Here is a 57,671-nt window from a genome sequence, read left to right on the forward strand (position 1 = left end):
TCCAATCTGCGACTGGGCCTTCAACAGCAGTAATTCTTGCTGCTGTTTATCGGAAAGCTGAGCAGGCAGTTCATCGATGGCCTGCGCAGCCTGAGGATATTTTCCTTCTTTCAGCAGGGCGCGGATTGCGAGTAATTGCCAGTCGGTCTTGCTATCATCGCTGCTTTGCTGCACCTGCTGCAGATAGTAGGCAGAATTATTGGTAACGGGTCCCTGAATATCTACGGACTGGCTTTTGGGGCCCTGGCCGCTACACGCGGCTAAAATCAGACCAGCAAGAAGGACAGGCACAAAGCGTCCTGCTTTATGACGAACGATTTTTGAAGGAAGCATACTGTATCCAGTGATGTTTTTTTCAAGATGCTCAATATTAAATCGGCAATTCGGATGAAACAATGAAACAACTCGATCGGGCAGACATTTCCGCCAGCACGCTCTACATCGTGCCAACCCCAATAGGTAATTTGGCTGACATTACCCAGCGGGCGCTAGCGGTACTTTCCAGCGTCGATCTGGTCGCAGCGGAAGATACACGTCATACCGGACTGTTGCTACAACATTTCGCCATCAATGCGCGACTCTTCGCACTTCATGACCACAACGAACAGCAGAAAGCAGAAATCTTGCTAACCAGGCTGCAACAGGGAGAAAGCATAGCTCTGGTTTCGGATGCTGGCACGCCGTTAATCAACGATCCGGGTTATCACCTTGTCCGCCGTTGCCGTGAGGCCGGGATTCGCATCGTTCCTTTACCTGGTGCCTGTGCAGCGATAACAGCATTAAGCGCAGCGGGATTGCCGTCTGATCGTTTCTGTTACGAAGGGTTTCTGCCCGCCAAAACCAAGGCGCGTTGTGATGCCCTGCGGGCGCTGGCTGAGGAGCCGCGCACCCTGATTTTTTATGAGTCCACGCACCGTTTGCTGGACAGCCTGCAGGACATGGTGACGGAACTGGGTGCCGACCGCTATGTGGTGCTGGCGCGTGAGTTGACGAAAACCTGGGAAAACCTGAATGGCGCCCCGGTGGGTGAGCTCCTGGTCTGGGTGAAAGAGGATGAAAATCGCCGTAAAGGTGAGATGGTGCTGATTGTTGAAGGCCATCATCCCGACGAAGAGGCGCTTCCCGCGGAAGCCCTGCGCACGCTGGCGCTGTTACAGCAGGAACTGCCGTTGAAAAAGGCGGCAGCGCTGACGGCGGAGATCCACGGGGTGAAAAAGAATGCGCTCTATAAATACGCGCTGGAGCAACAGGCATAAGCCTGACGCGTTGCCTGCGCGCCGGGCGTGACAGCGCGAGCTAAACCCTCTATAATGCGCGCCGAAGCTGACCAGACAGTCGCCGCTTCGTCGTCGTCCTTCTCTGAAGGAGACGGGCGAAGGGGAGGAAAGTCCGGGCTCCATAGGGCAGGGTGCCAGGTAACGCCTGGGGGGGAAACCCACGACCAGTGCAACAGAGAGCAAACCGCCGATGGCCCAGTAATGGGATCAGGTAAGGGTGAAAGGGTGCGGTAAGAGCGCACCGCGCGGCTGGTAACAGTCCGTGGCACGGTAAACTCCACCCGGAGCAAGGCCAAATAGGGGTTCACATGGTACGGCCCGTACTGAACCCGGGTAGGCTGCTTGAGCCAGTGAGCGATTGCTGGCCTAGATGAATGACTGTCCACGACAGAACCCGGCTTATCGGTCAGTTTCGACTTCTTAATGCAAACCCCGCGCAAGCGGGGTTTTTGCTTTGTGGGGTGGTGTGGTGCAGTGCAGAAAGGCGATGAATGACTGTCCACGACGCTGTTCATAAAAGTACGCGGCTTACCGGTCAGTTCCGCCGTCTTAATGCAAACCTCACGCAGGCGGGGTTTTTGCTTTGTGGGGTGGTGCAGAAGGCGATGAATGACTGTCCACGACGCTGTTCATAAAAGTACGCGGCTTACCGGTCAGTTCCGCCGTCTTAATGCAAACCCCGCGCAAGCGGGGTTTTTGCTTTGTGGGGCGGGACGAGAAGGCGATGAATGACTGTCCACGACGCTGTTCATAAAAGCACGCGGCTTACCGGTCAGTTCCGCCGTCTTAATGCAAACCTCACGCAAGCGGGGTTTTTGCTTTGTGGGGCGGGGCGAGAAGGCGATGAATGACTGTACACGACGCTGTTCATAAAAGTACGCGGCTTACCGGTCAGTTTTGCGTTCTTAATGCAAATTCCGCGCAAGCGGGGGTTTTGCGTTGCGGCACCTTAACCTGATAAATACCTGTTCATCACGTTAAGAAGACAAAGGCCCTTTCGCTGAATGCTTTCACTTCTCAGGCAAATCCCATGCAATTAATTGCTGCCGCGCTATACGCTCATCCCACATGTTGACGTGATAGCCTGTCATCTGTTTGAGAGGCAAAGGTTTCTCTCAGCTATAGTTGAAGGCGGCTTACCGGCAGCAATCAGCTCACCATTTTGCCGCACATGGCGCGAATTCATTGAATGAGTATTAAAAAAACAGGTGGATCATGGTTACAAGAAGGACTTTACTGACTTATTCCGGGGCTTTTGCTGCCTTATCTGCATTAGGCATTTCCCCTGGCGCTATCGCAGCAGGTGTTCTCAAAATGGGTGATAGCAAAGCATTTAACTTTGAAACCTTAATTGCCCAGGCCAAAGCGCTGGCGGCTAAACCTTACGAAAAGCCCACTGAATTCGACCCGTCATTGTTATCCAACATAACCTATGACGCCTACATGAAAACGGTCTACAAACCGGACTATGCGCTGTTTAAAAACGCCGGACGGTTTCCTGTTACCTTTTTTATGGTCAACGGTTTACACCGTATGCCGGTGAAAATGCACGTTGTTGAAAATAACGCCGCGCGCGAAATCATACAAAATATTGATTACTTCACCACCACGGACAAAACCGTCAAGCTGCCTCCGCTTAAAGGTAACGTGTTTTCAGGATTTCGGGTGCTGGCCAGTCAGGATACGTTAAAAACGAATCCACAAAACGACTGGATATCCTTTATGGGGGCTTCCTATTTCCGCGCCATCGGCGAACTGGGCCAGTTTGGATTATCCGCGCGTGGCATCGCCCTGAATACCGTTCAGCCCGGCATGGATGAAGAGTTTCCTGACTTTACGGATTTCTGGTTTGAAGCGCCTAAAGATGACAGCAAAAACCTGACCGTCTATGCGCTGCTCAACGGGCCGAGCATCACCGGAGCCTATAAATTTATCCTGCACCGCAGCAAAGGCGTGGTGCAGGATGTCGAATGTACGTTGTTCCTGCGTAAAGACGTTCAGCGTTTCGGGATCGCCCCTCTGACCTCAATGTACTGGTTTTCAAAAACGGTCAAAGGCGCAGGCACAGACTGGCGTCCGGAAGTGCACGATTCAGACGGCCTGGCGATGTGGACCGGCAGCGGCGAACATATCTGGCGACCACTCAACAATCCTTTACGCGTGGTGACGTCGAGCTTTAACGACGAGAATCCGCGAGGATTTGGTTTGCTCCAGAAGGACAGAGCGTTCGACAGCTACCTTGATGCGGCTCACTATGAGCGGCGGCCCGATCTCTGGGTGGAGCCCATCGGCAAATGGGGCAAAGGCTCGGTGCTGCTGGTGGAAATCCCGACTGACGATGAAATCTATGACAACATCGTGGCCATGTGGGTGCCAGAATCTCCGGCTAAAGCGGGCGAACAGCATCACTTCCATTATCGACTGCACTGGCTGGCCGATGAGCCTTATCCTTCCACCCTGGCGCGTTGTGGTGCGACCCGACTGGGCAGGGGCGGTGTGCCGGGTTCCGACCGTCCGCACGACAGCCGTAAGTTTGCCGTCGAGTTCCGTGGCGATGTGCTCAACCATCTGCCGTCAGGCGTGTCGCCAGAAGCCGTCCTTTCTGCGTCGCGTGGCACGTTTGACAACGTGCTCGTGTCTAAATTGCCGGACGATTCAGGCAACTGGCTGGCACAGTTTGATTTGGTGGCGGGGGACGGTGATCCGGTAGAGCTTAAGCTTTATCTGAAAGCACAGGGCAACGTGGTGTCGGAAACCTGGTGCTACCAGTACCATCCGTTCAACTCGCCGGCAAAGCCTTGGCCAACGGCGTGTGAAACGAAATAAAGCAAAGGCAGCCCAACCTCAGGTTGGGCTGCCTGTTATGATCCCTGGTGCTGGTTTTCTAATTAATTATAAACAAACGTCAACGCTGCGGTGGCATTGGCTACGCCGGGTGTCAGGTCTCCGGTTCTGATATAGCGTGGTGTCACCTGGAAAGAGAGATTACTGGCCTCCGATGCGGTTTTGATCAGGTTTCTGCCCGGCGCACCGCCATACCTTGCCGGATAGCTGAGCTGAACCGGTGTCGTACTGCTATTGAGTAAAAGCTCAACCCCCACGCCTTGCGCATCTGATTCACCGGTTAAGTTCAGGGTGGTGGTCGTATTTGCCGGATTCGTTAAGTCACTGAAAATAGCCTCAACGATAACATTATCATCGCACTGCAAATTAATGGTTACCGGTTCACCAGCATATACGCTGTTAATATTAGGCAGTTGCTGCGTTCCCACGGCGCCCATATTCGCGACAAGGCTGCGCGTCATAATGTCACAGCCTTTGTTATTCACGGCCAGTGAGCTGATATTGGCATTCACCAGCACGGGATAAGTAGCGCTGAGTAAGTCTCTCATTTGTGCTCTGCCAGCGCTAAACGTGATGCTGTAAACGTTGGGGGAAATGATTTCGCCTGTCGTGACAAATTTGTATTGCAAGGTGGTCTGGACATTGGAAATACCCAAAAGCGATGTAGAAGTGAGTTTGGTTTCCGCAGAGCCAATGGGTAACATGCCGAGACTGGATGCGCCAGAAATCGTATTAGGTACCATTCTGGCTTTTAATACGACCCCAATGCCGGTGATGCCTGTTCTGTATATTGAATGATTACCCGAGCCATCATTGTAGCTGATACCGGTGGGGGAAAGATTGCTGGTGTCATACCAGCCATATTGCCATGTGCCTACCCGATGTGTTTGCCCACATGCGTTTGTATTCCAGCCGCTTAAATCAACGCCTGCCGAAGAAGGTGCTTGATTACTCATATTGACTGAAATGGCGGGTACGGTTATCTCACAGGAACTGTCTGTCTCATAGGCGTAAACCGACGGGTGAGCGCTAACCAGAATAATAAAAATCAGGATGATCAACTTATTCATAGAAACCTGCTTTATTAACACGTTTAATCGTATTCAAGGTTAAAAGTTGCGGTGGCATTAGCCATGCCGGGCTTAACCGCTGCGGTTGATTTATATCGAGAGTAAAACTTCAGCTCTGCGTCTGAATTGGGTGTCAGCGAATAATGTGCTGAAGCGAAATTTAACGGGATCGGGTTTTTCTCTTTATCCAGAATTTCAATGCCGATGCCACTGGCTGATTCATTCATTTCAGTGAGCCTCAGCAACGAACTGTCTGCCAGATCGGGCGTGCCCTCGAAAGTGACTTTAACGCCAGAGGCCAACGACGAGCAGTTACGTAAATAAATACTGAAAGGCACCAGTTCTGACGTTAACTGGCCCGCAGTAAAATCACGACTTGCCACCGTACCCATGTCAACCGACAACTCTCTGGCGTTGCTGTCCACCACACAACCATTTTCTGAAATAATGCCATTTATCTGAAGGACAATATCGTAGGCATGTGTGGATGAATAACAACAGAGTAAGGGGAGAAGAAGTAAAATTCTGATCATTCGCACCTCAGATGTTTTTTGATAATAATGCCGTTTGATGTGATGTTGGAAAGATCGAAGCGCAGATTGCAGCGTTGATCCTGACGGCTTCCCCAGCTTGCCGTGAGCGTTCCACTTTCCGGTATACCTGAAAGGAAGACGTTGCCGTTGTCGCCGACAATGCTGCTAATCGCAGGGTCTTTTACTGTCACAAGGGTACCCAACGGCAGGGCTTTACCATTTTGCGTCAGCGTAAATAACGCCTGAAGCCCTTTCCTGACATCATATTTAGCGCGCGTCAGCGCACCCTGAGTCGGCACCGTATTTTTAACCGCTTCCTCCAGTGTGATATCTGGCGGCAGTGTTGACTGGTCGAGCGCAATGCGGTTATTTCTGTATGCGGTGGCGTAAGGAAGATAGGTATATCCGCGCCAGTCGGTTTTAACGCCCGTTCTGTTTTCAACGGATAATCCTGAGGCACCTGCTGCATCGACAAGTATATTGGTGTCCCCCAGCGCCTGACCAAAGGTTATTCCCTCCTGGTGAATAATGACACCGCCATCAATCCCAATACTCGCCTGACGATAGTGTTTACTGTAACTGTAATTTGATGTGACGGCGTTATAGGCTCCGTTGTAGGTCAGCCCGGCACTCCCGCCGTAGGCCTGGCCATTATTGCTGTAAGATTGTTGAAGATTATAACTGAGGTTTCTGTTTTCCAGCGCAACCCCGTTAATTCCCGTCGAATGGGTATAATTCCCTTTCGCATCATAGTGTGTTCCAGCCGTTGCCCAGGCCCGGCGTGCAGTGTGAGGGGCGGAATTCCGGGTAAATTTATCCAGCGGCAAAGAAAATAATAAAGATAGGCGTTTATCCGTTTCCATTTGCCACGGATTACGGTTATAGCTCAAAGCCAGTCCTGCGGTAATGTCGTAAAGTGTGGTATTAAAACCGGCCTGTAACGTCGTGTTTTTCTTTCCCATGTTCCAGTAAGTTTGTTCTAAACCGGTGAGATAGACAGAACCGAATTCACCCAGATCCTGAGATAAACTGGCCTGAAGTTGACCTTTACGGGCAAAGCGTAGGTTATAAGTTGTATCAAGATTCAACGAGCCATCTGTATTGAAACCACGACCGTCAATTTTTTTCCATGTGGTATCACTAAAATTATAAAATCCGTCAGTGGTAAAGCGATAGCTTAATAATTGGAACGTTGTGCCAGAGGTGTTCAGCGATTTCGCATACTGAAACTTATAGGCGTTTCCGGCATGCTGACTTTTATCGGCTAACGTACTCTGGGCATGGGTTGCATCAACCGAAATTGCGCCCATAAAGCCCAGGTTCATGCCTAAGCCCAATGACCAAGCTTTATAATTATCGCTTAACTGACCACCGCCATAGAAAGACATTCCATAGGGTAAACCTGCAATAAGCGTGGCCTGAAAAAACTCCGGTGAATCTTGCATTGTCAGACCACGGTATTTCCCGGAGGTCAGACTGTATTTGATGCTACCTTCTCGTTGTAATACCGGCAGAGAAGAGTAAGGCATGGTGTAAGACTGAACTTGCCCATCACTTTCTGTAATGTTGACCGTCAGATCGCCGCTGCTTCCCGTGGCGTAGAGATCGGTTAATTCAAAGGGCCCTGGAGGAACGTAGGTTTCATAAACAACATAGTTATTTTGTTTCACCGTCACTCTGGCATTGGTTTTCGCTATGCCTCTGACCACGGGTGCAAAGCCTCGACGGCTGTCAGGCAGCATCGCCTCATCCGACGAAATTTGCAGACCTCTGAAATTGAAGGTGTCATAGATCGCATTGGACGTGCTGTATTCACCTATTGTTATGATGCTGTCGAAGTCTAACAGCGGACGTTGTAAGTAAGTGCGGATGTTTTTCCATTCGCTGTTACGCGAATCGTGGGTTTCATTAAACGTCCAGGTTGAATTATTTCTTAAGCGCCAGGCACCGAGGTTGGCACCGCTATCCAGGGCCAGAAAATGATTTTCCGCGTCATAGTGATTGACCTTGCCGGTTGAGCCGCTGTATCGATAGTTAAGCAGTAACGCTGGGATACCGTGATCCCACCGCGTTTTGGGTATGTGCCCTCGCGCGGTATTGAAAAGCACGGATTGTGGCGCGCTAATCTCAACTTTTAGCTTCTCTGGCACAAAATTAACATGAGAACCTGGTATGTCATCTTCTATGAAAATACAGGCGCCGGGTTTAGTTATGTCACGGGTATTAATCCCGACAGCGACCAGGATTTTCTCATCGAAACATGGAACAATGTTCTTACCTTTCTCAATAAACTTTATTTCCGCCGAAGTGGCATAATCGCTGTTCAGATAGATATCAACTAAATAAATACCGGGCGCGATAACATTGCCATTTTGAAAGTTTTCCAGATCGGCTACAGATGAGACTGTTGAATCAATCAGCCCAGGATTAAATTTATAGTTGGCGGTGGCCTGAAAGGGGAAATGTATCAGAACAATCAATGCCAGTTTTCCATAACATTTCATCTTAATCTCCGGTTTTCAATTTATCTGACATGCACGACAGGCTCCATACCGCCGTAATCGTTAATAACCTGATAAGTCATCTCCTTTGCCGGAGCAATATCAATGCTTGTCTTACCAAAAGGCGCAAGTGTGATGCTTCTTGTTTCAAGAAATTGATTTTTGCTCTTTATATTGGCGACATTGATATAATAAGGCGTTGGGTTATTAAAGGTGACCAGGCTGTCTTGTCGGGTGGTTTGCAGTTTTTTAATGGCTTCGCTGCTACTTAATGGAAGATTGTTGGGGCGATAAAATAGTTTTAGCCGACTGACGATGGCAAACTGTAGGCTGCTGCTATCAGGTTCGGTGTTATTATTTTGCGATGGTATCGCTTTGACATTAAGCCAGTATAAGGTTTCACGATCGGACGGGCGCTTCTCGCCAGAAAAAATGATGCGTAACAGGTTTTCTTTATTGGGCTGAATAATGAATAGCGGTGGTGTAAGAACAAAATCATTGCTTTTATTGCTGGCGTCATCTTCAACCCATGACTGAATTAAATAGACTGCGGCTGTATCCGTATTGGTGACAGAAAGCGATGCTTGTTTAGCATTTTCATTATAAATAACGCGGGTAGCGCCTACACCAATACCGCCTGCATTAACGCTCAGACTGGCGCATAACAAGGCCATATAAAGTACAAATCTGATGATGTACATGTTTACCCTTACTTGAAGAGAATAATGGCAGGGTTTCCCCTGCCAGTGTTATCAGGCATAAGTGATAGTAAAATTGGCAGAGCTGTCGACGGAACCCACGGTGACCGTGTCTGAAACCGATATCATGTCTGCTTTAAAGGTATAGATATTGGTACTGCCGGACAGTGCTTCTGCTGGCGTAGCCGTACCGAGGGTGATCTCGGCATTGTTATTATCAACAAGATAGACGCCAACCCCTGCCGCGGTTCCGGTTGACTGAAGTGCATTTTGGGTTGCATCTTTTACGCCGTCAAACGTCACCGCTGCTGTGCTCGACGTGCCATCACACTGCTCTAAAATAATTTTAAAGGCTTTAGGATTTTGCGCCTTCGTTCCTGCGGTATCACCAAAGGTGCTGGCTTTGACCTGACCGAGTTGTACGGTTTGGTAGGCAGTATCACTGGAAACGACACAGGCTGTATTAACGACTTCACCTAGAAAATTAACGGTGCCACCATTGACTGTTGCGGCATGGCCCAGGGTATTTACGCCCATAAATAACATGGCAACAGAACTGATAAGTAACTTGTTTTTCATTTAAGAATTCCTTTTATATAATGAACTTTGACAGAATGTAACTAACTAATGAAATTTTAAAATATTGCTAATTGCCTCCTTTTCCTTATTGCCATTCTTCTGCTTTTTATCATGACGGGAGCAGTTGATGCTGAAAGGCATATGCCTAGTGACCCGAAAGAATATCTCTGCAAATGAGCAATCCATTCACATTGCAGTTATCTAATCCATGTTCTTTTAGTATTTTCCTTTTAAGTCCATAAAGATATTTCAAAGAAAGATTATATTTCATTGCAATTTCACGCATTCCTTTACCCTTGCAAATCATATAAATGATCTGGTATTCAATCTTTGAGGTGTATCTTTTTATCACGTCGCTTTCTTTTACGTTCTGCAGAACGTCAATAAGATCCTCTTTTGTGATCTTTTTTGAAACAATTCGCGGATATTTTTCCTGCGTATCGTGGCAAACCAAAAAATCAGCAATAATAATAACTCTGGGTCCATGCGCCTTCTGGTTTGAAAGATAGTTTCTACGTTTAATATGATCCTGGATCGATACGATGAGAAGATCGTTTTTATCAGGATGGAACGTTGTAAACCTGTTTGTGTTAATGAATGCTTTATCACAATGTAACCCACATAAGCTTGTTTCCAGGCCGATGAGAAAATAGCTGTCATCGGAAATAAAATACGTTTTCATTCATTACCTTGATGACATTATCTCTTGTTTGAGTGTTTTACTGACTGTGTAAATAGTGCCTCATCACTTTTTTTTCATCATTCTAAGTTGGTTTTTTTTATTGTCCACACTCAGGTTTTTCTCTTTTTTTCTAACAAATGAAATTTAGCCTGTCTTTGTTTTTTGTTTTAAGAGAATATAAATTAGCTTATTTAATAAATAACCTTTGTTAGTTAACTTTATGTTTTTATTGTTTTCATCATATTGATTTCATTGAATAAAAATAATTTACAGTTTAATCAAAAACTTATATTCACAATGAGTTACGGATATATGACTGCGATTTAAATGAACACTGGTCTATAATATTGTCATTTTGTGATTTTTGAAGATAATCTATTGCTTATGTTCGGTATTTTTTAAAATAAAGGTTGATGCTGATAAATATTATTCTAACTTGATCAGAATATATGTTGGTTTCGTAGAAAACTCCTGGAAATGTTAAAGTCAGCTTTATGCCTGTTTTACCTATCAATATGAATTTATCAATGGAAAAAAACATTATTTACTGACGGTGTTTTTTAATCATCCTCTAAGCGTCAGGCATCTTTTCTCTCAGTATTATCTTTTCATTCACATTGAGTTGCGATGATTTATAAGAAAGCGCAACAATCTAATAGCATCTTATGCGATATAACCCTTTGCTCTCTTTATGATGACGTGTGTTCCTTTTATTCTTGTCATCGTTACTCTGTATGATAAATGTGCACTTTGCCCTGACAGGGCGAGGGGCGAGAAGCAATGACGTTATGAAAGCCTTGTTGATGCCGATGCGGGCCCCTTTTTTTATACACAGTAACCTGCCTCCGACAACGGAGAGGGGTTTTAACGGGGTGGGAAGAGAATGGACGTTTTGAGATCTGTCAGCGCAGGGGACGTATCACTCTGCTGTAATGCGTTGTGCTTCCCCCTTATCATTTATGACTGTATTTTGCTGTTTGCTGTTTGCTGTTTGCTGTTTGCTGTTTGCCTGTTTGCTGTTTGCTGTTTGCTGTTTGCCTGTTTGCCTGTTTGCCTGTTTGCCTGTCTGCCTGTCTGCCTGTCTGCCTGTCTGCCTGTCTGCCTGTCTGCCTGTCTGCCTGTTTGCCTGTCTGCCTGTCTGCCTGTTTGCCTGCCTGTCTGCTTGTCTCTCTGCCATCACTCTATCTGTCCTGACAGCTCCTGGCTGCCAGCAACGATCCCTTCGGCAGCGGATAAATCACAGGAAGGGACATGTGCGAATAGTATGCGCGAGCCAGTCTTAATGATGCGTTTCAGTATGAGATGAAAAATCCACCAGGAAAGGCGACATTCATTTTTATTTCTATGGTTAAGACTTACTCAAAAAAGAGGCTTTTAGGTTGCACTGCATTTATTTTAAGCAGTACCTTAAAACGTTGTGTATATAGTATTTTTATTGCGCAGTTTGGCCGTGTTTAATATTTGAATAGCCTTTCAGCCAATATTGATCATTATCATGATTTTTCGCGGAATCTCATATCTCAGTGACAATTGTGAGAAACAGCACAACCTTTTTTTTATTGATCATTAAGATTCGTAGCGGATAAAAAGGATGTAAAGGAAAGTCATTATGTATAGATATACGCAACCACGAACGTGTTGGTTAACATTTTATCAGTCAACGCCAGACAGTATTGCCAACCCGTTGTGGAATCCTCGCTTTAATGCTGCCTCTTTTGTAAAACCATCTTCTGCCTCTTCTGCCTCTTCTGCCTCTTCTGCCTCTTCTGTTCGTCATCCGTGTTCTTCTGCGTCAGACGCGGTGTTATCGCCCGCCTTTTCATATCCTGCCGCTGCCCATTCCTTGTTAAATCAACTGCATAAACGCCTGCTGATAAAGCACGTTGTGAAGCGAAAGCGTTAAGCGCGTTGCACTTCCTGATTTTACGATTGCATTTCTCTTCGGGGAATTGTGCTGGATACGTTTTGCCTGAAAAAGGAGTTTATATGAATAACAATGATAATGTTCCCGTCACCCTGGATGAAATTTATGCCGCTAAAGAAAGGCTAACTGGAAAAGTGTATAAAACCGGCATGCCACGTTCAAACTATCTTAGCGAACGCTGCGGCGGGGAAATATTCCTTAAATTTGAAAACATGCAGCGAACGGGCTCATTTAAAATCCGTGGCGCGTTCAATAAAATGAGTTCGCTGACAGAAGAAGAAAAACGTCAGGGCGTTGTCGCCTGCTCAGCCGGTAACCATGCACAGGGCGTTTCACTGTCGTGCGCCATGCTGAATATTGACGGTAAAGTCGTGATGCCTAAAGGTGCACCCAAATCCAAAGAGGCGGCGACGCGGGATTACTCCGCTGAAGTGGTCATCTACGGTGACAACTTTAATGACACCATGACCAGGGTGGATGAAATTGTCGCCAACGAAGGCCGTATATTTATTCCTCCTTATGATGATGTGAAAATCATTGCCGGACAGGGCACCATCGGTCTGGAAATCCTTGAAGATCTCTACGATGTCGATAACGTCATCGTTCCCGTGGGCGGCGGCGGGCTGATTGCCGGTATCGCCACTGCGATTAAGTCTATTAATCCCACAATTACCGTCATCGGCGTGCAGTCTGAAAACGTACACGGTATGGCAGCCTCCTTTTTTGCTGATACCATAACGCGCCATCGTCTTACCGGGACTCTTGCGGACGGCTGCGATGTCGCCCGTCCGGGCGATCTTACCTTCGCGATTGTGAGAGAATGGGTCGATGAGATGGTGTTAGTAAGTGAAGACGACATTCGTAAAAGTATGATTGCATTGATCCAGCGAAACAAAGTGGTTACGGAAGGGGCCGGCGCGTTGGCCTGCGCCGCGCTGTTGAGCGGCAAAGTTGACCACTACATCCAGGGGCGGAAAACCGTGTGCATTATCTCAGGTGGCAATATCGATTTGTCCCGGGTTTCCCAGATTACAGGTTTCGCTGACGCATAAAGGATAAGTTATGAGTAATTCTGAAAATATTCTCGACCAGGAAAAAGCGTCGACCTGGCGTAAGTCCGATACCACATGGACACTGGGTCTGTTTGGTACGGCCATTGGCGCTGGCGTGCTTTTTTTCCCCATCCGGGCCGGTTACGGTGGCCTGATTCCTATTTTGATCATGCTGGTACTCGCCTATCCCATCGCGTTCTACTGCCATCGGGCGTTGGCCCGGCTGTGCCTGTCAGGCAGTAACGTTTCGGGCAATATTACGGAAACTGTGGAAGAGCATTTCGGAAAAACCGGCGGGGTGGTCATTACCTTTCTCTATTTTTTTGCGATTTGTCCGCTGCTCTGGATCTATGGCGTCACCATCACCAATACCTTTATGGCATTTTGGCAATATCAGTTACAGCTGCCGGTACTGAATCGCGGCGTGGTAGCGCTGTTTCTGCTGTTGTTGATGGCTTTTGTCATCTGGTTTGGCAAAGACCTGATGGTAAAAGTGATGAGCTGGCTTGTGTTTCCGTTTATCGCCAGCCTGGTGGTGATTTCGCTCTCGCTGATCCCGTACTGGAATTCCGCCGTGATTGATCAGGTCAGCCTGAGTGATATCACCTTTACCGGCCACGATGGCATTCTGGTCACCGTATGGTTAGGTATTTCCATTATGGTGTTCTCGTTCAATTTCTCGCCGATTGTTTCTTCTTTTGTGGTTTCCAAGCGTGAAGAGTACGAGCCGGAAATGGGCCGGACCTATACCGAAAACAAGTGCAGCCAGATTATCTCGCGCGCCAGCATGTTGATGGTGGCCGTGGTGATGTTCTTTGCCTTTAGCTGTCTGTTTACCTTATCACCGCAAGATATGGCGGACGCTAAAGCGCAAAATATCCCCGTGCTCTCCTATCTGGCAAACCACTTTTCATCCATGTCTGGCGAGAAGTCCACCTTCTCTACGGTGCTGGAATACAGCGCGTCGGTGATCGCCTTAGTCGCTATTTTCAAATCGTTCTTTGGGCACTATCTGGGCACGCTGGAAGGGTTAAATGGGCTGATTATTAAGTTCCGCTATAAGGGCGATAAAGACGCCGTGTCCAGCCGCAAACTGAATACGCTGAGCATGATCTTTATTATGGGATCAACCTGGCTGGTGGCTTACCTCAACCCCAATATCCTTGACCTGATTGAGGCAATGGGTGCGCCAATTATCGCCTCGCTGCTCTGCCTGTTACCGATGTTTGCTATCCGCAAAGTCCCGGCGCTGGCAAAATATAAAGGCCGGGTGGATAACGTCTTTGTTGCCGCGATCGGCTTACTCACTATTTTAAATATTGTGTATAAGTTTTTCTGACGGTCATTTCCCTCGGTTTGACCTGACGTGCGCAGTCTGCCAGCGCACGTCAGGTCCTTTCACATCCCGGTTTATCTTCACCTGATGCGGCGTTCTGCTGCTAACCGCGACCGTGCGGCTCATCCCAGTTAAAAGTAGGCCCTACAGAGATGACACCATGCGGGTTGATGGTTTTATGGCTGCAGTAGTAGTGATGGCGAATATGGGGCAGGTTTACCGTGTCGGCAATCCCGGGCATTTGGTAGATATCACGCAGAAAACCGCTCAGATTCAGGTAGTCGCTAATACGGTGACGGTCACATTTAAAATGGGTGACGTAAACCGGATCGAAGCGCACCAGCGTGGTCCATAAACGTAAGTCAGCCTCGGTTATCCTGTCGCCGGTCAGATAACGATGCTGTCCTAAGATCTGCTCAAGACGAGACAGGGAATGGAACAGGGCGCTAACGGCTTCGTCATAAGCGGACTGCGAGGTGGCGAAACCGGTTTTATAGACGCCGTTGTTAACGGTGTCGTAGATCCAGCCGTTAAGCTCATCAATCTTTTCACGCAGCTCAACCGGGTAATAATCCCCCGCGCGGGCACCCACGGCATCGAATGCACTGTTAAACATGCGGATGATATCGGCAGACTCATTGCTGACGATGGTGTTCTGCTGTTTATCCCATAACACCGGCACGGTAACGCGACCGCTGTAGTCCTCATCTGCATGTAAATAGAGCTGATAGAGAAATTCATTTTGATGCAGTTTGTCTCCGGTTGCATCCGGGAAACTGTCATCAAACGTCCAGCCGTTTTCCAGCATCAGCGGATGAACCACTGACACATCAATCATGCTATCCAGGCCTTTAAGCTGACGCATCAGCAGGGTGCGGTGTGCCCACGGACAGGCAAGCGAGACATAAAGATGATAGCGATCGCGTTCCGCTGTAAACCCGGCTTTGCCACTTGGGCCTGCGCTGCCGTCGGGCGTCACCCAGTTACGCCATGCGGATTCTGAACGCTTAAAGCGCCCACCGGTTGATTTGGTGTCATACCAGGTGTCATGCCAGACACCGTCAATTAACTGGCCCATGTTGTCTCCAATACAAAGGATAAGAAGAAAATCTCTCGCTCTAACCATAGGTGGTTATGGGTAACTTCGACAGCACACCATGTGCGTTGCCGGATATTTTGCTGAACAGCCTCAATAACGGCTATATGGCAAACGCGTCAGAGGCGTATTTGAGGACAGAATACCTTATGATTGGCCCCTCTTCGGCCTGAACCCGATAAGCCGTCCAGCACGCCTGTCGCGTTGGAAGAGGCAATAAAAGAAGGAAAGCGTAATGAAAGCGGTGCTCTTTGGTTATCACGAAATGGCCTGTACCGGCCTGAAGGCATTAATGGATGCCGGTTTCACGGTCAGTGCCCTGTTTACCCATGCGGACCCCGCTGCCGGTACGCAGTTTTACGGTTCCGTCGCCCGCCTGGCTGAAGGTTACAACATCCCGGTTTTTATCACAGAGGATGTCAATACTGCGGAATGGCAAGCCCGGATTGCCGACTTTGAGGCGGACTACCTGTTCTGCTTTTCCTACCGTCAGGTGCTCAGCGAGGCCATTCTGTCGTCGGTAAAAAAAGGGGCTTATAACGTGCATGCTGCCTTATTGCCTGCTTACCGTGGCCGCGCCCATCTCAACTGGGTGATTATCAAAGGGGAGACGCAAACCGGCGTCACGCTGCACCGCATGATCAAACGCCCTGATGCCGGTCCGATTCTGGCGCAGAAGGCCGTTGACATTCATCCCCAGGACAATGCCCTGGCGCTGCATACCCGATTAGTCGCGACCACCGGGGAGATGCTACCGGGCTGGCTCAAGGCGCTGGTGGCGGGCCAACTCGCTGAAATCCCCCAGGACGAACGCGCAGCCAGCTGTTTTGGAAGCCGTAAACCGGAAGACGGACAACTCAACTGGCACGACAGCGCCAGCGATAACCATAATCTGATTCGTGCGCTGGCGTTCCCCTGGCCTGGTGCTTTCAGCGTTAATGGGTCACAACGATTTACCGTCTGGGAAAGCCGGGTTATTAAGGCGGATAACGTCAGTCAGCCTGGTGAGGTGGTTTCAGTCAATCCGTTGGTTATTGGCTGTGGGCAGGGGCAACTTGAGATTCTGCAGGGGCAGTCTGTGGGGGGCGAATCCGTCCCAGGCAGTACGCTGGCAGGCCAGCTCGGGCTGATTGTCGGGCAGCATTTGACGCACTGATGGCGTCAAATGCTGCGTCGGGCGATTATCCGAGCGCCTGTCCGCAAAGATAACCTACTGATGCAGACAGGCCCATCGCCAACAGGCTCCAGAAGCAAATTCGCGTGACGCTTTTTCTTACTGGCGCATCCCCGGCCCGGGCCGCCGTCGCGCCAAGCAGCGCCAGCGCCAGGAGCGCCGAGGCCGCAATGGCGGGTAAGGCAAAAGGCCCGGTGATGAGCATCGCGATGGCGAACGGTAAAATACTGCCTGATGCGAAACTGATTGCTGAAAACAGGGCGGCCTGAAGCGGTTTCGCGCTGCTGAAGGCCGTGATGCCCAGTTCATCTCTGGCGTGCGCGGCCAACGCATCATGGGCCATCAGTTGCTCTGCCACCTGATGTGCCAGCTCAGGAGACAGGCCGCGCGCCCTGTAAATGGCCGCAAGCTCCATGGTTTCAGCCGCAAAATCGGCCTCCAGTTCGGCTTTTTCCTGCAGCAGAGACGCTTTTTCTGTATCGGACTGTGAGGACACCGAGACGTATTCTCCCGTTGCCATCGACATCGCCCCTCCGACGATGCCTGCCAGCCCGGCGAGCAACACGTTATGATGGCTACTGCTGGCAGAAACCACCCCGGCCAGCAGGCTGGCGGTGGATACGATGCCATCATTCGCGCCCAGCACGGCGGCCCGCAGCCATCCGGCGTGTGCAATTTTGTGTGATTCACTATGTAGCATCCGGTCTTCCAGTGATAAGCGATTCGTTTAACAAGGAGGGCGACAGCCTGCATGCATGTCCTTTGCTATTTTTCATAGCGGGATAGCAGGATATGAAGCACGCCCATCGCGCCATGGCTGTAAAAATAAATCTCTACAAAGGTGGTCAGGAATTTATGCCAGTGCAATACCTTACGCGTCAAATCAGGTGTGGCGAGCGACGTACTGTTAAATAAAAACCATAGCCCACCAGAACAGGCGACCGCGATCAACGCGATAACCCCCAGGCCTTGCACCGTCGCGGCTATGCTACCGCCATGTGCCTGTGGGAGTTTCAGGCAGGTCATCTGTACGACATCGTTTCGAATACCCCGAAAATCCAGCATGAGCCAGGCGAAGTACCAGCGAAAACCCCGCTGAACCCGCATCCAGATGAGCATGATACCGCCCGCAGCGATCAGCAACAGTCCTGAGAGAATATGTAGCCAGGTTATCAGCGTCTCCAGGCTATGCCCGCCGAGCGCTTCACGTGCGGTGAAATTGGAATTAATGATCTGCGAAAGGATCAGCACGGCGACCAAAAGATGAAGCCGTCGAAAAAAGGGCGCATCGTGATGGGGAAGCCACTGACCATAAGACACTTTCATAGCGTTGCCAAAAAGAAGAGAGACGGAACGCTATATTTCCATGAGTAGATTAGGCTTACCTTAAGCAGGGCGCGGAGGTGTTATCCCGCTCAACCAGAAAATCTGCGCGCGGAAGACAGCATGTTATCTGTTCGGGCGGTCCAGTGAGGGCAATTTGGCAGGGGAAGGGCATAAAAAAACGCACCGGAAGAAAGCAACCGGTGCGTTCAGATAACGCGAGGCGTCGGGCGTCAGTTAGCGCGCCAGAGCACCCTGTGGTTTTTTGCCGATCAGGCGGTCAATACTGTACGCACCAGGACCCACTAAACCTAACACCAGGAACCCCCCTGCGATAGACAGGTTTTTCATGAACATCAGCTGGTTAACGCCTTCTGCGAAGTTACTGTGAAACAGAAACGCGGTCAGAATAGTAAAGCCAGCGGTAAACAGCGCAGTAAAGCGGGTCAGGAAGCCAAACATAATGGCCAGGCCGCCGCCAAACTCCAGCAGAATAACCAGTGGCAGTATGAAACCCGGCACGCCCATCGCTTCCATGTACTGCTGAGTGCCGGCATAACCGGTAATTTTGCCCCAGCCAGAAACGATAAACAGGATAGTCATCAGGATACGGGCGGCCAACAAACCACTGTCTTCGAATTTTTTCATCATAAGCTCCAATGCTAAAAGTTTGCAAGGCGACGCTGCCCGCAGTGAATATTCCCGTTAACCGCATGATGTCAATTAGCCGGGCTGATAGCTGGAGATGATAGTAGCGAGGGGTTACAGTTGTAAGCAATATAAACTGTCGATGTTATTCAGTAAATTTGATAAAAAGCAAAAGCCAGCCGCAATCGGGCTGGCTTTGGGGGATTCAACGCGGGGGAAGAGCGGATTTCACCATGCGCCACGTACTCCACAGACCGAAGCCCCGTTTCGCCCAGCGGAGCAGGCGATTAGGGCTGCGAATGGAATAAATGGCTAACGCACTACTGCCAATGGCCAGATAACGTTTCAAACTTAAAAACGTAAACCAGCCACGGTCGTAAGAGGCCGTGATCTCCAGCCAGCCACGCCGCGCCGCGCTCAGATCCAGGCGTTGCTGCTGAACCTGCTTTAGCAGTTCATCGATGCGCGCTTGACGCTCACGGCAACTCATTAGTGGTTATCCTCGAGCAGATCACGATCGTTAGCCAGTTCTTTGCGCGTATGGCGCAATAGCGTGGACTGACGTGACTTACGCAGTGTCCATAGCCCAAAGATCAGCGCCAGCAAGAACAGCACGCCGGTGGTGATGGCAATGGCCATTAAACGGTACTGCGCATCAACTGCCCAGATAATCAGCACCATCAGGCTCATCAGGCCAAAAGCAGTGAAAAGCATGGTCAGGCCAAGCATCAACAGCATCTGGATCAGATTGGCCTTCTCTTCTTCCAGCTCTACCACTGCAAGACGAACGCGTGTTTCGACCATACTGACCAGCGTGGTAACAATACGCTGACCAATGTTGATGACCCCTTTGGCCGGTCCGTGGTTCTGCTGTGAATCCGTCATGATTAACGACGCGAGATCAGCATACCGATGGCAACGCCAATCGCCGCACCGATACCTACGCCGTGCCATGGGTTGTCACGCACGTAACCATCCGCTTTTTGTGCGGCTTCACGCGTGGTGGCCGCCAGGCGCTCACCGGATTCACCTAAACGCTCGCGGGAGCTGTCCAGCGCAACGCGCGCTTTGTGACGGAGTTTATCCAGTTCACCTTTTGATTTTTCAGTTCCGCTGCTCAGGACTTCTTCCAGCGTATCCGCCAGGTTTTTCAGTTCAGCACGCAAATATTCCGATGATGTGTCTTTAGACATAAAATACTCCTTTAACATCAGTAGATTGAATCCGATTAATAGGGCTCCGCCTGTAACTTCTTAAGCTCCTGGCGTGCTTCTTCCAGCTTGTGTTCGCGTTTCGCAATCTTGTCCTTGTCATGACCTTCGTCGCGCTCTTCCTTGAGTTCGCGCTCACGCTCAGCCACTTTCTGCTTCTGAGCGTTAATTTTTTCCAGATGTGAGGCTTTAAGCTTTTTATCGGTACATCCTGCCCGCACTTCGGTCAGGGCGCGCTCCAGGCCGTTTACACGACGCTGGTTGTTATGCTTCTGAGCCATCTCGATTTCGCGCTGAATATCCTGCTCTTTTTGCTGACACAGCGACTGTGCTGCCATCAACGAGCCTGAAAGAGAAAACAGCACCATTCCCAGCAGTAATTTGTGTTTCATTAGGCTTTGTACCTTCCATTGTTGCCTGACTTAAGTCAACGCGGTGCACAAGCATTCCGCACTGCGTTGATAACCAGCCTTAGTTTAAGCATAGACATCAGGTGGAAAAAGTCCAAAGATCACCGATATACAGAAAAACGCTCAGCACACCTTGTTGGTGAGATGAGCGATAAGAAAGGAATACGGACTAGGCGAGAGAAAGGTGAGGCATCGGGTCGTGTTGAGCGACGATAAACCCCTCTGGCAGCAGGCGACGCAGCACTTTCTGCGCGGCCAGGCTCTGCTCTTCATTATCAAAATGGATAATCAGCGCATCGCCAGAGGGCGTGATGCTTTTAATACGAATGCCCTGAGCGCTCAGCTGTTGATACAGATAGAAGCCATCTGGCATCGGCGCACCCGCATGTGAAACGCGAATCTGTACCACGTTTTCATGACGCATCAGGTTGGGCACCATGCTAATAGCAATCAGTACAAATGCGCCACCAATTAACCAGGGAAGCCAGCGTTTAGGAATGACCTGTAACAGTTTCATGAGCCCTCACCACGCTGGTTTGCCCGGCGCTTACGCCACAGCACAATCAGCGAGCCCACCAGCCCAATCACCAGTAACGCCAACGGCAACATCATCAGGAAAAACATCAGTTCATCTTCGTAACGGCGGAAGATGGGGGTTTTACCTAAGGCAAAGCCCAGAACGGTAAGGATGACGACCCATAAGAAGCCGCTCATCCAGTTAAAAAACTGGAAACGGGCATTACTTAAACCAGAAAGCCCGGCAATCGTCGGCAGCAGGGTGCGCACAAAGGCAATAAAACGACCAATCAGCAGTGCCGATAAGCCGTGGCGGTGAAACAGATTATGGGCGCGCTGATGATAGCGGGCAGGAAGGTGCGATAACCAGTTTTGAACCGTCGGCGTGTTCCCCAGCCAGCGGCCCTGAATATAGCTGACCCAGCACCCCAGGCTGGCACCGGTCGTGAGGACCAGAATGGTCAGCGGGAAGCCCATGGTCCCTTTGGCAATCAGCACGCCCACCAGAATCAGCAAGCTGTCGCCAGGCAGAAAAGCGGCAGGCAATAAGCCGTTTTCCAGAAAAAGGATCATAAATAAAACGCCGTAAATCGCCCATACCAGCGTTGGATCAGAAAGCGTTTCATAATCCTGTTGCCACAAGGCATGCAGCAGCGCTTGCAAAATTTCCATCAATCGTTCCTGAACATCATCGTTAATCATGTCCCACAGGGACCTCAGCGCAGACTGACATTTGTTATATATTTTGAGAGCGTCGTCTGAGCAAGCGTTTCTGGATCCTTCCAGAACTGATTGTTAAATCAGCGATTTGATAAGCCCTTATCGCAAAAGGTAAGAAAAGGGTGATAACTGTAACAAAAATCATGCATCGGAGACAGAACTACTCCTAAACGAACAGGAGTTTTACCCTCTGTATCACGATGTAAAAAGGAGTTTTACATGTCCTGACACTATTGCAGATTAACTGACTGTTATTAAGTCAGGTTAACGCGGAATCGTGTCTGCATCCGGAAGCACAACCGGATTTTCGCTAAACATGTAACGGTCGACGTTGAACTCAAAATCGTCGGCGGTGGCGTTAAATAACATCTGCTTGGTATTTTCGAGATGTTGCCACATTGCCAGCTTACTGGCGGCGGGATCTTTGCGTATTAAGGCTTTCAGAATCTGATCGTGATCGTCACACCAGCTTACGATACTGCGCTGATCGATATGCTCATGCAGCTTAAGCCAGTAGGGATTGTGCAAGCGGTGCAGCCACATCTTTTCTACAATCGCGGCCAGGGCGCTGTTTTGCGTCGACTGGGCGATGCGAACGTGAAACTTCATATCCCATTCCGAGTCCCTGAAATGGTCCTCCTGACGGGCTTTCTCCTGAATCGCCATTAAATCGACGATATCTTTGCGCGTCACCTGGGTTGCCGCGAACTCTGCCACGTTACTTTCGATAAGCTGGCGGGCCTGCAACAGCTCGAAAGGCCCAAAGGCGGCAAACTCTAACTGGCTGCTGCTTTCGGCAACCCGGTTTTGCTGCTGGCTGGAAATGACATGAATGCCCGACCCTTTGCGCACCTCAACGTAGCCTTCGACTTCCAGCATAATAATGGCTTCGCGCACCACCGTGCGGCTGACTTCCATCTCTTCAGCGATCAGGCGTTCTGCGGGCAGTTTCTCACCCACCTGATAAACCCCGTTTTCAATGCGGCGTTTTAACTCGCTGGCCAGCTGTTGATAAAGTCGACGAGATTCAGTGAGGTCCATGACACCGTCCAAGGTAACGATCAGATAAGATAAGTTGTTATACCACTTTGCGGTAAGAGATGAAAAGGGCTGGCGCAGGCCAGCCCGCAGGATTAGCTACGTACCGTCGCAGCCGCAGAAGGAGAAGGTGGTGTCTGAAGCTCAGATATGGGCTGATTTTTTAGCACTGTCCAGATGACGATGGCGCCCAGCAAATCGAACACGGCCAGCGCGGCAAACAGGGGGCTAAAGCCTAATGTATCGGCCAACGCACCGACGACCAGCGCAAACAGGGTACTGGCTGTCCAGGCTGCCATGCCGGTCAGGCCGTTGGCGGTGGCAACTTCGTTACGGCCAAACACATCGGAAGACAGGGTAATCAGCGCACCAGACAGCGCCTGGTGGGCAAAGCCGCCGACGCACAGCAGCGCGATAGCAATATAAGGACTGGTAAATAAACCGATGGTGCCTGGACCTATCATCAAAACGGCACCCATGGTGACCACCATTTTGCGTGACACAATCAGGTTAACTCCAAACCAGCGCTGAAACAGCGGTGGCAGGTAGCCGCCCAGGATACAACCAAAGTCAGCAAACAGCATCGGCATCCAGGCAAAAAGCGCGATCTCTTTAAGGTTGAAACCATAAACCTTAAACATAAAAAGCGGAATCCAGGCGTTAAAGGTGCCCCATGCGGGTTCTGCCAGGAAACGTGGCAGGGCGATCCCCCAGAACTGGCGATTACGCAGAATCTGCAGTGCCGACATTTTGGTGCTGTTGCCGGTTTGATGCTGAAGCTCCTGACCGGAGATGATGTAGTGACGCTCTTCTTCACTCAGCTTTTTCTGCTGTTTAGGATGTTTATAAAACACCAGCCAGCAGAGCGCCCAAATCATGCTCAGCACGCCCGAGATAATGAACGCCATCTGCCAGCTGTGCGCGACAATCGCCCAGACCACCAGGGGAGGCGCCAGCATCGCACCGATTGACGAGCCGACGTTAAAGTAGCCTACCGCCACGGAGCGCTCTTTAGCGGGGAACCACTCGCTACTGGCTTTGAGTCCGGCAGGGATCATCGCCGCTTCTGCGGCACCCACTGCACCGCGTGCCAACGCCAGACCGCCCCAGCTTCCCGCCAGCGCTGTCGCGGCGCAAAAGATCGCCCACAGTACAGCAAATACCGCGTAGCCCACTTTGGTACCTAATAAATCAAGTACATAACCCGCTACAGGCTGCATTACGGTGTAGCAGGCAGAGTACGCCGCCACAATATAGGAGTACTGCTGGGTGGTGATATGCAGTTCTGTTTGTAGCGTTGGCGCTGCCACGGCAATCGTGTTACGCGTCAGATAGCCGAGCACCGTTCCGAGCGTGACCAGGCCAATCATATACCAGCGTAATCCTTTGATCTTACGCATTCTGTACCTCTTCCAGTTGTTTGTGCGGTCTTACCGCTGTTGTTATCTGGAGCGGGACATCTCGTGATACAGCTCTGCTCACGCCCGCCGGTCCTGCACCAGCGACCGTTATCTGCCTTGCCTTGTGTAAGAAATTTGTTACCTTGCGGTAAAGCGAGAGCCTAACTTGTTATACAACTTTAAAAGTTGAAAGCCATCACAAAAACCCGCAATAGCTTGTGGGATACTGCAAACAGATGAGATCACAGCCAGTTAGCGCGCTGCAGGCGACAATAAGGTCCATATGAGATGTGATCATCTTGCTTAAATGTGACCTGAGTCGTAAAAAAACCTGCAGTCAGCCAAAATTGGTATGATAACTTTGAGTCATTCAGGGGTAATCCCATAAGGAAGCTTTGTATGTCGCGTTTCATGACCGAGGATTTTTTGCTGGACACTGAGTTCGCTCGTCGTCTTTATCACGGCTACGCCAAAGATCAGCCCGTCTACGATTATCACTGCCATTTACCGCCGCAGCAGATTGCTGAAAACTATCGTTTTGCCAACCTTTACGATATCTGGCTGAAAGGCGATCACTATAAGTGGCGGGCGATGCGGGCTAACGGTGTGGCAGAGGCGCTGTGCACCGGCGACGCCAGCGATCGGGATAAATTCAATGCCTGGGCGCGAACGGTACCGCAAACCATCGGCAATCCGCTTTATCACTGGACGCATCTGGAATTACGTCGTCCCTTTGGCATTACCGGCGTGCTGCTGTCCGAAAAAACGGCCGATGAGATCTGGCAGCGCTGCAACGATTTACTGGCGCAGGACGATTTCACTGCGCGCGGCATCATGCAGCAGATGAACGTTAAGATGGTCGGGACCACCGACGATCCGCTGGACGATCTGACACATCACCGCGTACTGGCAGAAGACAGCAGCTTCAAGGTGAAGGTGCTGCCAAGCTGGCGTCCGGACAAAGCCTTTAATATCGAAGCCGACACCTTCCTGCCGTGGATTGAAAAACTGGAAAGCCTGACCGATATCAGCGTGCAGCGCTTTGATGATTTACGTCAGGCGCTGAGCAAACGTCTGGATCACTTTGCGGCACACGGCTGCAAAATTTCCGACCATGCGCTGGATGTGGTGTGTTATGCCGATGCGGATGAAACCACGCTGGACAGCATTCTGGCGCATCGTCGCGGCGGCGCAAAGCCGGATGCGCAGGCTATCGCCCAGTTTAAAACCGCAGTGCTGGTATGGCTTGGCGGGGAATACGCTCGCCGTGGATGGGTGCAGCAGTACCATATTGGAGCGTTGCGCAATACCAACCAACGCCAGTTCCAACTGCTGGGCGCAGATGTGGGCTTTGACTCCATCAACGATCAGCCTGTTGCCGAACCTCTGGCCCGCTTACTTGGCGCGCAAAACCTCAATAACGCCTTGCCTAAAACCGTCCTCTACTGTCTGAATCCGCGGGATAATGAAGTGCTGGCGACCATGGCCGGAAATTTCCAGGGCGAGGGCCAGGCAGGAAAAATGCAGTTCGGTTCCGCCTGGTGGTTTAACGATCAACTGGATGGCATGCAGCGCCAGATGACGCAGCTGGCGCAAATTGGCCTGCTGAGCCGCTTCGTCGGGATGTTAACCGACAGCCGCAGCTTCCTTTCTTATACCCGTCATGAATATTTCCGTCGGCTGCTGTGCCAGATGATTGGCCGCTGGGTCGAACAGGGCGAAGCGCCTGCAGATGAAGCGCTGTTGGGCCAGATGGTACAAAACATTTGCTTCAACAATGCCCGTGACTATTTTGGCATTGAGCTGGGAGCCTGACCATGAAGCGGCTGAACCGCCACGACTTTCCCGGCGCGGTCTACCATGATCGCGTGATTCAGTTCGGTGAAGGTAACTTTCTGCGTGCCTTTATCGACTGGCAACTTGACTGGCTCAATGAACATCAGGGCACAGACGCCGGTGTGGTGGTGGTCAGGCCGCGTAATCGCGACGTCAGCGACAATCTGAATCAGCAGGACGGTCTGTATACCACGCTGATTCGCGGGCTGAACGCACAGGGGGAACAGGTGAGCGAAAGCCGCCTGATCCGCAGCCTGAACCGTGAGATTCAGCCTTACCAGCAGTTTGACGATTTTATGACGCTGGCTCATCAGCCCGAGATGCGGTTTGTGTTCTCCAATACCACCGAAGCCGGCATCGCATTTACCGAAACCGATCGGTTAAGCGATCGGCCTGCATCCAGCTTTCCGGGCAAGCTGACGCAACTGCTTTGGGCGCGTTACCAGCATTTCGCAGGGGATAAAGAGAAAGGCTGGCTCATCGTGCCTTGTGAGTTGGTCGATCACAATGGCGATATGCTGCGCACTCTGGTGCTGCGCTATGCCGATCTCTGGCAACTGCCCCAGGCGTTTCAACGCTGGGTTGATACGTGCTGTGCGTTCTACAACACGCTGGTGGATCGGATTGTGACCGGCTTCCCGTCCGACAGCACCACGCTCGAAGATCAACTGGGATACCAGGACCGTTTTCTGGTGGCCGGGGAAGTCTATTACCAGTTTGTTCTTCAGGGACCCACGGCGCTGTTTGACGAACTGAAGCTTGCCGCACTGACGCCACATGTCCGCCACGTTAACGATATCGCCCCGTACAAAGCCCAAAAGGTGGCCATTCTGAACGGTGCCCACACCGCGATGGTGCCGGTCGCCTGTCTGGCGGGGCTTGAGAGCGTAGGAGAGGCGATGGACGATGAGCAAATCTCTGCTTATGTCGATGCGCTGCTGCGCAAAGAGATTATCCCCACGTTGGATCTGCCAGCCGATGAGCTCAACGCTTTTGCCGACGCGGTGTTGCGCCGCTTTCGCAATCCGTTTATTCGCCATGCACTGCTTTCCATCGCCCTGAACAGCATGACCAAGTTCCGTACACGTTTGTTGCAACCTTTGCTGATGTCGCATGCGAAAACAGGGCAGTGGCCACAGCACCTGACGTTTGCGCTGGCAGCCCTGATTGCGTTTTATCGCGGGGAATCGGCGGATAAAAGCTGGCCTCTGCAGGATGAGCCGTACTGGCTGGAACGCTACTCAGAGGGCTGGGCCGCCGTGACGGCAGAGCAAATCTCGCCTTTAGCGTTGGTCAGTCGCGTATTAAGTGATGCTCAGCACTGGGGACAAGATTTAACACAGCAACCCGGCCTGGCCGAAACGGTCAGCCAGCACCTGCAACGCATCCTCGCGCACGGTATACGTGACGCGCTGAGCCAACGGAGATAACCATGCAAGACGCCATAAAAATTCATCCGCAGGACAATGTTGCCGTGGCGTTGCATGATATGGAAGCCGACACCACGATTGAACTCGCCGCCCAGCCCGTCACGTTGCTTCAGGATGTGGGACGGGGGCACAAGTTTGCCTTGCGCGCCATCGGCAAAGACGAGTTGATCATAAAATATGGGTTGCCGATTGCGCATGCGACTCAGGCCGTTGGGGCAGGGGAGCTGATTCATTCCCACAATGCCCGCACCAATCTCAGTGACCTTGATCACTACGACTATGTGCCTGAGCAGATGGCTTTAACCACCCAGCCGGGCAACCGTGAGGTGCAGCTTTACCGCCGTGCCAATGGTGAGGTCGGCATCCGCAACGAGCTGTGGATTTTACCGACCGTAGGCTGCGTAAACGGGATTGCGCGACAGATTTTACAGCGCTTTCTGAAGGAGACGCAGGATGCAGCCGGTACAGACGGCGCTTTTCTGTTTAGTCACACCTTTGGCTGTTCGCAGTTAGGGCAGGATCATGACAACACCCGCACCATGCTACAAAACATGGTTCGCCATCCGAATGCGGGCGCGGTATTAGTGATAGGCCTGGGCTGCGAGAACAATCAGGTGGATGTGTTTCGTGAAACCCTGGGCGCATTTGAAAGCGATCGCGTTGAGTTTATGGTGTGCCAGCAACATGATGATGAAGTCGAAGCCGGACTGGAACGGCTGCATGCGCTCTATGAAAAAATGCGTCACGACCGCCGTTCACCGGGCACACTCAGCGAGCTTAAGTTTGGTCTGGAATGTGGCGGCTCTGACGGATTTTCGGGCATTACGGCCAATCCGCTGCTGGGCCGCTTTTCCGATCAGATGATCGCCAACGGCGGGACAACGGTGCTGACGGAAGTGCCTGAAATGTTTGGTGCCGAACGTATTCTGATGGGCCGTTGCCGGGATCGGGCCACCTTCGACAAAACCGTGTCGATGATTAACGACTTCAAACAGTACTTTATCGATCATCATCAGCCCATCTATGAAAACCCGTCACCGGGTAATAAAGCAGGCGGTATTACCACGCTGGAAGAGAAGTCACTCGGCTGTACACAAAAAGCGGGGCAAAGTCAGGTGGTGGACGTACTCAAGTATGGCGAACGTCTCACCGCACCGGGCCTTAACCTGTTGAGCGCGCCGGGGAACGATGCGGTGGCGACCAGTGCGCTGGCGGGTGCGGGCTGTCATATGGTGCTGTTCAGCACCGGGCGCGGCACGCCGTACGGCGGATTTGTCCCCACGGTCAAGCTGGCCACCAACACGCCGCTGGCTGAAAAGAAACCACACTGGATTGATTTTAACGCCGGAAGACTGCTCGATGGCATGAGTATGGACGCGCTGTTAGCCGACTTTGTTGACACCATTGTGGCGATTGCCAACGGGCAGTTAACCAACAATGAAAAAAATGATTTTCGTGAACTGGCTATTTTTAAAAGCGGCGTGACGTTGTAAACGGAAGGGCGGCATGGCCGCCGTCCTTAGTTTTATGACGCAACCGCGCCGACTGACATCTGGTTACGCGTGAACTGGGCCGCATGGCTTTCGTATAACAGGCTGCCTGGGCCTCAAATCCTGTAATAGCTGCTCACCCATAGCGTTAGGCCGCTAAACAGACTTCACTACTCCTCGCTCAAAACGAGTCACTAACGCCGTCTTCGTGCATTCCATAAGAGATATGCCTGAAAGCCACCCACGCGATCCGGCACAATCTACGAACCTGCCTGATCACTTTTCTCCTGGGGATTCTGGCTGTCCGGTTTAGCGGGCTTCACTCGCAAAATTAACGGCAGGCGCTCACCTGACCCGTCTTTTTAACGGCGACAGATATTACAGCCGAAACGACTTTCATCCTGCTAAGTGTGCACGTGCACATTTCTTCTTATTGTGAGATCTCGATCGCAGACTGCTGGTTGATTAATGATGTGCACGTGCACATAATAAAAAACAGGGAGGATAATATGAAAATAACCGGTTTAAACGTTTATGACGTCGATCTTCGCGCCCGGCAACCGGGTCATAACCTGATTATCGTGGAGATTGAAACGGACGAAGGGATTTCCGGTATCGGCGAAGTCGCGATGAGCTACGGCGTCGGTGCCAAGTCCGTTATTCCCGTGCTTGAGTCGCTGACAAAGACTTACCTTACAGGCCGCTCACCTTTTGATTCAGAACTGATTTTCCAACAGTGTTTTGATAAGTCCTACTGGGCGCGCGGCCGATCGCTGGCGATATATGGCGCGATGAGTGCAATCGATATCGCCCTGTGGGATATCAAAGGTAAGGCACTTAATCTGCCGGTTTACCAACTGTTGGGGGGAAAATGCCGTGACAGGATTCCGCTCTATGCAAACCACTGGTATTTCGATGCCTGGCGACCAGAAGAGTTCGCTGAACGGGCGCTGCGGGTGGTAAACGAGGGCTATAAAGGGCTGAAATTTGATCCCTTTAAAATGTCGCCAACGGGAGAAAAGTCTACGCCCGATCGTCCCGTCAGCAAAGCATGGGGAAATATGGCCATCGCAAGGGTTAAAGCAGTGCGTGAAGCCGTTGGCGATGACATCGATATCATGCTCGATCTTCATGGCTGCCTGAATGTGTCCGACGCGGTTAAATGGGGGAAACAACTGGAAGCGTTCTCTCCTTATTTTTACGAAGAACCGACTGATACGCTGCTGATAAACGCCTCAGCAGAAGTCAAACTCAAGGTGGATATTCCGCTGGCCGGCGGTGAGCGTTTATATACCCGTTATGATTTTGCGCCTTTCATTGAAAACCGTATCTTCGAACTGATTCAGCCCGATATGGGACTGGCAGGCGGTTTTACCGAAATGAAAAAAATCGCTGCCTTTGCAGAAACCTATCAAATTGCCATCCAGCCACATAATGCTTCTGGCCCAGTTTTAACGGCTGCCTGTGTGCAATTTGATATCTGTACCACCAATGTTCAAATTCAGGAATGGTTTCCTTACTGGCAGGATGAACGTTATCGGGTTGTCCAGGAGGCGCTTGAACATAACGTTAAAGACGGTCACTTTGTCGTTGAAGAGATGAATCCCGGCTTGGGCGTTGAACTCGATAAAAACTATTTATCAAATTTCCAACAATATAAATTTAAATAATTAACCATCAGGATGAATAAAATGAAAAGAATCTTTCTTTGCTGCAATGCGGGCATGAGCACCTCTATGCTCGTAAAAAAAATGAAGGCATCTGCCGTTGAGCAAAACATCGATATTGAAATCGAGGCATTTCCACTGGAGAAATTTAACGAAAGCATTGAAACCTATGATCTCTGCCTGTTGGGGCCTCAGGTGCGATATAAACTTGAGGAATTCAGGAAAATAGCCGCCGAAAAAAATAAAAAAGTAGAAGCTATTAATCCAATGGATTACGGAATGATGAAGGGTGACAACGTATTAAAGTTTGCGCTCGAATTACTTGGCTAAACGTACGCCAATATGAGGAAGTAACTCATGAAAATGTATGATGTTATTATTTCAATGATTGAAAAGAAGATAGCGCCTGTCGCAGGTAAAATCGGCGGGCAGCGCCACGTGCTGGCTGTGCGTGATGGGTTTATCTCTGCCATGCCATTTATGATTGTGGGCAGCTTTCTGATGATACTGGCCTTTCCGCCTTTTTCCAGGGACACGACCTTTGCTTTCGGGCAAATGTGGCTGGAATTTGCCACCAACCATAAAGAAGCGATCATGCTGCCTTTTCGCATGACGATGGGCATCATGACGATCTATGTCGCCGTGGGGATTGGCTATAACCTGGCACAGGGCTATAAACTCAGTCCATTAATGGGCGGGTTACTTTCATTGTGTTCATTTCTGATTGTCGCTGCACCTTTCACTAACGGAAATATTCCCGCCATGTATATGGGCGGAACGGGGATCTTTACGGCGCTATTAACCTCAATCTATTCCATCGAGTTAATGCGACTCCTGAAAGCGAAAAATTTCACTATTCGCTTGCCGGAGCAGGTACCAGAAAAAATAGCTCAGTCGTTTGAACTGCTGGTTCCCGTGTTGATTATGATCGCGACCCTTTATCCGCTTTCACTTCTGCTGCAACACGTTTCCGGCATGTTATTGCCCGAGCTTATCATGGCGGTTTTTAAACCCCTGGTCACCGCCTCAGACAGCCTGACCGCCGTTCTGATTTGTGTACTGCTCTCGCATCTGCTGTGGTTTTGTGGGATTCATGGTGCAGCTATTGTCACAAATTTATTGCAACCTTTCTGGCTGGCAAATATCGCCGCCAATCAACTGGCGCTTGAAATGGGGCAGGCACTGCCAAACAGCTTTGTCGATCCGTTCTGGCGGTTTTACATCGTTATCGGTGGATGTGGTTCAACGCTGGCACTGGTCATGATGTATATCCGCAGCCGTTCTTCACATTTACGTTCTATCGGCAAGCTAAGTATTGTGCCCTCCTTCTTTAATATTAACGAACCGGTGATATTTGGTTCGCCGATTATTATGAATCCCGTCATGCTGATTCCGTTTGTCGGTGCCCCACTTATCAATGCCACTGTGGCATGGTTTGCGCTGGCGTCGGGATTTGTGGATAAACCGATATCTATCGTTCCCTGGACCACACCGGCTTTATTAGGTTCCCCCTGGGCCGCCGGATGGGCTGTCGGGCCGATCATACTTGTGCTGACTAATTTTGCGATTTCATGCCTGATCTGGTTACCGTTTTTCAAAGCCTATGAAAAACAGTTACTCGCTCAGGAAACTGAAACGACGTGTTAATACCACCTGGGATAATTAAAAATGAATATTGAACTGGTTGTTATGGAAATCATTACGAACGCCGGAGAAAGTAAGAGCGAAGCGATGATGGCGTTACAGCATGCAAAACGTCATGAATGGCAGGCGTGCGACGCCGCGCTGATGCGTTCAAAAGAGGCAGCGGGACGGGCACACGCCATACAAACCCAATTAATTGGATTAGATGAGGGCGAAGGGAAAGTCCCTGTTACGCTGGTTATGGTTCATGCGCAAGACCATTTAATGACGGCCATGCTGGCGAATGAACTGATTAAAGAAATGATTGAAATGTATAGAAATAAGTCCTGATTCTCCGTACGATGAACCCGGGTTTCTTCACCATTACTGCTTTATTCATAGTGGATCACCATGAGCACGATAGTTGATGTTGCAAGACTTGCGAATGTCTCCCGGGTTACGGTTACCCGGGTTCTGAATGAGCCTGAAAAAGTAAAAGAAGAAACCCGCGTTCGTGTGGAAAACGCAATCAGGACGCTGAGCTATACGCCAAATTTGAGCGCCCGCTCCCTGGTAAGTAAAAGTAGCGGGGTGATAGGGATGCTGGTGCCAGATAACATCTCTGGTTTTTTTGGTTCAGTGATGAGTGCGGTGCACAAGCAGGTGAATGCCAACGGTAAGATGCTGATGGTGTTAGAAAGTGCGGATGCCACAGAAGAAGAGAACGCATTACGCAAGCTTAATGAGATTAACTGTGATGGTTTCCTGCTTTATATTCGCCATCTGCCCGACGACAAAATAACGCATTACACCCAGGACAAACCCGTTGCCCTTCTTGATGCTGCGGAAACCTCGGTCATCGCGGGCGTGTCATTTGGGCACTACGACGCCGCGTTTGAAGCAACACAAAAGCTGATCACTGCCGGACACCGTTATATTGCCGTCGTCGGGGGGCCAGAATCGCGTCGCAGTGCCATCGCTCGCGTAAAGGGCTGTGCCGATGCGATACGCACGGTCAATCCGTCATGGGATACCCGCTATGTTCTGTCCGGTAGCTACGATCAGGCCTTTGGCGAGCAGGCCACGCTTGAACTGGTCACGCGCCATCCTGAGATTACCGCCCTTGTTTACTGTGGTGAGCGATCCTGTGCCGGCGGTTTGAGAGCATTAAAAACGCTGGGAAGAAGTGTGCCCGATACTATGTCGGTTATCGCGTTCGATAGCTTTGGACTGACCCAATATCTCGGCCCGCAAATTGAGAGCGTTATTTATCCGGTCAAAGAAATGGCTGAATACGGCGTGAGCGAAGTGCTGAGCAGGCTCCAGAACAGAGGCTACATCATCCGGCCAAAAGCGTTTTCCCACTCTTTCGTTCCCGGTGATTCAATCCGTCATTGCGACCCATAAACCTGCCCCTAAGCACGGCCTTTAACGTTTCGGCGCAGGTTCATCACCCCAGAAGCGTAGCCTTCATCCGGGCCGTAACCGCCTTCAGTCACACCTTACACCGCCGCGACTAAAGAGAACGACAGCGCGTTCACACTGACTTCATTCTGCTGGAAACGCGGTGACAGGTGGCGAAGCATTCTGGTTATCCACTTTTTGTCGCGGACGAAGAAACATCCCCGCCTTTGCGGGCGGGGATGCACTATTACTGGTTAAGCCGCTTCTTATCGTTCTTGTGATTCACCCAGGCATTGATTACCAGGGTGGAGCCAAGAATCACGCCCACCACGCCCAGGGATACCGCTACCGGAATATGGTAAATATCGACAATCAGCATCTTGATACCGATAAACACCAGTACGAGCGCCAGGCCATATTTCAGCATCGAGAAGCGTTCCGCCACGTTAGACAGCAGGAAGTACATGGCGCGCAGACCCAGAATCGCAAACAGGTTCGAGGTCAGAACGATAAAGGGATCGGTGGTGACGGCAAAGATTGCCGGGATACTGTCGACGGCAAAGATCACATCACTTAATTCGACCATGATCAGCACCAGCAGCAGCGGTGTCGCAAACAGCACACCGTTCTTACGGGTAAAGAATTTCTCCCCTTCCAGCGTGTCGGTCATGCGCAGATGTTTACGCAGCCAGCGCACCACCGGTTTGTCGCCCACCGCCGCATCATCCTCTTTTGCCATCACCATTTTGATACCGGTAAACAGCAGGAAGGCACCGAAGATATACAGGACCCAGCTAAACTGCGTCACCAGCCAGCTACCCGCGAAGATCATGATGGTACGCAGCACGATAGCGCCCAACACACCGTAAATCAGCACGCGACGTTGCAGGTTGGCAGGAACAGAGAAGTAGCTGAACAGCATCAGCCAGACAAAGACGTTATCGACCGCGAGGGATTTTTCCAGCACGTAGCCGGTCAGAAAGGCCAGGGTTTGGCTGGTGGCAACTTCGCGTCCGGCGGTGCCTTCCAGATACCACCAAAACGCGGCGCTGAACAGGAGCGAAACGGACACCCAAATCAGTGACCAGACGGCAGCCTGTTTAAAGGTCATGGTTTGCGAACCGCGACGGCCCTGTAAGAACAGATCAATCGCCAGCATGATAAGCACTACAACCGCAAAACTGCCCCAGAGGAGTGGCGTACCTACAGTTTGCATCATCGTATCCTGTCTAAAAATAAAAAAACGGCTGAAGTCAGAAGACGTCAGCCGCTTATTCAGTGTAAGCAAACCTCGCCTTCCGGCAAGGTCTCACTTACAACTCAGGAATCGATTCTGGGTTGCCTGATGACCGGATGCGTGCGCAACGTAGTGACGATCAATCAGCTTACAAGTTACTCCCCTTTGCAAGCGGGTAAGTTACGTGCCTGGTGGTCAGGAATCAATCGATGAATGTCATATTTTGAAATATTTACATTCAGGGCCGATCGGCCGGGAAAACAACGCCCGTCTGGCGTCGAATCTCGGTCAGTAATCTGGCGACGCTGCGGGAAATCTCCAGTGCCGGATGGCTGACGTGACGCTGTTCAATCAGTCGCACAAAGGTCTGCGCTTCATACAGCATCGTGTTGATATGCTGCGGCTGGCTTAGATTCTGTTTATCCCCTTCACGCGGAATAAAGGTCACTGACTGGCACTCGGCGATCCGGTTAACCACCAGCGATCCGGCTTCGCCCTGGATTTCACTGTCCAGCATGGCGTCACTCACCTTGGAATGCAAAATAGTGACATCAAACTGACCATAATTCAGGATCACCGTGCCGTGCGCATCGACGCCGCTTTCCAGCAGGCTGGCAGAGGCAAAAACCTGCTGGGGTTCGCCCCACAGCGTGACGGCCATCGCCAGACAATAGTAGCCAATATCCATAATGGACCCGTTTGACCAGCGGGGATCGAAGGTGTTGGGATGCTCGCCGTTCAGGTAACGGGGATAACGAGAGGAGTACTGGCAATAGTTCAGCAGCGCTTTGCGGAGTGTGCCAAGCTTTGGCAGCCCCTGTTGCAGTTGAATAAAGTTCGGTAAGCTGGCGGTTTTAAAGGCTTCGAACAGCACCACCTGATGACTAAAGGCGCAGGCGATCATCGCCTCAACCTCTTGCAGATTGGAGGCCAGCGGCTTTTCGCAAATGACGTGTTTGCCCTGTGACATAAACAGCATGGCCTGCTGACAATGCAGTGCGTTGGGGCTGGCGATATACACGGCGTCGATGTCAGGACTGGCGGCCATGGCCTCCAGCGACGTAAAGAGATGGTCGCAGGGATAGTCATGACGGAATGCCTCCGCCTGCTTTGGGCTGCGCGAATAGACGGCACAGAGTGTCATGTGGCCGGTTTCATGTGCGGCATCAATAAACTGACGCGTAATCCAGTTGGTTCCCACAATGGCAAAGCGAATCACAGTTAGCCTCCTGCATGTGTAAAAACCGCAGAGTAGCATCTGAAACCGGGCAAGCAACGCCAGACGTTGATCCTGAGATCTCCATTCCAATAATATGGCTGGATAACGCACATTAAGCACAAGACTGGGAGCGCAGGTGAAAGGAAGTAAACACGCACTAAACTGGACCACATTGCTTATTGCCATTCCCGTTGGCTGTGCGGCGTCGTTAGTCACCTTGTTATTCCGTGAAACCATCGAGTTTATCAATCAGTTGCTGTTTGGTCGCAGCAACGATATCACCGAGTCGTTGCATCTCTGGCCCTGGATATTCTGGCCAGTTCTGGTCGGTGTTGGCGGCCTGCTGGCGGGATTCTTCCTGCGTTATGCGGTGGCGATTGAGCAGCAGCAAACCGTAAAAACGGACTATCTCGAAGTGATTAATGCCCGCCTTGACGCCGTTCCGACCAAAACCTCGCTTTTTCGGGCGCTGTCGTCGATAGCCAGTATTGGCAGCGGCGCCTCAATCGGTAAAGAAGGCCCGATGGTTCAGCTCGCCGCCCTGTGTGGCAGCATAATCGGTCGTGTCTTGCCCCGCTCATTGCAGTTAAAAAACAGTGATGTCGTTGCCATGGCCGCCGCCGCCGGTCTTTCATCGGTTTATCATGCGCCGCTGGCGTCGGCTATTTTCGTGGCAGAGATTGCCTTTGGCATGTCGGCGCTGCAGCGTCTGATCCCGCTGGTGGTGTCATCGGCCGTGGCGGTAATGACCATGTGGGCGATGGGGTTCCGTCATGCGCTTTATCCGCTGGCGGATGTCAGCTTCACCATGGATATCAACAGCCTGCTGATTACTGTCCTGATCGGTTTGCTGTCCGGGCTGGCGGGGTTGCTTCTGATTCGCCTGATTGCGCGTACTAAAATGCTGTTCAGCCGGGTCACTTCGTTGCCGTTGCGGCTTGGGGCAGGGGGATTCGCCGTGGGCCTGCTGGCGCTGATCTCTACCGATATTTTGGGCAATGGCTATGAAGTGATCGTCAAGGTGATGGCGGGGCATTATCTGCTGTCGGGATTACTGCTGTTGCTGGTGTTAAAAATGCTGGCGACCAGCTTCTCTGTGGGCTCCAATGCCGTGGGCGGGCTGTTTACGCCGTCCTTACTCATCGGTGCGCTGCTGGGCATGGTTATCGCGCTCGGCGGCGTAGCGCTGCATCTTCCCCTTCACAACGTCTTGCTGTTCGCCGCCGTGGGCATGGCGGCGGTGCTGGCGGCGGTGAGTCAGGCTCCTTTGATGGCGATGCTGATGGTGCTGGAAATGACGCTCAACAGCAGTTTGCTGTTTCCGGTCATGATTGCCTCCGTGCTGGCAACAATGGTGGTTTATCGCCTGCAAATGGCCAGCACCTATCCGGTCGTTACTCACCATTTTAACCGCTCTGAAGCGAAATATGATTTCGATAATATGCGCATCGCCGAGCTGATTATTCCGGGGGCAGCGCTCCAGCCGGAGGCATCGGTAGGAGAGGCGCTGGCGGTGAGCTCCCTGAAGCGTGAGCGCTATGTGTATGTGATCAATGCGGCAGGGGCTTTTCTTGGTGTGGTGTCGATCCATGAAATTTCACGCCGGGTGCTGGCGCAGGAGATTAACCTGGACTCACCGGTTGAATGCGTCATGGACGAAGATTTCCCGGTGGCCTATCAAAACCAAAGTATACGGGAAGGATGGGAAGCCTTTGCGGCGGTGACGCTGGAACGCCTGCCGGTGTTGAATAATCCGCAGGAGCGCCGTTTTATGGGGGCGCTGACGAAAACCAGCCTGATTCAGAAAGCCCAGCAGTTTCTCTAAGCCGCGTTGCCGCGCATCGCCTGCTCGGTCATCCACAGGCGCGCATCAAATTCGAGCTGGTGGTAGTCCGGTTCCATATGGCAGCAGAGCTGATAAAACGCCTTATCGTGGTTTTTCTCTTTCAGGTGCGCCAGCTCATGCACCACGATCATCCGTAAAAAGGGTTCGGGTGCCTGGCGGAAAAACGTCGAAATACGGATCTCGGCTTTGGCCTTCAGGTTGCCGCCCTGCACGCGTGATATGGCGGTGTGCAAGCCCAGCGCATGCTTCATGACCTTAATCTTGTTATCCCATATCACCTTGTTAATCGGCGGGGCATTTCGCATATAGCGGTTTTTGAGCGCCAGCGTAAAGTCGTACAGCGCCTTATCACTCATTACGTCATGCATATCGGGATAGCGCTGTTGTAGCACCGGGCCTAACCGCTGACGATCGATGAGTGTCTGCACCTGTTCAAGGATGGACTCAGGATAACCCTGAAGATAGATAAGTGAGGACATTAGAGATTCCCGGCGAAAGACAGTATACTGCGCCCCCTTTTTGGGGCGAAAATCAACCAAAGTGTACCACGCCGGAGAATTCATGAGCCAACTTGAACTGAACGATCGCACACTGATCCTGCATCGTTTCCCGCAGATGCGTGACGAAAGTCCGTTACAAGCCTGGGATGCCGCTGATGAATATCTGTTGCAGCAAAGCCTGCCGTCTGGCCCGGCGTTAATTTTTAACGACAGCTTCGGCGCATTAACCTGCGCGCTTAATGCACGTCCAGTGTGGCATATCAGTGACTCCTGGCTGAGTCAGCAGGCCACTCGCCAGAATCTGCGCCTCAATGAACAGGATGACAGCGAGGTTCATTTCCTCGACAGCCTGGCGGCCCTTCCTGCCGCCCCGGCACTGGTGTTGATTAAAATCCCGAAAACCCTGGCCCTTCTGGAGCAGCAATTGCGCGCGCTGCGTCAGGTCATTACCCCTGAAACCGTTGTGCTGGCAGCGGGACGCGCGAAAGAGATTCATACCTCAACGCTGCAACTGTTTGAACAGATTATCGGTGAAACCAAAACCTCGCTGGCCGTAAAAAAAGCGCGCGTGATTTACAGCCAGTTCACCCAGCCGGAACTGCGCGAGAAATCGCTCACCCACGTCTGGCCGCTGGACGGAACGCCTTATCAGATTCACAACCACGCCAACGTATTTTCCCGATCTTCTCTGGATATCGGTGCGCGCTTGTTTATGCAGCATCTGCCGGAAAATATCGACGGCGAAATCGTCGATCTGGGCTGTGGTAATGGCGTGATCGGGCTGATGGCGCTGGCGCAGAACCCTGAGGCAGAGGTGCATTTCCTTGATGAGTCTTATATGGCGGTGGCGTCCAGCCGGTTAAACGTTGAGGTCAACCGCCCCGACGATCTGTCGCGCTGCCAGTTCCAGGTGAACAATGTGCTGAGTGGCTATCCGTCTGATACGTTGCATGCGGTACTGTGTAATCCGCCGTTCCACCAGCAGCACGCCGTCACCGACCACCTGGCCTGGCAGATGTTCCGCGATGCTAAGCGCTGCCTGCAATATGGTGGTGAGCTGCGCATTGTCGGCAACCGTCATCTTGATTATCACCACAAGCTGAAAAAGCTGTTTGGCAACTGCACGCTGGTGGCCTCTAACAAAAAATTTGTGGTGCTGCGCGCCGTGAAAATGCGTTAACTAAAGCGTTAACGCCAGCGCGGTGGCCTGAGCGATTGCCCGGCGAGCATCCAGCTCCTGTGCGACATCGGCCCCGCCAATCACCTGCACCGGCTTGCCGCTCTCCCTTAAGGCCGCTTCCAGTTCGCGTTGCGGTTCCTGACCGGCGCAGATAATCACGTTATCCACCGCCAGCACCAGGCGTTCGCCGTCACGATAAATATGTAGCCCTTCATCGTCAATCGCCAGATACTCAATACCGCCCCACATTTCAACGCCGCGTGCCAGCAGGCTGCTGCGGTGTATCCAGCCAGTGGTTTTCGCCAGCGTCGCACCGGGTTTGCCAGGCTTGCGCTGGAGCAGCCAGATTTGACGTGGCGAGCGCTGCGGCTCAGGGGGGATCAAACCACCACGCTGCGTCAGGCTATGATCGATGCCCCATTCACGATAAAAATCATCCAGGGTTTCCGTCTGTGGCGGCTGTGACAGGTATTCCGCCGTATCAAAGCCAATACCGCCAGCGCCAATAATCGCCACGCGCGCGCCGACCGGCTGTTTATCTGCCAGCACATCCAGATAGCTCAGCACGCTGGGATGATGAATGCCGGGAATCTCAGGCGTACGCGGTTTGATGCCGGTAGCAAGGATGACTTCATCGGCGTCCGCTAACATCGCGGCATTCACCCGACAGCCTGTTTTGATCACCACGCCCGCCGCGGGCAGACGATGGCGGAAATAGCGCAGGGTTTCGCTGAACTCTTCTTTGCCGGGGATCTGACGAGCGATAGTAAACTGCCCGCCGATGTCGTGCGCGGCATCGTAAAGTGTCACCTGATGTCCCCGTTCTGCCGCCTGCAAGGCAAACGCCATGCCCGCCGGCCCGGCACCCACGACGGCCAGCCGTTTAGGTGCCTGCGCCGGTGTCACCGGCATCAGGGATTCATGGCAGGCGCGCGGGTTAACCAGACATGAAGTGACATGACCGGCAAAAATCTGGTCCAGACAGGCTTGATTACAGGCGATACAGGTGTTGATGCTGTTGTCATCCCCGCGCTGCGCCTTGCTGACAAAGGCGGCATCGGCCAGGAAAGGCCGCGCCATCGAAACCATGTCCGCACAGCCATCCTGCAACAGTTGCTCGGCGACCTGCGGATGGTTAATGCGGTTGGTGGCCACCACCGGCACGGCGACATGCTGACGCAAACGACGCGTGACCCAGGCAAAGGCGGCGCGGGGAACGCAGGTGGCGATGGTCGGAATACGCGCCTCATGCCAGCCGATGCCGGTATTAAACAGCGTCACACCGCAGCCTTCCAGCTCGCTGGCCAGTCGCAGCGTCTCTTCTAACGTGCTGCCGTGGTGAATTAAATCCAGCATCGACAGCCGGAAGATAATGATAAAGCGGTCGCCGGTTGCCGCGCGTACCGCGCGGGTAATCGCCAGGGCAAACTGCATGCGCCCGGTAAAATCGCCGCCCCAGCGGTCATGGCGCTGGTTGGTATGCTGCACCAGAAACTGGTTAATCAGATAGCCTTCGGAACCCATGATTTCCACACCATCGTAGCCCGCCTTCTGGGCGAGCCGGGCACAGTGGGCGAAATCGGCAATGGTCTGTTCAACCTCGGCATCGCTCAGTTCACGCGGGGTAAAGCGATTGATGGGGGCCTGTATCGCAGAGGGGGCAACCAGATCGCGCTGAAAGCTGTAGCGACCGGTGTGTAATATCTGCAGGGCGATTTTCCCCCCATGCTGATGCACCGCTGCGGTAATCTGTCGGTGCCAGTCACACTGTGCGTCGTCATTCAGTACAGCACCGTGTTCGGCGGTCACGCCCTGCGGATTCGGTGACACGCCGCCCGTTACGATCAGCGCCACGCCTTCCCGTGCCCGCTCGCCATAGAATGCCGCCAGCCTGGCCGCGCCATCTTCACGCTCTTCAAGGCCCGTATGCATTGATCCCATCAAAAAACGGTTTCTGAGTTGAGTGAAACCCAGATCAAGCGGGGTAAACAAAGCAGGATAGTGGGAGGGCAGCGCAGTCATAATCACTCACAGATAAAGTGGTCGGATGAGTTAGCTTTAACCATTTCTTTGTTAAAAAAAAGTGAAATGGCATCAGGGTGTGAGAAGCATCATAAAAGCGGCCATACCCGCTGGGGCAGTCAGGTGCCAAACCGTCGGCTGAGGGAGCAGGGCAGGTATAACCGATGACGTTGGATTCAGCGTCGACGAATCCATGAATAGCGCGAACGATAGCCGCTGCTGTGGTGCGTATTAAAGCGATAACTGGACCCCGACTCTGTTGTGCAGTAGGTGCACTGGTCAATCTGATCAATTTGCCCCGCCGGAACCCCGGCATCGGTCAGCATCTGTTTAGCCAGATGCGGTAAATCGAACCAGATACCTTCTCGGGTGGCCCGGGCCTGGGGGCGCTGTGCCTGAGGATTATGCGGCTGTTGATGATAATAGCGCAGCGGCAGGGGAATACCGGGCAACTGCGCAATGTCTGCCAGTCGCTGGCGATCCAGCTCGAAACAGCAGGGTGCCAGCGCCGGGCCAATCGCAACCGTCAGGCTCTGCGGCGTGGCACCGCGTGCGCAAAGTTGTTCCACGGCGCGATAGAGTACGCCCGCCAGCGTGCCTTGCAGGCCAGCATGAACGGCGGCGACCTGTTGCTGTTGGCTGTCGGCGAACAGCACGGGTAAACAGTCCGCGGTGTACACCGCTACCGGCCGATGACCCGTGGCAATCACGCCATCTGATTCGCAACGTTTAGGTGGGATATTATGGATGTCGGTTAACACAACGGCGCTGTGGCGTTGATGACCGTAGGCCGCATCCTCAGGCGGCGGCGCGCCAGCGGGCTGAAAAGCATAATCGACCCAGTCTAGTGCATCAAGTAACGGCGAACGCGGCATGGCGGACATCCTCTTCTCCTGTCAGGACAGCGTGCAATCTGCTGCCATCAGCTTACGTTAACTGCTACATTTTTGAAGCGTTACCCACTCAAATCTTTCACACCTTAGGATGAATCGATGAAAAATTCAGTGAATTTCGCGCTGTCGGCCGTGGTTGCGCTGGCGCTTGCGGGTTGTGCACACCCTTCCCAGCAGCAGGCACAACAGCAACTGGGGCAGCAATCGGTGCTGGCGTTAAACTGGTTCCAGCAGTCCGGTGAATATCAGGCGCTCAGTTGGCAGGCGTTTAACAGTGCACGTCTGGCCTTTGATCAGTCGGCTTCGCTGGTGGGCAAGCCCAAAGCGGTGATTGTCGATTTAGATGAAACCATGCTGGATAACAGCGCCTACAGCGCATGGCAGGCGAAGAATGGACAGCCTTTCAGCGATAAAACCTGGTCGGCCTGGACGCAGGCACGCCAGGCCAAAGCCGTGCCTGGTGCGGTAGAGTTTGCCCGCTATGTTAACAGTCATGGCGGCACCGTATTCTATGTCTCCAACCGCGACCAGAAAGATTACGCTGCCACGGTGGCTAACCTTCAGCAGCTTGGCTTCAGCGGTGTCAGTGAAAAAACGGTGAGCCTGAAAACCGACTCTTCAAACAAACAGGCACGCTTCGATGCGATTAAAAACGCCGGCTACAACGTCGTGTTGTATATCGGTGACAACCTGAATGATTTTGGCGGGGCGACCTGGCATCAGGGTAACGCGCAGCGTCAGGGGTTTGTCGAAAATAATCATGCGCGATTTGGCACCCAGTTCATTGTGTTGCCAAACCCACTTTACGGTGACTGGGAGAGCGGCATGGCAGAAAATTACAATAAGCTGACGCCTGAACAGCAGCTTTCCGTCCGTGAAGCGCGGCTGAGGGCCTGGAACGGTAAATAAAGTGTCAATATGATGAGCCTGCCGTGGGCAGGCTCTTTCACACCGCTGAGATTATTTACTTACCGCCGTCATTATTTTCACGCAAATTAAATTAACCATCTCTTGCTTTAATTTCACCCTTAACAAAGTTCGATTAACTGCTTATACAGAATAAAGGCGGTTGATCGTGCTATTCATAAATTCTGCATTTAAGAGTAATCCTGGCATTTCGCCTTGTTTCTGTTTTATCCATCTGACTAACGACAACGGTTTTGTATTTATTTGTCAGTTTTCATTTTTCGGCTTTATTTTTAATTATATGATTTTTATATAAAATAATTAAAGTAATTTAATGTTTATGTGGTATGACCTCTTAAGATAATTTACGTGATCATGACGTTTGTTGAACAAATACTGACATATGGCCCCGGATGTTTCTGGCATAAAATATTCTGTGTGCATTAGTAATCATAAGCCGCTATAACCTATTAATGTGATGAGCTTCAGATTTCGTAACCCGTTCGCGGCGATTCAGTGAGCGGGTTCACTCCGTGGTCAGCCAGGAAGTGATATTCCCGGTCGTAGAGAGAAGATGATTGTGACGACACTTAAACCCTTATTAGCGAAAAATCGCAGTTGGGCATTACAGCGCCGCCAGCGTAACCCCGCCTATTTTGAAAAATCCTTATATCAGCAAAAACCGCACTCATTATGGATAGGTTGTTCAGACAGCCGGGTGCCAGCGGAGGTATTAACGGGATCGCATCCCGGCGAACTGTTTGTTCATCGTAATATCGCCAATATGGTCGTGGCAGAGGACGATAACCTGCTGAGCGTGCTGCAATATGCCGTTTTTTACCTTGGGGTAAAGCGAATCGTGTTGAGTGGTCATTACGGCTGCGGTGGCGTTCAGGCCGCCTTAGCTCTGCCGGGCAGCCCGTTAGCCACTGAGGACTCCGCTCTGGCCCGGCGTATTGCCTTTCTGCGTAGTGGATTAGAATGCCATCTTAGCCACGAAGCCGGGCAGGAGACGGAGAGCGAGACGCTTAATCGTCTGGTTGAAGCGAATGTCCTGGTGCAGTTCACCAACCTGGTGGCAACAGAACCGGTACGGCAGGCCTGGCAGTCTGGTCAGGAACTTGACGTGTTTGGCTGTGTTTACGACCTGCAATCGGGTCATCTGAAAGAGTTGATTCAGCAATCTGCAGAGGAGTCTTCACCATGAATCTGGATACCTTACGCCGCGATGTGCCGGCAGGGCTGGTTGTGTTTCTGGTCGCACTGCCGCTCTGCCTGGGTATTGCACAGGCCAGCGGGCTGCCGCCTTTCGCCGGGTTATTAACGGGCGTTATTGGCGGCATACTCGTTACCTCCCTCAGTCCTTCACGTTTCGCCGTCAGCGGACCGGCCGCAGGACTGGTCACCATCGTCGTCGCGTCTATGGCGACGCTGGGCAGCTTCTCCGCCTTCCTGACCGCCCTGATTATCGCCGGACTGTTACAGTGCCTGTTTGGTCTGTTGCGCGCCGGACGCTTCATCGCGTTAGTGCCGGGTAGCGTTATCAAAGGCATGCTGGCCGCGATTGGTTTACTGCTGATTATGCAGCAGATACCGGTGGCGCTGGGGGCGGGCGGCAGCGTGAAGTTAGTGTCGCTGGTGAACGGGGAAATGACGTTCTCACTGTCGGCGCTGCTGGTGTCGTTAGTGGGCTTGTTCATTCTGTTTATATGGACAACCGGCCCCATTAAGCGCATTAAGGCGCTGGCGTGGATACCCGGGCCCTTATTCGCCGTGCTGTTTGGCTGTGTGGTCACGGTCGCTGGCGCACGTTTGTTCCCTGAGCTCACCGGCGCTTTACCGCGCATTTCATTGCCCGCGTTTGACAGCGTTTCCGCCATGATGGCGGAGCTGGAAACCCCGGACTGGATGGCATGGCAAAATCCGCAGGTCTGGATCGTTGCCCTGACCCTGGCGCTGGTGGCCAGTCTGGAAACCCTGCTTAGCCAGGAAGCCCTGAAAAAGCTGCGCCCGCAAAACCCTGCGCCCTCGCCAAACAGAGAGATGTTTGCGCAGGGGATCGGTAACCTGACGGCGGGCTTCCTTGGGGCTATGCCGATTACGGCGGTCATCGTCCGAAGTTCAGCCAACGTCAACGCTGGCGCACAAACCAAACTCTCTATCTTGCTGCACGGTGTCATGCTGCTGATTTGTGGGATGTGGTTTAGTGAAATGCTGAATGCCATTCCGTTGGCCAGCCTGGCGGCGGTGCTGTTGTACACCGGCTATAAACTGGCCGCGCCGCGCCTGTTTATCGAGCAGTTCCGTATGGGGGCACAACAGTACGTGCCTTTCCTGGCAACGATTATCGGGATCATCACGCTGGGCATGCTGGTCGGGATTGGGATTGGTATTGCGACACAGATTCTCTATAGCATCTACAAGAGTCACCGCAATGCGCTGCAGCTTACGCGTTACGACGACCACTACGTTTTGCGTTTCCAGCAAAACCTGACTTTTATGCACAATCCTAGACTGCAGGGCTTGCTGGATGAAATACCCGAAAATAGCGTGGTAATCGTAGATAACGATAATGCAGAATACATCGATCCGGATGTTAAGGCCGTACTGAAGGATTTTGGTGATAATGCTGATAAACGGGGAATCCGCCTGAGTCAGTGGCCCGTGGCGGTTAAATAGTCACGCAGACCTCAACAGCCAGGTCGTTTTTTTAAAAAATCGGATATCTCGGATATCCGATTTTTTTATTTGTAAGACATAATGAGCAAGGATGTCTGCCAGTATGTTTATATCTCGTATCGGGTGTTAAACCCGTAACGTTCGCGCATTTACGGGTGCTTTTCTCTGAATGGCGCAGACAAGAATCAGGGTTAAATGATCATAACGCCATATACCCCGTGAGCGGCGTGATGGTAAGCCTCTTTGTGACAAGGTCCAGACGTATGCGCGTTAAGCTGTTTGAAGAGCACAATACTAAAAAGAGTGCCCTCTGGCTGTTTATGATTACTCTGATGTTCTGTTTTGTCGGCGGACATCTGCGTTTTCCCCATGACTTATCCCTGTTCTGGCCGGTGAATGCCTTCATCGCCGGGATGATGCTTCGCTATCCCTTTCTTCATCGAGCCCGTTTTTATCTGGTGTGCTACAGCGCCATGGTATTTAACGACGCGGTGTTTTCAGGCTGGGCGTTACCGGCCTTTACGCTGAATGTGGCCAATATCCTGTTTATCATCATTTGCGTGATGGTGATGGGGCGGCAGTATCAGCATGATTCCAGCAGTGAGCGCATATCGAACGCACTGCGTATTTTCCCTGCCTGTCTGTTGGCGGCGCTCGGTTGCGCCACCTGGGGAGGACTGGCGCAGGTAGGCAGCATTAACGCGGCCTTTGCTGACGCGTGGATGAACTGGTTCAGCGAGCAGTTTTCCACGGCCTTAATGCTGCTGCCGTTTCTGTTAACGTCACACTGGCGCGTCATGTTCTCAAGGCGCTTGCTGCAACTGGGCAAATTTGTCCCGTTAATCGCCGTGGTGTTGTCCCTGATCACGGGGGCATTAATGGGCGGCGCAGGCAGCCTCACGCTCCCGGTGCCCGCATTAATCTGGTGCGCCATTGTCTTACCGGTTCCCCTGACCACGCTGATCACGCTGATAACCGGCATTAGCCAAATCGTGTTGGTGTCGCACGGCGTCATGAACATTCAGGGCGATGCCAACCTGCTGCCGATCAGCCACCTGACCTCAGCGCGTCTGGGCGTGGCCACTATCGTCATGAGCCCGTTAATCGTGGCGGTGAGCATGGATGCGATTCGCCAGCTCAATGAACGTCTGGCGCTGCGTGCTGACTACGATTTTCTCACCCAGCTCCTGTCGCGTTCGGGGCTGTATGAACATCTGCGCAATGAACCCTTCTTTGAGCAACGTAAGGTGGGCGTCATCCTGCTGGATGTGGATTATTTTAAATCGGTCAACGACAATTTTGGTCATGATGCCGGTGACCGTGTCCTTGAAGAGATCGCCCGGCGTATTTCGCCATTAGTAGGTAATCACGGCCATATCTGTCGTTTTGGGGGAGAGGAGTTTGTGATTGTGCAGTTCGACCTGTCGCCAGAAATGATTTATTCGCTGGCCGAGGGGATTCGCCAGAGCATCGTCAAAGAGAAATTTTTACTGCACGGCAACGCGGTCACCGTCACCGTCAGCCTGGGGCTGGCAAACGGCCAGGCACAACCGGGTAACGCCTGGGCCGAGACGGTCAACCGCCTGATATCCGCCGCGGATAAAAACCTCTATATCTCTAAGCGAAATGGCCGCAATCAGACGTCCCCCTGCAATACGCAAAGCGAAGTTACCAGCGACGTTGCCTGAGCAGACGCCGCTGGAGACGATTAATTGACGGTGGTTTTCAGCGCTGCGCCTTGTTGATGGCGTTCCAGCGCCAGCTCAATCAGGCGGGTGATCAGATCCTGGTAGCTCAGGCCCGCCGCTTGCCACAGTTTTGGATACATGCTGATATTGGTGAAACCGGGTAAGGTATTCACCTCATTGACGATAATCTCACCGTCATCGGTGTAGAACACGTCAACGCGCGCCATACCAAAACACTCCAGCGCGGTGAAAGCGGTGAGAGCCACCTGACGAATCGCATCATCAACAGCAGCAGGAATGTCAGCCGGTATCACCGTTTGTGCGCCGGTTTCGCTGATGTATTTGGTGTCGTAAGAATAAAAAGCATCCTTTACCACCACTTCACCACAGGGGCTGGCTTCTGGCTTGTCATTGCCCAGCACTGCGCATTCGATCTCGCGACCTTTAATCCCTTTCTCTATCAAAACTTTACGATCAAAAGTAAAGGCCAGTTCCAGGGCCGGGAGTAACTCTGCCGCCGTATCAACCTTACTGACGCCCACGGACGATCCCTGATTGGCTGGCTTGATAAACAGCGGCAACCCAAAGCGTTCGATGACAGCCTCGGTGTCCAGATGATGCCTCTGTGACTGCGTCACGCTCAGCCAGGGCGCAACCTTTAGACCGGCATCCCGCAGCAGGCGTTTGGTGACGTCTTTATCCATGCTGACGGCAGAACCCAACACGTCCGAGCCGACGAAGGGCAGCGAGGCCATCCGCAGCAATCCCTGCAGCGAGCCATCTTCACCTTGCGTCCCGTGGACCACCGGAAAAATAACGTCAAGTTGGGACAGGGGATGGGCATTATCACGGGAAATCAGTGGATGTTGAGGTTCACCGGGGATGAGTGCAACGTGTTTTGCGGTGCGATTCAGGGCAATCAGCGAGGGATTTTCAGCATTTAGCAGAAAGTTTGAGGCATCGTTAAGATGCCACTGGCCTTGCTTATCTATACCCAGCAGCACAACCTCAAACCGGGTTTTATCTATGGCATCAACAATATTTTTAGCCGACTGCAATGACACTTCATGCTCAGAAGATTTCCCACCGAACACAATGCCAACTCGCTGTTTTTTCATCAAACCTTGTCCACGTAGAGGCAAATAAATACCATACCACGTGCGTCACAATAAAAAACAGCCAGACGCGCTTAATGCCTCGCCGTCAGAAGACGTGGCTAGCAGTCGGTAATTTTTTCATTATTCGAGACGGAGGAAAGAGACTTATGGGACACGCCTTTCAGAAACTCTTTTGACTCTTCATCGACCAGACGCGTCAGCGTGAGCTGTTCCTGAAATTTGGTCAGCAGAAGCTCCGCGTCAGATTTAATCAGGCCGTCAGAGGACTCCAGCACGGTATTAATTGCCTGACTGATCGCCGAAATCAGCTCTTCAACACCGCCACTTTTGCCAACGGTCAGCGTCAACGCGCTGAGCAACAGTGACTGCGCTTCTGTCTGAGCAACCAGTTCTTTAGTTTCGGCATCCATTTTTGAAATCTTGGCCAGCATGCTAAGAACAGCGCTTTTCATCATGGTCTTCCTCGGGGTCTGTTTTACGTGTTGAACATTATTAGCGCATAGAAAACCACAGGCAACCGTGCGGTGATCGGATGATTCCGGTTATCAATAAGGGGAATGAGACGTCGCCAGAGAGGTTATCGGGTTAGGACATCTGGCAACGATAATCCCCCAAAAGCCTGGGTAACCGCTGGCCCAGATTACACCTTCACGACGCGGAAATGCTGCACGACACAAAAAAAAGAGTATCAGGCTGCTTTTACAGCAATGCGTAACGTCATTCAGCACTAAAGACAAGTAATCTGGCGTTTATTCTCGCGTTTGTCTGGCGCAGAGGCGGTTAAAATTCGTTTAACTCACTCTCAGCGCAACCCGATATGTATCGCAGAAAAATATATCTAAGAACGCTCCTTACCGGACTATCCATCGGAAGCGTCATACTGACGTCAGGACTGCTGCTGGGCGCGTTGTTTCTGTTTCAGAAGAGTAATATCGAAGAGTCACTGCTCGACAGCAATATCGCCTATGCGCGTAAGCTGGCGGATACAACCGATCATTACCTGACCATTGCCCAGCGCGAGCTGGCATGGAGTGCCAGTCAGATCGTCGATCTTAATGATGTCGGCAAGCTGCATCGCGAAACGACGCGTTTATTCCAGCAGTCCGGTTTTTTCAATTCGGTGGCGGTGTTGGATCGTCATGCCGTCATCGCCTCTGTTTCACCTGAAAGCCTGAGTCTGGTGGGCGTAAAGGTTGATACCCCAGAGACAGAGCAGGCAATCGCGGCCCGGAAACCTTTTATTTCCTCACCCTTTAATTCTCCTTCGGGAAATTACGTCGTGCTGCTTTCCCAGCCCCTGTTTTCGACAGATGGGCATTATCTCGGTTTTATCTGTGGCACAATTTACCTGAAAAAACAGAGCATGTTGAGTGACGTCCTGAGCCAGCATTATTACGGTGATGGCACCTCGGTGAGTATTGTCAGTGATGACGGCTTCGTTATTTTTAGTCACGATCCTGCCCTGGTTGGCACCCGAATGGCATTGAGCCCGCAACTGCAAAAACGACTGGCTTCAACCTCAAATGGTCAGTTTATGATTGAGGACGCGGGCAAAAAATACCTTATTGGCTACGCCAGCCTGCAAAAAACCGACTGGAATATCTTTATGTCCGGTACGTCAGAAACCGTGAGTAGCCTGATGATACATACGGGCAGAAACGCGTTCTGGTTTATCCTGGGCATCATCGTCCTCACGGCGAGCTGCATGGCTTTTCTGGCGGCGCGTATCTCTTATCCGCTGGAAAAACTGGCCGGTATGGTTCGCGAGGGCGGCAGCGATGCCAGCCCGGAACTGCTGTCATCGGTCAACACCTGGTATAACGAAGCGGACAGGTTAAGAGAGGCGGTTCAGCAACACCGTCAGGCCGTTGCTGGGCACGTTGCCGATCTGAATGATAAAGCCATGACCGATCCGCTGACCGGACTGAATAACCGTCGTGGCTTTTATGTCCAGGCGGAACAGCACAGTGAGGAGCGGGTGCAAAGCGCCATCGCGATCGATATCGATCACTTTAAAAAGATCAACGATCGCTACGGGCATGATGCCGGGGATGAGGTTTTAGTAAGCCTGGCAGGCCTGCTGCGTAAGCGATGCCGCACGCTGGATGTGGTGAGCCGCTTTGGCGGCGAAGAGTTTATTTTGCTGCTTCCCGGCACTGCACTGAGCGATGCTGCTGCCATGGCAGAACGTATCCGTGAGGCCGTCAGTATGACGTCATTTCCGTTTATCAGCGCGATGACCGTCTCTCTCGGCGTGGCAACGCTGAGCGATACGGATGATAAAGAGTCGTTGTTAAGGCGGGCAGATGAAGCGTTATATGCGGCCAAAGATGATGGCCGTAACCGGGTGATGGTCAGCCACGAAGGCGATATTTCTCGCTATCCTGCTGTCTGACCCCGGATGCGGTCTCTCAGCACATCTCACGCATTTTCCAGTGCAGCCAGTGATCCAGTTCGCTGTCTGCCAGCGGTCGGGAGTAGAAAAAGCCCTGCGCCTGGTCGCAGCCATATTCCGTCAATGCCTCGACGGTATCGACGCATTCCACGCCTTCGGCCAACACCACATAATCCAGCTCTTTAAGCATTGCGATAATATTGCGGGCGATGATGCGTGAAGCCGTATCCGACGACAGCTCACTGATCAGTGACCGGTCCAGCTTAATCACATCCAGCGGCATACGGCGAAGATAGCTGATATTGCTGTAGCCCGTGCCGAAATCATCAAGTGAAATGCCGAAGCCGCGCAGTTTCAGCATTTCAAGCCCGCGCATAGCGGAAGGGCTCTCCACGATGCGTTCTGTTTCAAGGCATTCGATCCCCAACAGCGAGGTCGGCAGTTTTGCCCTCAGCATCTTCTCTTCCAGCACGTCTGCAAAGCCATCAATCGAGAAATCACGCTCACTCACGTTAATCGTAATTGGCAGCTGGATGCAGCTGTTCCGCAGACGTTTCAGACGCGCGATCACGCTATCTATCACCCATGTGGTAAGGGCCGTAAGGATCTCCGTCTGCTCGGCAAGCGGGATAAACGTCGCGGGTGCGAGTTCACCTTGCACAGGATGGCGCCAGCGAATCAGCGCCTCAAGCCCGATAGGTTTGCCGCTTTGCAGGCAAATTTTGGGCTGGTAAACCAGATACAGCCCATTATTTTCCCGAAGCGCTCTCGCCAGATCGTTCACCAGCGTAAAGTCCTGGGTACGCCTGCTGTCTGTGGCTTCGCTAAAGCGCAAAGAGGGTAATCCGCGATCGATCGCTTCATGTAAGGCACTGACCGCCTGACGTAACGTTTCCTGGGGAGGAAAGATACCGGAGACGAAATCGACTTCACCGGTATGGGTACTCAGCGCCACCGACAAGCCTTCCCCCAGGTCCGCACTGATGCCCTCCATCTGGCAGGCCACCCAGTTTGCACTGATGCGGCTGTCCGCACGGGTCAGCACGGCAAATCGTCCGGTTGCAACGGTATAAAGAATATCGCTGGCAGCAGGGCGCAGCCGCAATGGCAGCAGCGTCGCCACATCTTTAAGCAGGCTTTCAACAGGACTCATGCCCATTGAGCGCGCCAGTTCATAGGCGCGTGGCATATCAATACAGTCAATCAGCACCAGGCGACGCAATGTGGTGTCACCGGCAGCAGTCAGATAATGCATGTCGCGGATCAGGCGCTGGCGATTCGGCAGATTTGTCACCGGATCGATAAATCCTGCCGAGTGCCATGCTTCCAGAAAAGACATGACCAACGACGACAGTAGCGTCAGCGTGGTGATTTGTGCAGGCGTAAAAGGATGAGGCTGAATATCTGTCACGCACAGCGTGCCCAAATTGATGCCGTCGCGGTTTTTAAGCGGTACACCCGCATAAAAACGAATAAAGGGCGCACCAGTGATCAGGGGATGTTCCGCGAATCGGCTGTCCAGGTACGTATCCGGCACGACCACTGGAGAATCGCTGTCCACAGCATAGCGACATAGCGAATCCTCGCGGGAGGAACGCTCCAGCTTAAAATTGTGCGCAGCACGAATATACTGAAATTCATCATCAATAACCGAAATAAAGCTTCCGGGAATGCTCAGTGCCTGACTGGCAAGCCTGACAAATTTTCTCAGCACATCATCCCGACTTTCATCGGGGTAGCGAAGGGCCTCAAGGGCACGAGTGCGGCGTTCATGATCACCGTCGAGATTCATAAGCATGTGTGTCCTCCGCCCCGGATTGCTCACGGCGCGAAATTAAAAAGAAAAAGTGGCGGATAAAAAGCACCGGAACAAGGCCAGATTCAGCGAAAGGAAAATTAAAATAGTTTTTTTTTCTCGCTGAATAATAGGCGTGATTTGGATTTCTGTCTCTTTTTATTTTCTTTAATGAATTTATCAGTTATCAACGATGCAAACATTTAATCAATTTTTGAATTTTATTTTTTCAATAACGCTGCCACAATAACCTCAGAAGAGTAGCGCGCTATTGTTTTGCCCGCAACTATTAGATGTGAATATTTTATTGAAGTGTTTTTTTTACGTCGCAACACCGGGGAAATACCATGAATATTCTAAAAAATTTTACGATTAGACGCGTTGTTCTGTGGATACTTATCGCTGCCGTAATGATTATTGCGTTAGCCGGCGCGTATGGTTCACGGATAATAAACGACATTGACCGCGAAGCCAGCCGCAGTAATGCCCTGACTCAACAGCTTATTTTCCTTAACCGCGCCAGTGTGCAAGTGCAGACGAACGCCACGGCGAACCATGCGGACATTGCTTCTCAGGCACCGGCGGGTGATGAATGGCAACGTTATCGCACCGCTCTGACCAGCGCGCCTCAGGATTACCCTGCGGCGGCTCAGGAACGGCTCGCCGCGCTTGAGCAGCAGCTTTCTGCTAATGCGGCCCCGCTGCGTGAGGAACATCAGCGGCTGGTGAATCTGTTTCTGACTACGCTCGCTGCGGTCGCTGCGCTGCTCATTTTTTGCGATCGCTATCTTGTCATCCATCTGGTGCGGCCGGTAGCAAAACTGCGGGCGCACTTCCGCGTGATTGCTGATGGTGATCTGACACGTGAACCCGAGGACCTGGGTAAGAATTGTATCGGGCTAATGGTTCCTTTATTAAAAGAAATGCAACAAAGTCTGTTGAATACCGTCCAGGCTATTCGTGATAACGCGTCCGTTTTACATTTTGAGGCGGGCGATATTGCAAAAGGCAATGCCGATCTGTCGAACAGAACGGCCACCCAGGCGGCGGCGCTGGAGGAGGCGGCGGCCAGTATGGAGCAGCTTACGGCGACGGTTCGCCACAATGCTGAAAACAGTCGTGAGGCGCGTGAGCTGGCAAGTGTTACCGCCCAGACGACCCAGAAAGGTGAGCAGTTGGTGAAAACCGTGGTGACCGCTATGGGTGTGCTTGCCGAAGGCGCTGAGAAAATCCGCCAGTTTACTGCCACCATCAACGGTATTGCGTTCCAGACCAACATTCTGGCGCTCAACGCGGCGGTTGAAGCTGCACGTGCCGGTGAGCAGGGACGCGGTTTTGCGGTTGTAGCCAGTGAAGTTCGCTCACTGGCACAGCGCAGCGCAGAAGCAGCGAAAGAGATTGAAGGGTTAATTGGCAATACGGTAGCGCGCATCGGCGAAGGGCGCGGTGCGGCTGACAGCGCCGGAAGCACGATGGAAGAGGTGCTGCGCAGCGTGGGCAGCGTTAACGAGCTCATCAGCCAGATCGCGCTGGCATCGGAAGAGCAAAGCAAGGGCATTTCTCAGGTGACGCTTGCCGTGGCTGAGATTGACCGCGTGACGCAGCAAAACAGTACGTTGGTACAGAAGATCTCGGCGTCGGCAGAGAGTATGAGTAACCAGACGGAAACGCTCACCAGCGTGATAACCCGGTTTACCTTACCCGCGTCGTCAGCGGCCAGTGTTGTCGTCGCTAAGCCCGTCCCGGCAAAGCGTCATATCGCATCTGTACCGACCAAAGACGATGAGGCCTGGGTGGCGTTTGGCAGATAATCAACGTCTGTCTCATCAGATATAAACGCACTGATGGGCTGGTTATACGCAGCAGACGGACCCGTTTCCTGTTGTGTTTTTTAAAACCTCGCGGCCAAAGCGGGGTTTTTTGTTGCCCGTAAATTCATTAATCCTTAATAAATATTTACTTACATAAACGCAGCGTAAAATAAAATCTAAAACTTTGAGTCATTTAAATATAACGACGCTTCGCTTAATAAAAAATAAGCGCTGCCGATCAGACGTTTTTTTTACAGGCAAATAATCCCGAAGCTGGCGAATCCGCTGGTTTGACATTTCAGCAGATAAGATTAAAAATCCTTATGAAAGGTGTGCTGCAACGGTTGCAGACAGAGGTCTCAGCCGACACTGAACTGATCGGCTGACGTACTGTTACCCTACTTCATCCACAGGGAGCCTGGTTTGGGAAATTCAATCGTCCGACGGCCCGTGCCCGTCCAGAATAATGTTCGTGAACTGCGAATTGCTGCCGGCCTGTCGCAGGAAGGTGCCGCTGAACGCTTTGATCTGAGTTTGCGCGCCTGGCAGACCAAAGAAGCTACGGCGAAGGTGGCCTTGCTGAGTCAAGGGGAGTACGAACTGCTGCTGCTGCTGGCAGGGCGTCATCCTCACTATGAACTGGTGCCGCAAGACAAAAAATAGCGATTTTTACCGTTTGACAGAGTAAAGCCGTCTCTGGCTATGAAGTTCAGGCCTGAACGGACGATAACTGCAATACCGGGCACTATGTAAGAGCAGGTGTCGCTATCAGTGCAGATCTCTGATAACTGACATTTTGCTGCACAGGCGGACCTTTGTTGCGGCTTCAGGTTGATGTATTGCGCGTTACCTGGTTCTGTCTGATTGCAGGCGTCCTCTTTTTACTGTGAGATGCCCGGCCACAGTATATGACCTCAGGAGGACACACTCTGATGCACTCAACTGAAAGCGGCTCCGAAGAAGCACGCATACGTGCGCTGGCCCAGTACCAACTGATGGACACGCCGCCCAATGAAGCCTTTGATCGACTGACTATTCTGGCGGCCAGATTGTTCTGTGTGCCGGTGGCCTTCGTGTCGCTGATTGATGAGAAACGTCAGTTTTTTAAGTCTCGCTATGGTCTGCAAATTACGGAAACCTCACGAAGCGTCGCGTTCTGCCATCACACGCTGGAAAGCGACGATATCCTTTGCGTTCCCGATGCGCTCGACGATCCCCGTTTCTCAAACAGTCCGTTGGTGCTGGGTTATCCCTTTATTCGGTTTTATGCCGGCGTCCCACTGATTACGCCAGACGGGCACCGTATTGGTACGCTATGCCTGACCGATAATCATCCCCGCCCCGCAATGAGCACAACGGATCGCCACAACCTGACCGATCTGGCCGCACTGGTCATGGACCGCATGGAAGTTCATCGCATGGCGGTTCTGCGCCATGCCAGCCAGCAGCGCCTCGAAGCCATATCGGTAACCTCACCGGACGCGATCATCTGTACTGATTTGAACCGTGGTATTACGTTCTGGAACCCTGCCGCGACGAAAATGTTTGGCTATGACGCTGACGAAATGGCCGGTAAATACGTCGCCGGGCTGATCCCTGAACGCTGTCAGACCGATTATCGTAATGAGCTTGACCGACTTGAACATGAAGAGGGCGCGATCTCTACGCCGCGTACCTTGCAGATTTGGGGCAAGCGATGCAACGGCGAGGAGTTTCCAGCGGAGGTCTCTTTTTCGGGCTGGCAGGAGGGCTTTGAGCGCTATATTGGCATGATCATTCGGGATGTGACGTTACGCTATGAAAGCGAAGCGCGACTCTGCGAACTGGCCTCACTGGATATGCTTACCCGGCTTGCCAGCCGGAGTGCCTTCATGACGCAACTCAGCAAGCTGACGGAATCCGGTGTACCTTACACGCTGCTGATGACAGATTTGGACAGCTTCAAAGACGTGAACGACACGCGCGGTCATGCGGCAGGTGACGCTTTGCTTTGCCATGTGGCGGAGCAGATCCGCGCTGTCTGCACCCACGCTATCGCAGCGGCCCGTTTGGGGGGCGACGAGTTTATCGTTTTACTGCCCTGTGGCTGTGATGGCGCAATGGATATTGCCCAGCGGCTCACTGCGGCTATCCAGACACCTTTTTATTACATGGGTTCTGCGGTGGAGGTCGGCGCAAGCACCGGTGTGGCAAGCTTTCCCCTGCATGCAAGTGATATGTCTTCAGTGATGTCGGCTGCGGATTTGGCGCTGTATCGGGCTAAAGCAAGTGGCAAAGGGCAGTCTGTCCTGTTTCAGCCTGAATTTCGCGAGGCTGAATTAGGTCGACGTCGGTTTGAACGTGAACTGGAAGCCGCTGTTCGCCAGCAGCAGTTCGTGCTGCATTATCAACCGCGTTTTGATGTGTTCAATGGCGAGTTAATGGGCTGTGAAGCGCTGGTTCGCTGGATGCATCCGGCCCGTGGCCTGCTGCTTCCCTCTGAGTTCATCGATATGCTGATCAAAAGCCCACTGTCCATCACCCTGGGAACATGGATTATTCAGTCTGCTGTCAGTCAGGTTAAACAATGGCGGAGTCAAAACCTGCCTCTGCGAGTCAGTATTAACCTGTTTCCGCGCCAGCTAATGGAAGCTGGACTTGAAGAGGTGATTCGTCAGTGTGCCGGAGAAGATGCAGGCTTTATCGATCTCGAAGTCGATGAACCGCTGCTGACCGATGTGGGGGAAAGTACATCTCAGGTGTTAGAGGCCGTTCAGGCTACCGGGGCGTTATTTATCATCGATCACTTTGGTCGCAGCCTTGCCTCGCTCAGCCTGTTACAGCATCGCTGCATCGCGGGACTCAAAATTGATCAATCCCTTACTGTTCAGCTTGAGAACAGTAACAAAGCCCGATTATTG

50 protein-coding genes and 1 other RNA gene (2 of these 51 cut by a window edge) are annotated in these 57,671 nt (G+C 51.9%); 24 read left to right on the top strand and 27 right to left on the bottom strand.

Translation table 11 applies throughout. From position 1 onward, the window contains the following. Positions 1 to 333 carry the start of a penicillin-binding protein activator gene (locus FBY13_RS18620; RefSeq protein WP_145394847.1) on the bottom strand. The gene continues 1,707 nt to the left of window position 1, outside the view, so 333 of the gene's 2,040 nt are visible here — the first part of the coding sequence; the start codon lies at positions 331 to 333; its stop codon lies beyond the left edge, outside the window. 62 nt (positions 334 to 395) lie between these two features. Between FBY13_RS18620 and rsmI the strand changes: the two genes are divergently transcribed. From rsmI to FBY13_RS18635, 3 genes are all read left to right on the top strand, one after another. Then, complete coding sequence (gene rsmI, locus FBY13_RS18625) at positions 396 to 1,256, top strand: 16S rRNA (cytidine(1402)-2'-O)-methyltransferase (RefSeq protein WP_145394848.1); 861 nt, start codon at positions 396 to 398, stop codon at positions 1,254 to 1,256. 63 nt (positions 1,257 to 1,319) lie between these two features. After that, positions 1,320 to 1,695: RNase P RNA component class A (gene rnpB / locus FBY13_RS18630), an RNA gene on the top strand. Between the two features lie 797 nt (positions 1,696 to 2,492). After that, on the top strand, positions 2,493 to 4,103 hold the full coding sequence (locus FBY13_RS18635; protein WP_145394849.1) for a glucan biosynthesis protein: 1,611 nt from the start codon (positions 2,493 to 2,495) through the stop codon (positions 4,101 to 4,103). Positions 4,104 to 4,165: 62 nt separating this feature from the next. On the opposite strand, the gene FBY13_RS18640 is transcribed toward FBY13_RS18635, so the two are convergent. From FBY13_RS18640 to FBY13_RS18665, 6 genes are all read right to left on the bottom strand, one after another. Continuing rightward, positions 4,166 to 5,191, bottom strand: coding sequence for a fimbrial protein (locus FBY13_RS18640; RefSeq protein ID WP_145394850.1), 1,026 nt, complete (start codon positions 5,189 to 5,191; stop codon positions 4,166 to 4,168). A gap of 23 nt (positions 5,192 to 5,214) precedes the next feature. Continuing rightward, positions 5,215 to 5,724 carry a fimbrial protein gene (locus tag FBY13_RS18645; protein WP_145394851.1) on the bottom strand — a complete coding sequence of 170 codons (510 nt, stop codon included), beginning with the start codon at positions 5,722 to 5,724 and terminating at the stop codon, positions 5,215 to 5,217. Then, positions 5,721 to 8,228 carry a fimbria/pilus outer membrane usher protein gene (locus tag FBY13_RS18650; protein ID WP_145394852.1) on the bottom strand — a complete coding sequence of 836 codons (2,508 nt, stop codon included), beginning with the start codon at positions 8,226 to 8,228 and terminating at the stop codon, positions 5,721 to 5,723. The genes FBY13_RS18645 and FBY13_RS18650 overlap by 4 nt, the downstream gene beginning before the upstream one ends. Before the next feature lie 20 nt (positions 8,229 to 8,248). Next, positions 8,249 to 8,926, bottom strand: coding sequence for a molecular chaperone (locus FBY13_RS18655; protein ID WP_096011223.1), 678 nt, complete (start codon positions 8,924 to 8,926; stop codon positions 8,249 to 8,251). Positions 8,927 to 8,977: 51 nt separating this feature from the next. Next, entirely contained in the window at positions 8,978 to 9,502 is a 525-nt protein-coding gene (locus FBY13_RS18660; RefSeq protein WP_063877357.1) for a fimbrial protein, read from the bottom strand. A 145-nt stretch (positions 9,503 to 9,647) separates the two neighbouring features. Then, complete coding sequence (locus tag FBY13_RS18665) at positions 9,648 to 10,184, bottom strand: hypothetical protein (protein ID WP_145394853.1); 537 nt, start codon at positions 10,182 to 10,184, stop codon at positions 9,648 to 9,650. A 1,986-nt stretch (positions 10,185 to 12,170) separates the two neighbouring features. Between FBY13_RS18665 and tdcB the strand changes: the two genes are divergently transcribed. Both tdcB and tdcC read left to right on the top strand, forming a co-directional pair. Beyond that, on the top strand, positions 12,171 to 13,160 hold the full coding sequence (tdcB, locus tag FBY13_RS18670; protein WP_145394854.1) for a bifunctional threonine ammonia-lyase/L-serine ammonia-lyase TdcB: 990 nt from the start codon (positions 12,171 to 12,173) through the stop codon (positions 13,158 to 13,160). Positions 13,161 to 13,170: 10 nt separating this feature from the next. Further along, a complete protein-coding gene (gene tdcC, locus FBY13_RS18675; protein WP_063877353.1) occupies positions 13,171 to 14,499 on the top strand; it encodes a threonine/serine transporter TdcC in 1,329 nt (442 codons plus the stop codon). A 100-nt stretch (positions 14,500 to 14,599) separates the two neighbouring features. Here the strand turns inward: tdcC and FBY13_RS18680 are convergent, their stop codons facing one another. Further along, positions 14,600 to 15,574 (bottom strand): glutathione S-transferase family protein, encoded by a 975-nt coding sequence (locus FBY13_RS18680; RefSeq protein WP_145394855.1) that lies wholly within the window; start codon positions 15,572 to 15,574, stop codon positions 14,600 to 14,602. A gap of 253 nt (positions 15,575 to 15,827) precedes the next feature. On the opposite strand from FBY13_RS18680, the gene FBY13_RS18685 reads away from it, so the two are divergent. Continuing rightward, positions 15,828 to 16,748, top strand: a complete 921-nt coding sequence (locus tag FBY13_RS18685) for a formyltransferase family protein (protein ID WP_145394856.1) — start codon at positions 15,828 to 15,830, stop codon at positions 16,746 to 16,748. 25 nt (positions 16,749 to 16,773) lie between these two features. On the opposite strand, the gene FBY13_RS18690 is transcribed toward FBY13_RS18685, so the two are convergent. From FBY13_RS18690 to FBY13_RS18740, 11 genes are all read right to left on the bottom strand, one after another. Then, on the bottom strand, positions 16,774 to 17,466 hold the full coding sequence (locus FBY13_RS18690; RefSeq protein ID WP_096011217.1) for a VIT family protein: 693 nt from the start codon (positions 17,464 to 17,466) through the stop codon (positions 16,774 to 16,776). A gap of 65 nt (positions 17,467 to 17,531) precedes the next feature. Then, positions 17,532 to 18,092 (bottom strand): cytochrome b/b6 domain-containing protein, encoded by a 561-nt coding sequence (locus FBY13_RS18695; protein WP_145394857.1) that lies wholly within the window; start codon positions 18,090 to 18,092, stop codon positions 17,532 to 17,534. A 234-nt stretch (positions 18,093 to 18,326) separates the two neighbouring features. After that, positions 18,327 to 18,737, bottom strand: coding sequence for a DoxX family protein (locus FBY13_RS18700; protein ID WP_063881035.1), 411 nt, complete (start codon positions 18,735 to 18,737; stop codon positions 18,327 to 18,329). A gap of 205 nt (positions 18,738 to 18,942) precedes the next feature. Next, positions 18,943 to 19,227 carry a YqjK-like family protein gene (locus FBY13_RS18705; RefSeq protein ID WP_063877348.1) on the bottom strand — a complete coding sequence of 95 codons (285 nt, stop codon included), beginning with the start codon at positions 19,225 to 19,227 and terminating at the stop codon, positions 18,943 to 18,945. Then, entirely contained in the window at positions 19,227 to 19,622 is a 396-nt protein-coding gene (locus FBY13_RS18710; RefSeq protein ID WP_172823880.1) for a phage holin family protein, read from the bottom strand. Before FBY13_RS18710 ends, FBY13_RS18705 begins: the two co-directional genes overlap by 1 nt. A 2-nt stretch (positions 19,623 to 19,624) precedes the next feature. Continuing rightward, the gene (locus tag FBY13_RS18715; RefSeq protein ID WP_014604934.1) at positions 19,625 to 19,930 is read right to left on the bottom strand and encodes a YqjD family protein; all 306 of its coding nucleotides are present in this window, start codon (positions 19,928 to 19,930) and stop codon (positions 19,625 to 19,627) included. A gap of 35 nt (positions 19,931 to 19,965) precedes the next feature. Then, entirely contained in the window at positions 19,966 to 20,340 is a 375-nt protein-coding gene (locus FBY13_RS18720) for a DUF1090 domain-containing protein (RefSeq protein WP_063877347.1), read from the bottom strand. A gap of 187 nt (positions 20,341 to 20,527) precedes the next feature. Then, positions 20,528 to 20,875 carry an EnvZ/OmpR regulon moderator MzrA gene (gene mzrA, locus FBY13_RS18725; protein WP_145394858.1) on the bottom strand — a complete coding sequence of 116 codons (348 nt, stop codon included), beginning with the start codon at positions 20,873 to 20,875 and terminating at the stop codon, positions 20,528 to 20,530. Beyond that, positions 20,872 to 21,546: a DedA family protein gene (locus FBY13_RS18730; protein ID WP_063877345.1), complete on the bottom strand. Its 675-nt coding sequence runs from the start codon at positions 21,544 to 21,546 to the stop codon at positions 20,872 to 20,874. Before FBY13_RS18730 ends, mzrA begins: the two co-directional genes overlap by 4 nt. 312 nt (positions 21,547 to 21,858) lie before the next feature. Next, complete coding sequence (gene exuR, locus FBY13_RS18735) at positions 21,859 to 22,635, bottom strand: transcriptional regulator ExuR (RefSeq protein ID WP_063881033.1); 777 nt, start codon at positions 22,633 to 22,635, stop codon at positions 21,859 to 21,861. A 92-nt stretch (positions 22,636 to 22,727) separates the two neighbouring features. Then, complete coding sequence (locus FBY13_RS18740) at positions 22,728 to 24,032, bottom strand: MFS transporter (protein WP_063877344.1); 1,305 nt, start codon at positions 24,030 to 24,032, stop codon at positions 22,728 to 22,730. 399 nt (positions 24,033 to 24,431) lie between these two features. Between FBY13_RS18740 and uxaC the strand changes: the two genes are divergently transcribed. From uxaC to FBY13_RS18780, 8 genes are all read left to right on the top strand, one after another. Beyond that, entirely contained in the window at positions 24,432 to 25,847 is a 1,416-nt protein-coding gene (gene uxaC, locus FBY13_RS18745; RefSeq protein WP_096011215.1) for a glucuronate isomerase, read from the top strand. Between the two features lie 2 nt (positions 25,848 to 25,849). Continuing rightward, complete coding sequence (locus FBY13_RS18750; protein WP_145394859.1) at positions 25,850 to 27,298, top strand: tagaturonate reductase; 1,449 nt, start codon at positions 25,850 to 25,852, stop codon at positions 27,296 to 27,298. A gap of 2 nt (positions 27,299 to 27,300) precedes the next feature. Next, positions 27,301 to 28,791, top strand: a complete 1,491-nt coding sequence (locus FBY13_RS18755) for a UxaA family hydrolase (protein WP_145394860.1) — start codon at positions 27,301 to 27,303, stop codon at positions 28,789 to 28,791. Positions 28,792 to 29,297: 506 nt separating this feature from the next. Continuing rightward, the gene (locus FBY13_RS18760; RefSeq protein WP_145394861.1) at positions 29,298 to 30,458 is read left to right on the top strand and encodes a mandelate racemase/muconate lactonizing enzyme family protein; all 1,161 of its coding nucleotides are present in this window, start codon (positions 29,298 to 29,300) and stop codon (positions 30,456 to 30,458) included. Between the two features lie 21 nt (positions 30,459 to 30,479). After that, the gene (locus FBY13_RS18765; protein ID WP_145394862.1) at positions 30,480 to 30,785 is read left to right on the top strand and encodes a PTS sugar transporter subunit IIB; all 306 of its coding nucleotides are present in this window, start codon (positions 30,480 to 30,482) and stop codon (positions 30,783 to 30,785) included. A gap of 27 nt (positions 30,786 to 30,812) precedes the next feature. Beyond that, positions 30,813 to 32,102, top strand: a complete 1,290-nt coding sequence (locus FBY13_RS18770; protein ID WP_145394863.1) for a PTS sugar transporter subunit IIC — start codon at positions 30,813 to 30,815, stop codon at positions 32,100 to 32,102. Between the two features lie 21 nt (positions 32,103 to 32,123). Continuing rightward, positions 32,124 to 32,429 carry a PTS lactose/cellobiose transporter subunit IIA gene (locus FBY13_RS18775; RefSeq protein ID WP_063877337.1) on the top strand — a complete coding sequence of 102 codons (306 nt, stop codon included), beginning with the start codon at positions 32,124 to 32,126 and terminating at the stop codon, positions 32,427 to 32,429. 60 nt (positions 32,430 to 32,489) lie between these two features. Continuing rightward, positions 32,490 to 33,485 (top strand): LacI family DNA-binding transcriptional regulator, encoded by a 996-nt coding sequence (locus tag FBY13_RS18780; RefSeq protein WP_145394864.1) that lies wholly within the window; start codon positions 32,490 to 32,492, stop codon positions 33,483 to 33,485. 244 nt (positions 33,486 to 33,729) lie between these two features. On the opposite strand, the gene FBY13_RS18785 is transcribed toward FBY13_RS18780, so the two are convergent. Both FBY13_RS18785 and FBY13_RS18790 read right to left on the bottom strand, forming a co-directional pair. Further along, positions 33,730 to 34,698, bottom strand: a complete 969-nt coding sequence (locus tag FBY13_RS18785; RefSeq protein WP_145394876.1) for a TerC family protein — start codon at positions 34,696 to 34,698, stop codon at positions 33,730 to 33,732. Positions 34,699 to 34,957: 259 nt separating this feature from the next. After that, complete coding sequence (locus FBY13_RS18790; RefSeq protein ID WP_145394865.1) at positions 34,958 to 35,938, bottom strand: Gfo/Idh/MocA family protein; 981 nt, start codon at positions 35,936 to 35,938, stop codon at positions 34,958 to 34,960. 136 nt (positions 35,939 to 36,074) lie between these two features. Here FBY13_RS18790 and FBY13_RS18795 point away from each other — a divergent pair, with 136 nt between their 5' ends. Continuing rightward, positions 36,075 to 37,763: a chloride channel protein gene (locus FBY13_RS18795; protein ID WP_145394866.1), complete on the top strand. Its 1,689-nt coding sequence runs from the start codon at positions 36,075 to 36,077 to the stop codon at positions 37,761 to 37,763. Here FBY13_RS18795 and FBY13_RS18800 read toward each other — a convergent pair. Beyond that, on the bottom strand, positions 37,760 to 38,263 hold the full coding sequence (locus tag FBY13_RS18800) for a M48 family metallopeptidase (RefSeq protein ID WP_063877332.1): 504 nt from the start codon (positions 38,261 to 38,263) through the stop codon (positions 37,760 to 37,762). The genes FBY13_RS18795 and FBY13_RS18800 overlap by 4 nt on opposite strands. 82 nt (positions 38,264 to 38,345) lie before the next feature. Here FBY13_RS18800 and rlmG point away from each other — a divergent pair, with 82 nt between their 5' ends. Further along, on the top strand, positions 38,346 to 39,464 hold the full coding sequence (gene rlmG / locus FBY13_RS18805; protein ID WP_145394867.1) for a 23S rRNA (guanine(1835)-N(2))-methyltransferase RlmG: 1,119 nt from the start codon (positions 38,346 to 38,348) through the stop codon (positions 39,462 to 39,464). Here the strand turns inward: rlmG and FBY13_RS18810 are convergent, their stop codons facing one another. Both FBY13_RS18810 and FBY13_RS18815 read right to left on the bottom strand, forming a co-directional pair. After that, positions 39,465 to 41,486: an NADPH-dependent 2,4-dienoyl-CoA reductase gene (locus tag FBY13_RS18810; protein WP_145394868.1), complete on the bottom strand. Its 2,022-nt coding sequence runs from the start codon at positions 41,484 to 41,486 to the stop codon at positions 39,465 to 39,467. 176 nt (positions 41,487 to 41,662) lie between these two features. Then, positions 41,663 to 42,370, bottom strand: a complete 708-nt coding sequence (locus FBY13_RS18815) for a polyphenol oxidase family protein (protein WP_096011207.1) — start codon at positions 42,368 to 42,370, stop codon at positions 41,663 to 41,665. Between the two features lie 108 nt (positions 42,371 to 42,478). Here FBY13_RS18815 and FBY13_RS18820 point away from each other — a divergent pair, with 108 nt between their 5' ends. The 4 genes from FBY13_RS18820 to FBY13_RS18835 all read left to right on the top strand — a co-directional run bounded on the left by FBY13_RS18820 (position 42,479) and on the right by FBY13_RS18835 (position 47,652). Continuing rightward, a complete protein-coding gene (locus FBY13_RS18820) occupies positions 42,479 to 43,288 on the top strand; it encodes a 5'-nucleotidase, lipoprotein e(P4) family (protein WP_063877328.1) in 810 nt (269 codons plus the stop codon). 571 nt (positions 43,289 to 43,859) lie between these two features. Then, positions 43,860 to 44,492 (top strand): carbonic anhydrase, encoded by a 633-nt coding sequence (locus tag FBY13_RS18825; RefSeq protein WP_145394869.1) that lies wholly within the window; start codon positions 43,860 to 43,862, stop codon positions 44,490 to 44,492. After that, a complete protein-coding gene (locus FBY13_RS18830) occupies positions 44,489 to 45,964 on the top strand; it encodes a SulP family inorganic anion transporter (protein WP_063877326.1) in 1,476 nt (491 codons plus the stop codon). Before FBY13_RS18825 ends, FBY13_RS18830 begins: the two co-directional genes overlap by 4 nt. A 263-nt stretch (positions 45,965 to 46,227) precedes the next feature. Next, the gene (locus FBY13_RS18835) at positions 46,228 to 47,652 is read left to right on the top strand and encodes a GGDEF domain-containing protein (RefSeq protein ID WP_145394870.1); all 1,425 of its coding nucleotides are present in this window, start codon (positions 46,228 to 46,230) and stop codon (positions 47,650 to 47,652) included. 20 nt (positions 47,653 to 47,672) lie between these two features. On the opposite strand, the gene ddlA is transcribed toward FBY13_RS18835, so the two are convergent. Both ddlA and iraP read right to left on the bottom strand, forming a co-directional pair. Further along, positions 47,673 to 48,770, bottom strand: coding sequence for a D-alanine--D-alanine ligase (ddlA, locus tag FBY13_RS18840; RefSeq protein ID WP_063877324.1), 1,098 nt, complete (start codon positions 48,768 to 48,770; stop codon positions 47,673 to 47,675). Between the two features lie 98 nt (positions 48,771 to 48,868). After that, positions 48,869 to 49,222, bottom strand: coding sequence for an anti-adapter protein IraP (iraP, locus tag FBY13_RS18845; RefSeq protein WP_063877323.1), 354 nt, complete (start codon positions 49,220 to 49,222; stop codon positions 48,869 to 48,871). A 365-nt stretch (positions 49,223 to 49,587) separates the two neighbouring features. Here iraP and FBY13_RS18850 point away from each other — a divergent pair, with 365 nt between their 5' ends. After that, positions 49,588 to 51,165 (top strand): diguanylate cyclase, encoded by a 1,578-nt coding sequence (locus tag FBY13_RS18850; protein ID WP_145394871.1) that lies wholly within the window; start codon positions 49,588 to 49,590, stop codon positions 51,163 to 51,165. 16 nt (positions 51,166 to 51,181) lie between these two features. On the opposite strand, the gene FBY13_RS18855 is transcribed toward FBY13_RS18850, so the two are convergent. After that, entirely contained in the window at positions 51,182 to 52,963 is a 1,782-nt protein-coding gene (locus tag FBY13_RS18855) for an EAL domain-containing protein (protein WP_145394872.1), read from the bottom strand. Between the two features lie 344 nt (positions 52,964 to 53,307). On the opposite strand from FBY13_RS18855, the gene FBY13_RS18860 reads away from it, so the two are divergent. The 3 genes from FBY13_RS18860 to FBY13_RS18870 all read left to right on the top strand — a co-directional run. After that, complete coding sequence (locus FBY13_RS18860; protein WP_145394873.1) at positions 53,308 to 54,771, top strand: methyl-accepting chemotaxis protein; 1,464 nt, start codon at positions 53,308 to 53,310, stop codon at positions 54,769 to 54,771. A 423-nt stretch (positions 54,772 to 55,194) separates the two neighbouring features. Then, positions 55,195 to 55,434, top strand: a complete 240-nt coding sequence (locus FBY13_RS18865) for a hypothetical protein (RefSeq protein ID WP_096011199.1) — start codon at positions 55,195 to 55,197, stop codon at positions 55,432 to 55,434. A 245-nt stretch (positions 55,435 to 55,679) separates the two neighbouring features. Continuing rightward, positions 55,680 to 57,671: the 5' portion of a bifunctional diguanylate cyclase/phosphodiesterase gene (locus FBY13_RS18870; RefSeq protein WP_145394874.1), read on the top strand. Its footprint extends 183 nt past the window's final position; the window shows 1,992 of its 2,175 coding nt (coding positions 1-1,992); its start codon is at positions 55,680 to 55,682; its stop codon lies off the right edge, out of view.

Source organism: Pantoea sp. SJZ147, assembly GCF_007828605.1.
In the GTDB taxonomy this organism is placed as follows: domain Bacteria; phylum Pseudomonadota; class Gammaproteobacteria; order Enterobacterales; family Enterobacteriaceae; genus Pantoea; species Pantoea allii.

Bases quoted from the DNA above. Each gene is read 5' to 3' on its own strand.
- rsmI (WP_145394848.1), top strand. From the start codon at position 396: ATGAAACAACTCGATCGGGCAGACATTTCCGCCAGCACGCTCTACATC.
- FBY13_RS18635 (WP_145394849.1), top strand. From the start codon at position 2,493: ATGGTTACAAGAAGGACTTTACTGACTTATTCCGGGGCTTTTGCTGCC.
- FBY13_RS18640 (WP_145394850.1), bottom strand. From the start codon at position 5,191: ATGAATAAGTTGATCATCCTGATTTTTATTATTCTGGTTAGCGCTCAC.
- FBY13_RS18645 (WP_145394851.1), bottom strand. From the start codon at position 5,724: ATGATCAGAATTTTACTTCTTCTCCCCTTACTCTGTTGTTATTCATCC.
- FBY13_RS18650 (WP_145394852.1), bottom strand. From the start codon at position 8,228: ATGAAATGTTATGGAAAACTGGCATTGATTGTTCTGATACATTTCCCC.
- FBY13_RS18655 (WP_096011223.1), bottom strand. From the start codon at position 8,926: ATGTACATCATCAGATTTGTACTTTATATGGCCTTGTTATGCGCCAGT.
- FBY13_RS18660 (WP_063877357.1), bottom strand. From the start codon at position 9,502: ATGAAAAACAAGTTACTTATCAGTTCTGTTGCCATGTTATTTATGGGC.
- FBY13_RS18665 (WP_145394853.1), bottom strand. From the start codon at position 10,184: ATGAAAACGTATTTTATTTCCGATGACAGCTATTTTCTCATCGGCCTG.
- tdcB (WP_145394854.1), top strand. From the start codon at position 12,171: ATGAATAACAATGATAATGTTCCCGTCACCCTGGATGAAATTTATGCC.
- tdcC (WP_063877353.1), top strand. From the start codon at position 13,171: ATGAGTAATTCTGAAAATATTCTCGACCAGGAAAAAGCGTCGACCTGG.
- FBY13_RS18680 (WP_145394855.1), bottom strand. From the start codon at position 15,574: ATGGGCCAGTTAATTGACGGTGTCTGGCATGACACCTGGTATGACACC.
- FBY13_RS18685 (WP_145394856.1), top strand. From the start codon at position 15,828: ATGAAAGCGGTGCTCTTTGGTTATCACGAAATGGCCTGTACCGGCCTG.
- FBY13_RS18690 (WP_096011217.1), bottom strand. From the start codon at position 17,466: ATGCTACATAGTGAATCACACAAAATTGCACACGCCGGATGGCTGCGG.
- FBY13_RS18695 (WP_145394857.1), bottom strand. From the start codon at position 18,092: ATGAAAGTGTCTTATGGTCAGTGGCTTCCCCATCACGATGCGCCCTTT.
- FBY13_RS18700 (WP_063881035.1), bottom strand. From the start codon at position 18,737: ATGAAAAAATTCGAAGACAGTGGTTTGTTGGCCGCCCGTATCCTGATG.
- FBY13_RS18705 (WP_063877348.1), bottom strand. From the start codon at position 19,227: ATGAGTTGCCGTGAGCGTCAAGCGCGCATCGATGAACTGCTAAAGCAG.
- FBY13_RS18710 (WP_172823880.1), bottom strand. From the start codon at position 19,622: ATGACGGATTCACAGCAGAACCACGGACCGGCCAAAGGGGTCATCAAC.
- FBY13_RS18715 (WP_014604934.1), bottom strand. From the start codon at position 19,930: ATGTCTAAAGACACATCATCGGAATATTTGCGTGCTGAACTGAAAAAC.
- FBY13_RS18720 (WP_063877347.1), bottom strand. From the start codon at position 20,340: ATGAAACACAAATTACTGCTGGGAATGGTGCTGTTTTCTCTTTCAGGC.
- mzrA (WP_145394858.1), bottom strand. From the start codon at position 20,875: ATGAAACTGTTACAGGTCATTCCTAAACGCTGGCTTCCCTGGTTAATT.
- FBY13_RS18730 (WP_063877345.1), bottom strand. From the start codon at position 21,546: ATGGAAATTTTGCAAGCGCTGCTGCATGCCTTGTGGCAACAGGATTAT.
- exuR (WP_063881033.1), bottom strand. From the start codon at position 22,635: ATGGACCTCACTGAATCTCGTCGACTTTATCAACAGCTGGCCAGCGAG.
- FBY13_RS18740 (WP_063877344.1), bottom strand. From the start codon at position 24,032: ATGCGTAAGATCAAAGGATTACGCTGGTATATGATTGGCCTGGTCACG.
- uxaC (WP_096011215.1), top strand. From the start codon at position 24,432: ATGTCGCGTTTCATGACCGAGGATTTTTTGCTGGACACTGAGTTCGCT.
- FBY13_RS18750 (WP_145394859.1), top strand. From the start codon at position 25,850: ATGAAGCGGCTGAACCGCCACGACTTTCCCGGCGCGGTCTACCATGAT.
- FBY13_RS18755 (WP_145394860.1), top strand. From the start codon at position 27,301: ATGCAAGACGCCATAAAAATTCATCCGCAGGACAATGTTGCCGTGGCG.
- FBY13_RS18760 (WP_145394861.1), top strand. From the start codon at position 29,298: ATGAAAATAACCGGTTTAAACGTTTATGACGTCGATCTTCGCGCCCGG.
- FBY13_RS18765 (WP_145394862.1), top strand. From the start codon at position 30,480: ATGAAAAGAATCTTTCTTTGCTGCAATGCGGGCATGAGCACCTCTATG.
- FBY13_RS18770 (WP_145394863.1), top strand. From the start codon at position 30,813: ATGAAAATGTATGATGTTATTATTTCAATGATTGAAAAGAAGATAGCG.
- FBY13_RS18775 (WP_063877337.1), top strand. From the start codon at position 32,124: ATGAATATTGAACTGGTTGTTATGGAAATCATTACGAACGCCGGAGAA.
- FBY13_RS18780 (WP_145394864.1), top strand. From the start codon at position 32,490: ATGAGCACGATAGTTGATGTTGCAAGACTTGCGAATGTCTCCCGGGTT.
- FBY13_RS18785 (WP_145394876.1), bottom strand. From the start codon at position 34,698: ATGCAAACTGTAGGTACGCCACTCCTCTGGGGCAGTTTTGCGGTTGTA.
- FBY13_RS18800 (WP_063877332.1), bottom strand. From the start codon at position 38,263: ATGTCCTCACTTATCTATCTTCAGGGTTATCCTGAGTCCATCCTTGAA.
- rlmG (WP_145394867.1), top strand. From the start codon at position 38,346: ATGAGCCAACTTGAACTGAACGATCGCACACTGATCCTGCATCGTTTC.
- FBY13_RS18810 (WP_145394868.1), bottom strand. From the start codon at position 41,486: ATGACTGCGCTGCCCTCCCACTATCCTGCTTTGTTTACCCCGCTTGAT.
- FBY13_RS18815 (WP_096011207.1), bottom strand. From the start codon at position 42,370: ATGTCCGCCATGCCGCGTTCGCCGTTACTTGATGCACTAGACTGGGTC.
- FBY13_RS18820 (WP_063877328.1), top strand. From the start codon at position 42,479: ATGAAAAATTCAGTGAATTTCGCGCTGTCGGCCGTGGTTGCGCTGGCG.
- FBY13_RS18825 (WP_145394869.1), top strand. From the start codon at position 43,860: ATGATTGTGACGACACTTAAACCCTTATTAGCGAAAAATCGCAGTTGG.
- FBY13_RS18830 (WP_063877326.1), top strand. From the start codon at position 44,489: ATGAATCTGGATACCTTACGCCGCGATGTGCCGGCAGGGCTGGTTGTG.
- FBY13_RS18835 (WP_145394870.1), top strand. From the start codon at position 46,228: ATGCGCGTTAAGCTGTTTGAAGAGCACAATACTAAAAAGAGTGCCCTC.
- ddlA (WP_063877324.1), bottom strand. From the start codon at position 48,770: ATGAAAAAACAGCGAGTTGGCATTGTGTTCGGTGGGAAATCTTCTGAG.
- iraP (WP_063877323.1), bottom strand. From the start codon at position 49,222: ATGAAAAGCGCTGTTCTTAGCATGCTGGCCAAGATTTCAAAAATGGAT.
- FBY13_RS18850 (WP_145394871.1), top strand. From the start codon at position 49,588: ATGTATCGCAGAAAAATATATCTAAGAACGCTCCTTACCGGACTATCC.
- FBY13_RS18855 (WP_145394872.1), bottom strand. From the start codon at position 52,963: ATGCTTATGAATCTCGACGGTGATCATGAACGCCGCACTCGTGCCCTT.
- FBY13_RS18860 (WP_145394873.1), top strand. From the start codon at position 53,308: ATGAATATTCTAAAAAATTTTACGATTAGACGCGTTGTTCTGTGGATA.